The organism is Rossellomorea aquimaris, assembly GCF_000935355.1.
In the GTDB taxonomy this organism is placed as follows: domain Bacteria; phylum Bacillota; class Bacilli; order Bacillales; family Bacillaceae_B; genus Rossellomorea; species Rossellomorea aquimaris_B.
The window spans coordinates 230,686-274,149 of the sequence record NZ_JXZC01000004.1; the positions used below are offsets into that span (position 1 = coordinate 230,686).

Genomic DNA, 43,464 nt, shown 5'->3' on the forward strand with positions numbered 1-43,464 from the left:
ACCTAAGGGAATTTTGAACAGATTTCATTGTATAGTAAATTAGTACTAATTTCCAGGTTTTTTTTGATAAAAGGGGAGAGAAAAGTATGAGTGAGAAAGATGAAATCAGGAATAAGGTATGGAAGCGGTTGACGGAAAATAAATTAGGCCGGTTTCCATTTCCGTTAGTAGGCCGCATCCCGAATTTCAAAGGGGCGGAAAAAGCTGCTACTTTTGTTCGATATATGGATACTTACAAAGATGCTGAGGTCGTAAAGGTAAATCCCGATGCACCACAGCTTCCACTTCGTGCAAATGTGTTGAAGGATGGGAAAACCTTGCTCATTCCAACACCGCGCTTGAAGGATGGGTTTGTCATGATCAAGCCTGAATGGGTACCCAAAGGAGAGGAGAGAAAGGCAGCGAGTATCAAGCATATGAACTCATATGGTCAAGTCATGCCACTGACGGACATACCTCATATTGACCTGATCGTCGTCGGTTCCGTTGCGATTCATCGTGATGGGAGAAGGCTTGGAAAAGGAGAGGGATATGCCGACCGTGAATATGCCATCCTGCGTGAAATTGGAAACAAACCAGTACCGGTCATCACCACCATTAACAGTGAGCAGCTTGTAGGAGACGACATCCCAAGAGATTCCTACGACCTCGCAGTCGACTGGATCGTCACCGAAGAAGGCATCACAGAAACCCGCACCCCATACCCAAAACCACAGGGCATCGAATGGGAACACGTTACCGAAGACGAAATGGAAAAGATGCCGATTTTGAAGGATTTGAAGAACTTCTCTGGAGGGACGGACCTTTAATTTGTAGTCAAATTATATGAAAGCTATAGGGACGGGCTTTTGGGAAAATTGGAGGTCCGTCCCTATAAAAAAACCTTGAAGGCAAAATCGCCTTCAAGGTTTTTTGGGGTTATGCTTGTCGCCTCTGAACGAGCCGCCTCCGCTTTTCTTCGATGTCCAGCTCCGGCGGCTAGAGGCTCGAGGTCATAAGATGAACCTACCAAAAAGGCAAAGAACGCCTTTCCGGTAGGTTCATCTTATGCTTGTCGCCTCTGAACGAGCCGCCTCCGCTTTTCTTAGTACCCTTCAACAACCAGATCAAGCTTTCCGGTTTCAGGACTGATGACAAGTCCATGGACAGGAATCTTTTTATCCATCAACGGATGGTTCTTGATCATGTCGACACTGTGGGCGACGCTTTCCTGTACTGAACTGAAGCCTTTCAGCCAGTCGTGCAGGTCGATGCCGGAATAGTTGACGGTGTCGAGTGTTTCTTCTGGAATCCCACGGTCCTTCATCTTGTCCAGGATTTTGTGGCTGTCAATGGCACTCATGCCGCAGTCATGGTGACCGATGACGAGTACTTCGTCTGCTTGAAGCTCATACACCGCAACGAGGAGGCTGCGCATGATACTACCGAATGGGTGGCTTACGACCGCACCGGCGTTTTTCACGATTTTTACATCGCCATTTCTCATGTTCATGGATTTAGGCAAAAGCTCTACTAAACGAGTATCCATACAAGTAAGAATGACTAAGCGTTTGTCCGGAAACTTGGTGGTTCTGTACTCTTCGTACGATTGTTCTTGTACAAACTGTTGGTTGTAATCAAGTATGTTCGTTAATAAAGTCATGTCGTCTACTCCTATAAATAAGTTTTTATCACTTCACATTTTGCTGAAGGTGATTTTCTATCTCTTTTATTTTATCCATAATTTCTTGCCGATTCCAATCAGAAGTATTGGAAAGTTTTAAATAAAGAGAAGATACTTTAGCCAGTACCTCTGTCAAATTCGGCTCTTTACGTGGGTAGGTGGACTTACCCATGAGATCGAATAAGCCATTCATTTGATCTGACACTTTCTTGTATTGAGCGTCCTTGGAAATGATGGCAAGATGGAAATACTGTTGCATATCGGAAAACTGAAAGAAAATATCAAACAGCTCGAAAGAATCATTTTTCTTCAAATTCAATTCTATTTCACCAGAGAAATTCTTATGAATGATCCGGGCGAACTTCGGAGAGCTTTCTTCTTCTATGATGGACATGAAGTTTTCTCCGGGCTTTAAAAGGTCGTACCCTGTATTAGAAGCATCTATTAAATTAAACTGCCTATCCAATAGTAGATAAGGAATCGGGCATAAATGCAGGTTTTCCACATGATCACTCCTTTTGGAAAGGTTAATGGACGTCATTGCCCGTTCTGCACAGAAGGTATCATGTGGGATAACATTCAGTTGAACCTTATGATGTTTGGCTATATAAGATGAAAGAGCTAGCCTTTCTGGGAAACAAGCTGCTCCGACATATCCGTCAGATACGAATTAAGCTCTAACAAGTCATTAAAACTGGTTACCTGTGATTTTTCCAGAAAACCGAGGGTATAGTTTGCAATCAATCGTCCCCCGACTAGAATTTCAATCTTCGGATGATGGTCTCTAATCTCTTCGATGCACTCTTTCAATCGAGACAGTTCCGTTGTCATACCGATGGATATTCCAATGGCATGAGGTTTCCAGGCATCAATGAAGGTTAAAGCATCTTTGACGGGAACGTTAGCTCCTAAGTAACGGGTATTCCATTGCTTTTCTTTGAATACTTCGTTCGCAAGCTCCAGTCCCAGACTGTGATGTTCACCCTCTATACAAAATAAAAGAGCTTTAGGATGGTTTTCCAAAGCTTCTTGATGGGTAAATACGGTGGCAAGTAAATATTTAAGGGTAGCAGTAGCTAAATGCTCATCTGCAACGGTAATTTGATTTTTCTCCCAAAGATCACCAATTCTATACATGGATGGTTTGATAACTTTCTCATAAAAAGTGAAATTATCCATTTTTGAGTGAATAGAAGACGAATGTAATTCCATCAAAGAATGAACGTCTCCTGCGAGAATGGACTTGGTGAAAGCCTGGACCAGCTGATTCATTTATGATCACTCCTAGCAAAAATACCAATTACTATATTCAATAGATAGAATTGAAATTCCTGCTAAAATTTCAACCTATATTTGGATTGACTTTCCCTGTATTCTTATTTAATATAACCTCTGTAACATTAATTGTCGCTCAACTAATTGAGAGAGGTTCATAGCATTAACCCTCTATAAAAAACTATGGTTCTATGAATCTAACATGAGACTATCTTAAACATGTTATCCTTTAAGCGTAACAGGATATAACAAATTTTGCAATTTACCTGCCTGTTATGTCGATTCTTAGGCTAATGCTATGTCCTCCTTCATTCGAGACACTCTGAAGGGGAGGATTTTTACATGTCAGGAAGAAAAGATGAAGATTTAACAGATTTATCATTATTAGGAAATCAAGGAACAAATTACTTATTCGAATATGCTCCACAGATCCTGGAAGCATTCGACAATAAGCATCCGAACCGGGATTATTTTGTGAAATTCAATTGTCCTGAATTTACAAGTCTCTGTCCGAAGACCGGTCAGCCGGACTTCGCAACCATCTATATCAGCTACATCCCGGGTGAAAAGATGGTGGAAAGCAAATCACTCAAGCTATACCTGTTCAGCTTCCGCAATCACGGGGATTTCCATGAAGACTGCATGAACATCATCATGAATGATCTCATCGAATTAATGGATCCGCGCTATATAGAAGTATGGGGTAAATTCACCCCACGCGGCGGAATCAGCATTGATCCTTATTGTAACTATGGGAAGCCTGGTACCAAATACGAAACGATGGCAGACCACCGCTTGATGAATCATGACTTGTATCCGGAGAAGATTGATAATCGATAATATGGAAGAACGATCCCATTAATGGGGTCGTTCTTTTTTGATCATTTTGGAAGATTATGTGGGAATAATTGTTAAACGGCTGGATTATTAGTGAAAACGGCCGGATTATCTAACAAAATGGCTGGATTATCAGTCGATTCGGCCGGATTTTCCAACAGATCGGCTGAATTATCCGAGCTTCCGGCTGGATTATCCATCTAACCGGAATCGGACACCCGTATTAGGAAAGATCCTCTAACCCTTAAAACGATTTGGAATGTAAATGAGCCCAAATAGCCCTTATAGAGTGACAGTGTGGTCGGGTAGTTCAAGATAAACTCTGGGCGAATATTTCTATTGCCGAAATAAATAGCGGGGATTATACTTGCGAGAGAGTTAGAAAAGGAGGGAGCGGGATGAAACCATTAAACGCATCTCTTTGTGTGCTGATCGGTGCCAGCTCATACGGAATTCATGCTTCTGTCGTGAAGCTTGGATTTGCTGAAGGATACTCCGTGTCAGAAGTGACGGGTGTTCAATATTTATTTGGAGTGGTCATGCTATTCCTGGCTTTTCTTTTTACGAAAAAAATCAACCTAAGTAAAAAACATTGGATTTCGCTCCTGGGAGTCGGGGTTTTGCTCAGTATGACGGGGATCTTTTATGGACTCAGTCTTCATGCAGTACCAGCTTCCATTGCGGTTGTCATGCTTTTTCAATTTACGTGGATCGGCGTTTTGATTGAAACCATCTATATGAAGAAACTTCCTTCTATTAAAAAGTTGGTGTCTGTACTGTTTCTTTGGATGGGAACTCTCTTGGCAGGCGGGATCGGCTCTTCATCAGGCTTCAGATGGATGGAAAACAGTATGGGGATCCTATTTGGATTCTTTGCAGCCATCACCTTCGCCCTGTTTATTTTCTTCAGCGGAAAAGTGGCGAAAGAAGTACCGACGATTCAGAAGAGTATGATGATCACCCTTGGTGGTCTGCTTGTCGTCCTTAACGCGTTTCGCCCGGCTTTTCTAACAGACCCGGTGCAAATCGTAGAGATGGCTGACTTCGGATTTCTTGTCGGGATTTTCGGAAGCATCCTTCCTGTCGTCTTCTTCGCCATCGGCACACCCCATATCGATTCAAGTCTATCGACCATCATGGGGGCAGCCGAACTTCCGGCTGCAATCCTTGCAGCCATGTGGATCCTGGAGGAACAAGTCCTTCCCTTGCAGTTCATTGGAATCCTGCTCATTTTAATCGGAATTGCGATTCCCCAATTTCATATGGGATCTGCCCAACCGCGGAATCAATACGGGTAAAAAGGAAAGCTCTCTTCTTTGGTGAAGGGAGCTACTTTCCGGTGGAGGCTAAAACTCCTTTTATACCCTGAATGTGACCCCTTAAACCTAAACCCCATCCTCATAACATCTGCAAACCCTTCCAATTTTCACAATTATTAAACCTTATTTTTTTAACCGTATTCCCTTTACAAAGGGTCTTGATGGGCTTTATAATCCCGTTGTTCAACTTTTTACGGAAAACCAAAAAAAATTTTAAAGAAAAAGGAGGTTGCGGTGATGCGACAAAGAATATTTTCCTTCTTAATGATGAATCTCGGAGCATTTCTTGTTTCGGTGAATGTCCATTTTTTCTTATCGCCTAATAATTTAGCGACAGGGGGAGTCAGTGGATTGTCGATCATCATGAACGATCTGTTTCCTGGAATATCCCTTGGACTGTTCATGATCATCATCAATATCGTATTATTTATCGTCGGTGTGATCTTTCTCGGCTTTAATTTCGGTGCGAAAACCATTTACGCAAGTTTCGCCCTTTCATTCTACGTTTGGTTATTAGAGAGAGTTGCCCCGATGAGCGCTCCATTAAGTGATGATATCTTAATTCAATTGATCATCGGTCAATGCATTGCCGCAACCGGTATGGCCATCGTGTTCAACCAGCAGGCATCAACGGGTGGGACAGATATCGTGGCCCTGATCTTTAATAAATATTTCAATATAGATGTAGGCAGAGGAGTTCTACTGGCTGATTTATCAATCGCCATGTCCTCCGCCGTACTATTCGGACCGCAAGTCGGAATGTATGCATTCTTCGGTGTCATCCTGAACGGACTGGTCATCGATTATGCATTGCAGCAATTCAATTCAAATAAAGAGATTGTGATCATAAGCAGGTACAGCGATGAGATCAAGTCTTATATCGTTCATGAACTGGGAAAAGGAGCTACGATTCATACGGCAACGGGAGCATTCACTTCCGATGAAAAGGAAGTCATCACGACCATCCTTGGTCGCAAGGACTTCTCCAAGTTAAAAGGGTTCATCACCCAGGTCGATAATCGTGCATTCATCACCGTTCACACAATGAATGAAATCCTTGGTCAAAACTTTAAACGACTGGCATAGAAACAAAGCTTCACCTTTCAATAAGGTGGAGCTTTTTCTTTGTCAAAAAATATTATCCTACTTTCCAGAAAATAAAGGAAAATCTTGGGCTCTTCCTGTATAAATAGAAGGTAGGGGGTGGAAATATGGAGAAAGAAGAGTTTGAACGCCTGGAACGAAAAATCAGCACTCTTGAAAAAGAGCTGTACCTTGTGAAGAGGCAGTTGATACAAGCGAAGAGTGAAAGTGAAGTGCCTGTCATTCATAAAGCTAAAGTGTATGAAGAACCCGAGAAGCAGTTACCTGCTGAGGAAAGTGAGCCATTCATCGAAAAAGAACCATTCGATTTCTCAGTGGAGCGCTGGCTTCCAAAAGTGTTTTTGTTTGTTCTATTGATAGGCAGTATCTGGGGCTTTATGGCTGCTTCTCAAAATGGATGGGTTACGCCTGGGTTGAGGGTGTTGACGGGGGCTGTCATCAGTATCGTGATGTATTTCTTAGGGGAACGGTATATCAGGGATCAAAGGAAATTAGCCCTCACGCTGCTGTCGGGGAGCATCGTCCTTTCGATCATTACGTTATTCTCAGCAAACATTTTATATGGATATATAAGTGGACTCATTACGAATCTACTATTACTCGTCATTATTTCTGTCGGCCTGTGGATTTCGCATAAGCATGGTTCTGAAGTTGTCCTGTGCTTGATCGGGGCAGGAGCGTATCTGTTTCCGTTTATTTTCGCAGGGGACGAACGGAATGAGTGGTTGTTTTACGGATATGAGTTAGTATTGTTCTTTGTGTTAATGACCTTCAGTACGGTGAAACGATATCGGATTGCCTGGAATATTCATTATTATTTACTTTATTTTTCATTGTTTTTCTTTGCGGCCTTTGGAGTAGGGGCGATGACGCTGACGGTTCTGGTTCCATTTGCAATTCAGCACGCCTATATTTTACTGTTGATCGTACTTAACCGGGATGAACGGGTGAGTGCCGAAATGATTCCGGCTCTGGTCACGGGCTCATTCATTCTTCTTGGATTATTGAATGATATTTACGCAGGGATCCCACTCTTTTATTATGTGATTTTCGCTGGGGTGTATATAGGCGTTTCGTTCATTGAACCGAAGGAGAAGAAACAAACAAAGGATGTCCTCCTGGTCTTAGGCTTCCTGCATGTGCTCCTCTTCTTGTTTGAACTATTCGAATACGATTGGCGCTTTGTCTTAGTCGGCCTTCAGGCTACTGCCCTTTTATGGCTTGCAGGAAGAAGGGAAAGCTATCTTGGTTTGATCGCTTCCATTCTTTTGATGATGTGTTCCTTCCTCGCAGTTCTGGTCGGTGCATCTGATGATTTCTTTACGATTGAACTGCCGATTTTTGTGATCGCTTTTGGCTATGTGTACCTGTTTACCCGATACAATAAGAAAGAGTCGTCTTTCTTAAACGTGTCGACAACGGCGATTAAAGTCGTGTTGACAGGGCTTGTGATGTTCTTCGTGTTACGATTGACGGATTTCATTGTAATCGGCTGGGATTATACCCCGCGTACCACCGCCTTCACCGTAGCGATTGCGGCTCTGTCCATTGCTTATCTCATCTACGGTGAAAGTAGGAAGGACGCCTTTTACCGATGGGTGGGGATCAGCTTTTTAGCTCTGGCATTGGTGAAATTCTTCCTGGCTGACCTTGTGTTTCTTGATTTCACGATCCGTGCCATGATCCTTATACCGATTGGCGTGATCGGCCTTGTGCTATCAAGGATTTTGTATAGAAAAGAATAAACACATTGCAAAAGCTTTCAGAATAATTATATAATGGTGATAGTAACTAACGTGTAATGGAAAAGGAGGTGGAATTGAGATGAATCGTTCTGTAGGATTGCGTGGGAAGTATTTAGACTATATTTACATTTGCCGTGCAATTTTTCATGCATTTGCGTTCAAGGGGACACGTATGCCCTTTTTTAGCAAATGAATATGAATACTGAACGGTAAGAGGTCTCAATTCCAATCACTTTTCTATAAAGAATCGGAAAAAGGGGGCGTTTTCGCTCTCTTTTTTTATTCCTTCTTTAATAAAAGGGGAAGTGCCAGCGCACTTCGATCAGCCATGGGTGAGCCGTCTGCTTCCTCATGGCTTTTTTGTGATCATAACGGAACCTCTTACCTTAAAATAGATGACCGAAAGGAAGAGGAACATGATACTATGCAGTGCACAGGAATTAAGCAAGATGTTTGGAGGACATTTAATATTTGAGGAATTATCCTTTGAAATACCGGAAAGAGCCAGAATCGGTCTCGTTGGAAGAAATGGGACAGGGAAGACGACGATATTTAAATTATTATCAGGAGTCGAATCCCCTGATAAAGGTCTCGTTCATTTAAAAAAGGGGGCCAAGGTAGGTTATCTTGCACAAATCCCTCACTATCCGGAAGGGACCAAGGGAATCGACGTATTACGCTCTGCGTTTTCCGATTTGATCAAGACCGGTGAGCGATTAAAAGAGCTGGAATGTCAAATGGGGACGGAGCAGGATGCTGATATCCTCAACCGTTTATTAGAGGAATACGGCAAAATTCAGGACCAATTCACCCTTGCCGGGGGATATGAAATGGAATCCAATATTTCCAGAATTGTGAACGGACTTGATATCAGTGAACTAGTCGGGAAAGACTTCAATGACTGCAGCGGCGGTGAACAGACAAAGCTTTGTTTAGGGTTGATCCTACTGCAAAAGCCTGACCTCCTGCTCCTTGATGAACCAACGAACCACCTGGATATTGGAGCCGTTGAATGGCTGGAGGAATTTTTGAAGGAGTATGAAGGAACCGTAGTCTGTATTTCCCATGATCGCTATTTCCTAGATAACGTGATTACAAAGGTATATGACCTAGAGGATGGGGAATTGACGATTTATCACACGAACTACTCCGGTTTTGTGAAGGAAAAGGAAGATCGCTTGATGATCGAATTTCAAGCCTATCAGGAGCAGCAGAAGAAAATCAAGAAAATGAAAGAAGCCATTAAACGCCTGAAGGAATGGGCGAATCAAGCTAATCCTCCCAACGAAGCTCTCCATAAACGGGCTCGTAACATGGAAAGGGCGTTGGAACGTATGGAGAAGATCAAGCGCCCGATCCTGGATCGCAAGAAGATGGGCCTGGAATTCGAAGAGACAGATCGAAGCGGGAAAATCGTGTTTTCCATGGAGAATGTTTCAAAGTCTTATGGGGACAAAAGGTTGTTCAGTGACGCCGGTCTCCTCGTCCATTTCAAGGATCGTACCGCGATTGTCGGGCAGAATGGAACCGGTAAGTCAACGATCATCAGAATGCTTCTCGGAGAAGAGACCGCCGATACCGGTGTTGTGAAAATCGGAAGTAACGTGAAATTAGGCTATCTTTCCCAACACTTTACGGTGACGGATCCCAGTGTCCGTTTGATTGATGCGTTCAGGGAAGAGGTTCCCGTGACAGAGGGGGATGCCCGGCATATACTAGCTAAATTTTTATTTTATGGGCCGAATGTGTTCAGGAAAGTGGGTCAGCTGAGCGGCGGAGAAAAAATGAGACTGCGCCTTGCCCAATTGATGCATCAGGATATTAACTTCCTTGTCCTTGATGAGCCGACGAACCACCTGGATATAGATTCACGGGAGGTGTTGGAGGATGCCCTGGAGGACTTTAAAGGCACGATCCTGGCTGTATCTCATGACCGGTACTTTTTAAATAAGTTATTTAAGAAAACCTACTGGATTCATAAAGGGGAGCTCCATTACTTTGATGGACCCTATAGCTGGGCAAAGGAAAAGCTTCCTGAGCCGGTCCCACAGGAAGTGCCTGTAGCACCCGTAAAAAAACAAGCAGAGCCTAAAGCTGTTCCGATGAAACCGTCGCAGACGATGGAAGAAATAGAAGCTGAGCTTGAAAGGGTTGAAGAAGTAATTTTTGCTATTGAAGAAAAGCTTCTCGCACAAAGTGACTTGGACATTCTTCAGGAGTTATATATGGAAAAAGAACAGAAAGAGAAGGAACGGGACAAAATGTATCAGGAGCTAGAAGATTTTATGGATTAATGTAGAAGGGAGGTGCCGCTGAAGCCATCTCCCTTCCCTTATTTCCAATGACCTTTGTATAATGGGAAAAAAGAGAGGATGAGAGAAGGATGTCGAAAAAAGAAGTGATCATCATTGGTGGCGGCTTGTCAGGGATCATGGCTGCCAATACGTTAAAAGATAATGGAATAACCGATATCATTGTCATTGAAAAGAGTAGAAGTGTCGGAGGGAGACTCGCCACCAGACGGATTCAAGACGGAAAAGCGGATCACGGTGCGCAGTTCTTCACTGTGCGCTCCACAGAACTTCAAAGGGACGTTGAGAATTGGCTCCAGGCAGGCTGGATTAAAAAATGGTTCGGCAATCCCTACCCGCGCTACACCTCAGTCAATGGTATGAACGCCCTGGCCAAGAACCTGGCCGAATCCCTTCCAATAAAACTCAACACAAAAGTTTCCTCCATCCGTGATGGGAGGGACGGACCTCTGGAAGTGGAGTTGGATAATGGTGAGAAGATCCTTGGTGAACATATCATTGTAACGGCTCCTGTACCACAGGCTCTTACATTGCTGTCTGAAATCGAGGCCACGGAGATGAACACTATCACATTTGCTCCATGTTTCGTGGGTTTATTCACATTTGAAAAGGAGAGCATCATACCTGTACCGGGACACAAGGACGAGCAGTTACCGCCGGGAGTAGAACGGGTGGTGGATCACTACAAAAAAGGAATTTCTTCAACAGTAACGGTGAGTGTGTATATGACGGGAGCTTGGTCGAAGGAGAGGTTTGACCTCGAGGGTGATACCATTTTGGGTGAAATTAAAAAGGTTGCAGAACTTCACCTAGGAGATGAAAACCAAATAGTTGATTCACAATTGAAACGGTGGAAATATGCCGAGGCAGAAGAAGTCGTTCGTTCTCCTTATGTGGAGATCGGGAAGGATCAGCGGGTAATCGTTTGTGGGGATGCCTTTTTAAGGGGAGATGATGAAGCGGGCAGAACCCGTTTTGAAAGTGCCTATTTATCCGGGATTTCAGCGGGTGAGAGAGTGGCAGTGAAGCTGAAGGGGTAAATCACTAGTTTTTCAATATGACTTGAGGAGAGCCTGTATAACCATCATTTCATCAAGCAACACTAGAGAGAGTACATAAAATTCTATGATAAGAAGAGGAAAAAACATGAACATACAACTAAAGCAAGCGGGCTCAGAGCAACTCGATACCATCATGGACGTTTATATAAGATGCAAGAAAGATCTAGATGAAAAGGGATTGCTTCAATGGAATGATCAATATCCGAGCCGTGACTATTTTAAAGAAGAAATGAATGACGGCAATCTTTATGTCTTAATGGTCAATGATAAAGTGGCGGGATCAGTGACCTTGAATGATTGGCAGTCTCCTGAGTGGTCGGAGATTCCATGGAAGCTCGCAAACGAATGGGTGATTCATGCATTGTTTCTTGATCCCCTTCAGCAGGGAAATGGGTTGGGGAAAGTATTCATTGAGAAGTGTGAGGAGCTTGCTCGTGAAAAAGGGTTCGAGAGTATCCGATTAGATGCGTATTCAAGGAACACGGGAGCCAATTCTCTATATGAAAAGATGGGCTATGAGTACCGGGGATCGGTCTATTTCACCTCTAAACCAGTGGGGCATCAGGAGTATCGCTGCTACGAGAAAGCACTGACTCTCTAAGATTCAATGGTTGTTCAAATGTACCAAGGAAAAGTGCATAGGATAAATGGTATACTCAAAGGTACAGCATGCGCTGAATAAGATAGCAGGGAAGCGATTATGTTGACATCGATTTTGGATGAGGCGAGGGCCTTCATTGAGCAATGTTATCAGGAACTGAATAAAAGCGAAACAGACATGATGCTTCGCTTACGACAAATAGAAGATGAACTAAAAACAGAAGGAACTTATACCCATACCACAGAAGAGCTTGTGCACGGAGCGAAGATGGCGTGGAGAAACAGCAATCGCTGTATCGGCCGGTTGTTCTGGAATTCGTTGAACGTGTTTGACGAACGGGATGCCTCCACTGAAGTTGAGGTGTTCGAAGCGTTAGAACGGCACCTTGACTATGCATCTAACAATGGTAGAATCCGTCCGACGATCACCATCTTCAGACCGTCTCAACCGCACCAAACGGACATCCGAATATGGAATCATCAATTGATCAGATATGCTGGATATGTTGAGGATGGGCAGTTTGCAGGGGATCCGCATTCCATCGATTTTACGAAGAAATGTGAGGAAATCGGCTGGAAAGGGCAGGGTACTCACTTTGATGTCCTGCCTCTCGTCGTGCAAATCGGGGACGGACCTCCACAATGGAAAGAGATTGATCTTGATCTGAGGTTGGAGGTTCCCCTACGCCACCCTGAATTTGACTGGTTCCGGGATCTTGGGTTGAAGTGGTATGGAGTCCCGATCATTTCTGATATGGAATTGAAGATAGGAGGCATCTCCTATAAAGCAGCTCCGTTCAACGGCTGGTATATGGAAACGGAAATCGGTGCAAGGAACCTTGCAGACGAGAATCGTTATAATCTTTTACCTAAAGTAGCGAGCTGTATGGGGTTGGATATGTCGAGAGCGGCAACTTTGTGGAAAGATAAAGCGCTGATCGAGTTGAATATCGCCGTGCTCCATTCCTTTAAAGAAGATGGAGTCAGCATCGTCGATCATCATACGGCTGCTCAGCAATTCCGTTTATTTGAAGAGAACGAAAAGAGCGCTGACCGTGATGTGACCGGGGACTGGACATGGTTGATTCCACCTGTGTCACCGGCGACGACTCATATATTTCATAAAGAATACGACAATACGTGGAATTCGACGAATTATTTCTATCAGGATAGACCTTATTAAGGAGAGCTGTTTTCTGTTTCGCACAGAAAGCAGCTTTTTTAAAACGTAAAAGGCGGACGTTTGGACACCTCATAATATTGAAACCAAAACCTGAATTCATCAAATAAGACATGGCCGTCGAATGTGAAATTCTCAAAGAAATCCTCAACTAATTCTGTGTCGGCATCATCCATAATGCCGGTCACATAAAGAGGCGTCTTGAAGCGCTTGTATAAATCCTCATATCCATAAAAGCTGAACAAATCCTCGAGTTGTTGTTCATTCATCATCTTCACCTTCCTTACTAGTAGGCTTTCTCTATCTTGTAAAAATATCCATAAAAAAACAGCAGCGGAAGAGTCCGTGCTGTTTTTTTATTGCTTCAATTCGGTATAAACGACCAGGCGCTTGCTGTAATTTCTTGATGAACGGTCAAAGTCGCCGGTGCAAGTAATCAAATTAAGGGTACTGGCATGGGAGTAACCAAAGATCGATTGAAGGGGGGCGTCATCCCAAGGGTATTCCTTCATGTCCATTACAACGAAGGTGCGGTCTTCGTCATCTTTATTCTTAACAATGATTTCATCACCTTTTGAAAGCTTGTTCAGGTTATAAAAAATAGCGGGCCCATTCCGGCTGTCGACATGACCACCGATGACAGCATTTCCTGGTTCGCCAGGTTTGTATCCGCCTTCGTACCAGCCAGTCTTCTCGAAACTTTCGGTTACGGCCATTTCACCGTTTTCCTTTAATCCGACAGCTTCTATTGGTGCCGATAAATCGATTGCCGGGATTTCAATGGTCGTTGGCACGATTCCACTTCGCTCATCTTTAATGATCGTCTCAGCAAATGGAGAAGGGGAAGTGGTGGTACTCGCCATTTGGGATTTCGGCTTTTCCTCTTGCTTTTCGATTGTTTGTGTTTCCGCTTTTTCCTCTTGAGAACTTGAACTTAATCCTGCAGAACAGGCAGAAATGGGCAATAGTACAAGCACAAGTAGTACAACCCTCATAGTATACATTATGTGAAGCCACTCCTTTCATCTTCACACTGGGGGACGGACCTTAATAGGTCCGTCCCTCTCATCTTTTACGATTATTTTTTGTGTGTAGCGTATTTTTTCATTCCAAGTGTTGTTCCGCCAGCGATGATTAAGAGGGCTGCAAGAAGGAATTCGAACGGGAATTCGTTTCCGGCTGTTCCACCCATACCTGTGTTTGGCATTTCTGAAGGCATATTGGCTTTGAATTTGTCAGGGAACTGATCGGCAAATGCTCCTGATAATCCTTTTGCCGGATTCAGCATATGCTCATACGCCATGCGGATTTGATCCCAGGATTTTTCATAATCCCCGGCTACATAGCTGTCAAATGCTCCAACCAGTTGCTCCACGTGCATTTGAAGTCCTTCTGCAAGAGCGTCAGATTTTAAACGACCGTCCGTCGCCGTTTCAAGGAATTTGGAGAATTCTGCACGATATCCATCCAGGTTCTTAAGGGCTTCTTCTTTCGCTGCTTCATCTTCAGCACCTGTTGCTTCTACATAATCAACGAAGAATCCGATGTGCTTGGACCACATATCTTTAAATTGATTACCTGCTTCTTCACCGTAGACCGATGCGATCGCTGCAGATAAGTCTTCAGTATTTGCATTCAGGGCACCAACAGAAGCATCGAAATCTTCTGATCCGTCAATCCCGTTTTGCATGGCCATCGTTGCAAGGGCAGCATGCTCTGTCAACAGGTGGTTAAGAGTTGAACGTAAATCCGTTGCGGGTGTGACAGCCATCGTATTTTCAAATTTGTCAGGATATTGATCTGTGATGGCACTTGATAATCCTTTTGATACCATTCCCATATGTCCGATAGCCTCACGCTCGTATTCGTAAGCCTTTTCATAGTCACCGGCTACATAACTATCAAATGCACCGATCAGTTGATTGATATGCATTTGAAGTCCTTCTGCCAAACTATCAGATTTTAAGCGTTCACCAGTTGCCGTTTCAAGGAAGGTAGAGAACTCTTCTTTGTAGCCAGCGAGATTTGCAAGTGCTTCGTCCTTTGCCGCTTGATCATCAGCACCCGTTGCTTTTACATAATCAACGAAGAATCCGATGTGATTCGTCCAGATTGTGTTGAATTGATTACCGGCTTCTTCACCGTATACAGAAGCGATCGCTCCTTTTAAATCGGCTGCGTTATCATTCAGGGCCCCGGCTGCTGCGTCAAAATCTTCAGCACCTTCAGCTCCGCGTCTCATAGCCTCCACTGCTAAGTACGCATGCTCAGTAAGTAAGTGATCTAACGTTGTTCTTAATTCTCCTGCTGGAGTATCCACTTTCACCTCGTGTGAATGATCTTCACCGTTGTGGGCTGAAACTGTACCTACAGTCGGTACTAGTAATGTCATACTTAAAGGGACGGCTAAATAACTTTTTCTCATTTTCATAATGGAATCTCTCCTTTTGGGTTTTTTATATTTTCATAGAGCTAACGAGAGGAGTTGAAACTTGGATCACTTTTTTTGAAAAAACTTTTGCACTTTTTTTGAAAGAGATAAAAGTAGGGTGAAAGTATGTAGAGAGTGGAGCCTTCTTTAACGATGTATCCTTAATAAAAGAGTAGAAAAGAATGTAGCGCGATCTGTAATAGATTTGTACAACTCCCGTTCTAATAGGACTTAATTCCCTGGGTCTATTTTCTTAAACCTTCAGATGTGCAATTCCTTATTGAGAATAAATAAAAAAGCCCAGCAGTAATGGACTGCAGGGCGGGGTAACAATTCTTATATTTCTGAAGCCAGCACGATTTCCCCTTGTGGAAGCTGACTATTGGCATCCGGTTCGAGTGTTATGGCCACCGTATCCCAATCTTTCTTCGTGAACTCTTCGCTAAACTTGAATACGACCGATCCTTTGCCATCCTTACTAGTGACAAATGTTCCTGCACGTTCAGGTTTGTCGTCTTTAATGAGCCATACCTGATAGACTTCTTCGTTAGAAAGAGCCTGAAGCTCAGAAGCCTGGACGACCATGCTTGTTTGTTCGCCCTGCTTGATGATACTGGCTGTTCCTTTGGCATTTCCACTGACGGCAGCGAGATCGACATATTGTACTACCTGATCGATGGTTGCTTGTTCCACCACTTCGTTTTGATCCTCAAGCTGCGTAAACAAATACGCATTCCCGACTAAGGAAAGAGCCAGGGCGGCTGCGACAGAAGGGAGGAACCATGATCTCTTTTTCTTATAGGAGAAAGGTTCGTCCTTAGCTTTTGGCATCTCTTCACCCAGAATGTTAGCCAAAACACGGTCTTCCAGGTCTTTGGGAGGCTCGACAACATCAGATGCGAAAGGCAGATATTCTGCTAACTGCCCCAGTTCATGAAGTTCTTCCCGGCACTGGGGGCAGCTTTCCAGATGCTTTTCAAATTGGGCTCTCTCAAGTTCAGATAAATGACCGTTGTAGTAATCCAGTAAGTAATCGCATTGGTGTGTAGTCATTCGAATTGACCTCCTTTCCCTTTAAGACACGTGTGTAAATGCTTTAGCGCCAAACGGATTCTTCCCTTGACAGTCCCTAGTGGAATGTCAGTGGAATCGGCAATGGATTGTTGAGTCAACCCTTTAAAATAGAATAATTGTACAATATTCTGCTGATCATCTTTCAACGACTGGATACATTCCCGAATCGCTGCTCCTTTTTCCTTCCATTCCAATTGATCGGCCGGAGTTTCATAGGTGACCTGCAGGGAGTCCTTCTCTATATATTCAACAGACTCATGTTTCTTTCGTCTGCGGATTGCATCAAGGCAAGTATTTCTGGTCATCGTTAACAACCATGATGAAAACTTCCCTTTACTTTGATCATATGGAGAGTGTTTTTTCCAGAGTTTCATAAATACCTCTTGAATCACTTCCTCTGCAATTTCCCGATCACCTGTCATTTTATAAGAGAATGAATAAATCAGTTTTTCGTATTGTTGATAAAGTTGTCGTAATGCAGTTGAATCTTTGTCTAAAACTTGCTGGTACAGTTCTATATCGTGACGATCATTGGGCATATTACGCTCCTTATCTTTGACATATAAAATAAGGATACTAAACAACGGAGCTGAACTCAATTTTAATAAGCTAACGTGAGAAATAAGAATTTGGATCATATATGTTTAGGGAAATTGTTAATGGGGTAAATGGTGAGTTTGGTGTGGAAGCCGGGATATCAATCTGTTTTGGGGTTTTATGTCGTTTCCAAAGCAAAATCCCCCAAATCATTGGGGGATTTCTTCAGCTTATTTTACTTTTTGTAACTTATCAATCACGGATAAAGAACGTCCAGTTCCGATTGCCACTGATTCAAGCGGGTTAGGAGCTAAGTGAACCGGTACAACGATCTCCTGGCTTAACCAATCTTGAAGTCCGTTCAGTAATGCTCCGCCACCAGTCAGGATCACACCGCGGTCAACAATGTCACCGCTTAGTTCAGGAGGACAATTTTCCAATGTCGCACGGATCGTTTCCAGGATGTGAAGAAGGGATTCTTTCAACGCATCTTGAATCTCATTGGATGATAGTTCAATCGTTTTCGGAAGACCGGTGACCAAGTCACGTCCACGAATATCCATCGTTCTTTCCTCATGGTCGATCAACGCTTGACCTACTTCGATTTTCACCAATTCAGCCGTTCTTTCACCAATCAGCAGATTGTAGCGTTTACGCACGTATTGAACGATATCTTCATCCATTTGGTCTCCGCCGATACGGATCGTATTACAAGAAACAACGCCGCCATAAGAAATGATCGCTACTTCCGTTGTTCCACCACCGATGTCGACGATTACGTTGGCAACAGGCTCGCCTACAGGCAAGTCAGCACCGATCGCAGCAGCTACAGGCTCTTCAATAAGTGTAACGGATTTCGCACCGCTTCCTCTGACAGCATCCTGAATCGCTCTTCTCTCGACACTCGTTGCACCAGAAGGCGTACACACAACAACCGTTGGCTTGCGGATGGAGAATCCAAGTTTTTTACTCGCTTTTTTCATCACTTGTTTTAACATTTCAGTTGTCACGTCAAAGTCGGCGATCACACCATCTTTAAGTGGGCGTACAGCCACGATCTTTCCTGGCGTTTTTCCGATCATGCTCTTGGCTTCGGTTCCAACCGCCAATACCGTTTTATTTTCTGTGTCAATTGCGACAACAGATGGTTCATTAAGTATAATTCCTTTATTTTTACTATAAACAAGTATATTTGCAGTTCCTAAATCGATACCAATTTCAGAGTTTGATAACATCAATATTCCTCCAACTATAAGAATTCTAGACAGTATATCCTTCTATACAGTATAGGAGATTTCTGTCGGTTATGAAGGTGGAGATATTTACCACCGACAAAATGTTACAAAGTATGACAGATGTGAAAGCGCTAACTGAAAAATGAAAAGCTTGTATGGAGGGTTTCTGTATACCTATGTACGTATATAGGGACGGACCTCGAAATTTTGTTCGTTAAAAAAATTTAAACGTTCTGTAATATAGATGGGGAGATTTGGAGTAGTCGGATGGTGGTGATGGGAGTGATTGTGCAGGTTGGAATGGTCTTTTAGGAAGAGGGGAGGGTTTAGAAGGTTGGCGTGTCTTCCTTAGGGTACACCAAAATGGGAAAATCGTAATGATCTTGGTGGAACCGGCAGTTTAGGATAGTAATTGCAAATTATTTGTGGATAATCTCAATTAGTATTGGCGGAGGAGGGGGGGAGTTGGATTTTGGAATGGGAAATGGGAAGAATCCTGGGCAGCGAATGTGTGATATCGGCGAAATCGCGTCATTTATCAAAGGAATTCCCGATATATCAGTGGAATCACAACCTTTATCAGCGGAATTTTCAATATTTCAGCGGAATCGCATGATTTATCAGCGGAATTTTCGTTATATCAGCGAAACCGCGTCACTTATCAGCGGAATTCTCGATTTATCAGCGAAACCACGTCATTTATCAGCGAAATTTCAAATATATCAGCGAAAGGCTCATTCACAACTATGAATTCTTCTCCAGCCAATAAGCAGAAGGGAATAAGAAACCAAGATTACGGCGAAATCCCCATTTTAACGGCGAAATCTCACATTTAACGGCGAAATTCGAAATATAACGGCGAAATTCGAAATATAACGGCGAACTGACAAATTACAAGTTCCCTCCCCGAAAAAAAGAGATGCTCTCATCAAGCATCTCCCCTTCATCAATACGCTTTACGGAAAAACTCCGCAAGCTCCTGGCTATGTTTTTTGCGTGCTTTACGATGTTCTGCACGGTTTTTGGCGGTTTCGTTCAGCCATTTTTCTTCTTCGGTTTCCGGTACGACTTCCGCGATGACAGCGGGTTTATTGCCTTCTAAAGCAACAAAGGTCAAGAAGGAGATGGCTGCCACGTTGGTTTCTCCTGTTAGAAGCACCTCTGAAGTGACCTTCACACAAACCTCCATGGAGCTGCGTCCGGTGTAGGTGACCATCGCTTCCAACGTCACGGCATCCCCGACTTTGATAGGCTGCAGGAAGTCGACGGAATCTGTTGAAGCCGTTACGACTGGCTTGCGGGCGTGACGTGTAGCGGCAATGGATGCCACGTCGTCTATATAGGCCATCAGTTTTCCACCAAACAATGTACCGTGATGGTTGGTGTCGGGTGGAAGAACGTGGGTCGTTTTGCTTGTTTTCGTGTCTTTCATGAATTTTTTTTCTCTCAATGAATTCACCTTCCGTTATCAATGTGAAAAAAGATTGCTACTTTATACTATTCACTAAAGGGGGTCGGAAGAAACATGATTGAGAGAAAAAATTATAGAAATATACTAATGATAATGGCCGTTATGAAGCTCGCCAGTGTCCCTGCGATGATGGCCTTCAAGCTTAATTTAGAAACCATAGGTCGTTGAGTCGGCTCCAAAGAACCCAATCCGACAATCAATTGTCCGATCGAAGACAGGTTCGCAAAGTTACAAAGTGCGACGGAAAGAATCGCAACGGTCTTCGGTGAAAGCTCGTTCATCATTCCTGATAACTCTTTGTATGCAACGAATTCATTCACAGAGAGCTTCGTCCCGATGATGGAGGCAGCACGGAACGCTTCATCCATTGGAATGCCGACGAGTAGTGCCAGCGGATAGAACAGGTAGCCGAAGACCGTGGAAAGACTCATATCCACAGCACCGAGTAATCCGTTGACGAGAGCAAGGATCCCAATAAACGCGATGAGCAGTCCGCCAATATTGATCGCCAGCTGTGTACCACTGAGGGCACCTTCCGAAATCGCTTCGAATACGTTCGTGTGAGTGGTCTTTCCTAACGAAATATCACCATTCGTCTTGGATTCTTCCGTTTCAGGTTCGATGATTTTGGCAATCACAAGAGAGACGATCGGCACGCTGAAGACGGATAGAAGAAGGAATTTCATGTCGATCCCCATCAACGAATATCCGATTAGTATCGCTCCACTTGCTGACGCTGTTCCTCCAACCATTACGGCAAAAAGTTCTGAACGGGTCAACTTCGCTAAATATGGCTTAATCAACAGGGGTGCCTCCGCTAATCCGAGAAAGGAATTCCCGATGGCATTAAATGATTCAACCTTGGTTGTACCAAGGATTTTCCCTAGCCCGATCCCGATATATTTTACAAAGAACGGGATGATCCGTAAGTAATATAGAGCCGAAATGAGTGCAGAAATAAAGATGATCGCACCCAGGACATTGATTGCGAACACGAATGAAATGTTCGTCCCTTTTTCGAAGAATCCCCCGAATACGAACATGATTCCTTCATTGCTGTAATCAATGACTTTCTGTACCCCCAAGGCTGCTTTTTTCAATATGGTTTGTCCAAATGGGACTTTAAGTACAAACAAGACAAGCAGGAACTCAAGACAGATCCCGATGATGATCGTGCGCCATTGAATGGCTGAGCGGTTGCTGCTCAACAGCCAGGCTAAAAATAGAACTCCAAGTAATGATAAGATTCCATATACTAAACTCACAATACCAATCCTCCAGCATGTATTCTTCAACGAATCCTCAGATCGATGTTGTATGATGTCAGACTTCTCAAAAGTGCAAATAAAAAAAGTGCATGAAGACATTCTCTAAAAAATAGGGAAAGTCTCCATACACAAACAGCATATAGAAAAGACTTTCCTTATAGTCCGGCACTTTACGGCTGCCAGGTAGAGACTTATGGTCCATATCACCATAGATATATAAGGAATTCGTATGAAGTTGATTTGAAATATGTTTTCTACTTTATCATACCACTAAAGACTATCACAATAGTTTTCTTGAAAAGAATATCATGGAAAAACGTGGTGATACTTTTTTACTGTTTTTAACAAAAATTAAAAAATAATAGTTTACTAATATAACATTTGGGGAACTTTCACAAACACATGTAATAAATATGAAGGGAAGAGGATACATGTTTGAAAGTGGTTTGCTATTTACATTATTGTCCTGTGTATTTTTCATGGGACTGGTTGCCTGGATTTCATACATAAAGACAAAAGGATCATTGAATGATTCGACAGGTTATTTTTTAGCCGGAAGGGGATTGACTGGAACGTTCATCGCCGGGTCCTTGCTTTTAACCAATTTATCAGCGGAGCAGTTAGTTGGTTTGAATGGACAAGCTTTCAGGGCGAACCTTTCGAATATGGCGTGGGAAGTGACCGCCGCCATCGCGATCATCATCATGGCGTTATATTTGCTTCCGAAGTATTTAGGAAGAAGCTTCACGACGTTACCTGAGTTTCTGAATCAGCGCTATGACAAAGGGGTTCGTCAGTATACAACCATCCTCTTTATGCTTGGGTATGTGTTTGTGACGATTCCTTCCATGCTTTATTCAGGGGCACTTGCCGTTTTGAAATTATTTGATGTACCCGAACTCATGGGTATTTCCTATACTCAATCGATCTGGGTAATTGTGTGGGTGATCGGGATCATAGGAAGCATTTACGCCATTTTCGGCGGACTGAAAGCCGTTGCGATTTCCGATACGTTGAATGGAGTCGGACTTTTGATCATCGGGATTCTCGTTCCGATTTTAGGGTTTTATGCGTTAGGAGAAGGAAGTTTCCTATCAGGTGTGAAAGAGATTGCTACCAACAATCCGGAAAAGCTGAATTCGATTGGCTCATCTTCAGATTCAGTTCCGTTTTCAACGATTTTCACGGGAATGATTTTTGCAAATTTATTTTATTGGGCATCTAACCAATACGTGATTCAAAGGACTCTTGGGGCTAAAAACTTAGCGGAAGGACAGAAGGGTGTCATCATTTCGGGTTTCTATAAGCTGCTTGTGCCATTCATGATGATGCTGCCGGGAGTCATTGCTTTTCATCTTTATGGAGATTCATTGAAAAGTGTGGATTTGGCTTATCCGGCTTTGATTAATGCGGTGCTGCCTTGGTATCTGACAGGTTTCTTCCTGGCCGTACTGCTGGGAGCTGTGCTGAGCTCGTTTAATTCCCTGTTAAATAGTGCCGCTACATTATTTGCATTGGATATCTATAAGCCTCAGTTCAACCCGAATGTCAGTGATCAGAAATTAATCTCGATCAGTAAGTGGTTCGGAGCCGCGCTCGCAGTTGTTTCCATGTGTGTGTCGCCTATGTTGATTCATGCAACAGACGGCTTGTGGGATCTGATTCGAAAATTCACGGGATTCTTTAACATTCCGATTATCGTCATACTATTGGTTGGCGTGTTCTCAAAACGTATCCCTGCTTTCGCTGCCAAAACAGTGATCATTCTACACTTGTTTGCGTACTATATGCTTGTGTGGGGAACAGGACATTTATTTGGATTCTCTATCAATATAAAATTTATTCATATTTATGGCATCCTGTTTGTATCAGAGATTGCACTGATGGTCCTGATCGGCTTTTGGAAGCCGATGAAGAAGCCATACGAATACCGCTACAATCCAAAAGTGGATATGATGCCTTGGAAATATAGCATTCCATTGTCCATCATACTCATGGCGTGCGTGGTGCAAACGTATTTCCTATTCTCTCCTATAGGACTGGCATATGAAACAAGTGTCATTTCGCCATACTTCTGGCCAGCCACCATCGGATTGGTCCTTCTCACCACAGGGTTGATCTACTGGTCAATGAAGAGCTGGACCCGGAAATACCAAGCCTACCTACTGAAAAACAAACCATACAAACTGAACCGGACCAAAAAATACTCCCTGCAGCAGAACCTGAATCCAATCTATTCATCCAAGCTGCTGAAATAAAAAGGAGGGACGGACCTTCATTCCTATGACCAGGTCATAGGAATCGAGGTCCGTCCCTCTCTTATGTTTTATTTAGTACGTTCTAATAGGTTTGCAAGAACGTGTTTTTTATAGGATTCTACTTTGCGTTCCTCGTAGCGGCGAACGCCTGCTTTTTTTAGTTCTTCCACGTACCAGCCTTTGCTTCCGATATGCATTGAAATAAACATCCTTTCTTTGCTTAGTATTGATTGGAATCTCCGACCAGCTCAGAGTTATGAGCTACGTTAAGATTGCTTACGGTTGTACATTGTAACATCTCATTTTTGATGAAAAAAGGGGGTAAACGGAATTTTTCGGATTCATCCTTTTCTGAAAGTTTTCGTGGGAAGTGAAGAGGTCAAAATTCATTGTTGCAGTGAAATGATGAAGGTTTCGATGCAGAAGGGTAATATGAAAGAAAAGGAATGATCCAAATCGGATCATTCCTTTTTTTAATGAACAGCTTTCTTCAACTCCAACTCTTCTTTCTCAAAACGCTCGAACATGATGAAGAAGAGTCCCGCACTCACAAGAGCAAGGATCGACAGAATGATGAACGTCCAATCATACCCTACATAAAGTGACAGGGTGATGGACAGAGGTGCGATGGTCCTTGCAATCGTGAAGCGTAAACTTGCTGCAGCAAAGTACTGCCCCCGCATATGATCCGGAGCAAGCTTCGATACAAAGCTTTGCTGGATACCTGCTGTCATCAACTCTGCAAACGTGAATACTGCCATCGCGATCACAAACATCCATACCGAGCTTGTTTGTCCAAACATAAAAATCGAAACCGCGTAGATAACAGAAGAAAGGATGAACACATTGCGTTCACGGAACTTCGTGATCCAGCGAGTGATCACCACAGTAAGTAGTGCCACCAGGAATCCATTTTCAGATAGGATCAATCCGAATACCTGTTCACTCACCAATGTCAGGGACCAATCGCCGACGCTGAATAACGTTGCTTGATCCATCACATCTTTAATATATACGGGAAACAAAAGGTCAAGTTGCATAAACGTCTGACCGACGAGAATCCCGGCTAAGATAAATAATAAGAACGTTTTGTCTTTAAAAATAACACTATAATCCTTCATCTGATCTGATATCACACTATGCCAGGCTTTCTTTTTCCCTTCTGTCACTAGTAGCTTACTAGTGTCTAAAGGTGCTGTTTCCCTCGTCATTTTATATAAAAGAAGAGCTAAGAACATGCAAATAAGCGCAGCGGCGATTAAAAGCTCGAAGCGATAGTGAACATAGAAAATTCCACCAAGTATCGGTCCGACCACTACGGCAATATTGATGGATGTATAAAAGACGGCAAATACATGACTGCGGTCCTTTTCATCCACCACATCGGCCACCATCGCCTGACTTGCCGGCCAATAAAACGAACCAAATACCCCAACTAAACTAAAACAGATAAAGCCGATCATGGCAGAATCGAGCCAAGGTGAACTGGCCAGTCCAAAGATTAAAAAAGCAAAGCCCTGTCCGAAAGCGGAGATGACCATCATGCGCTTACGGCCGAAGCGGTCTGCGCAATAGCCTCCCATCAGATTAGCGAGTACTGCAAATACCTGTGAGAGAACCAATAGTAATCCTGCCGTCTGCTTTCCGAATGACTCTGTGAAATAAATCGTCAAAAACGGAAAGAACATCCAGAAGGTAATATTAATCGCTGCTTCCCCAAACAGCCGGACCTTTAAATTACGGTCCCAATCCCGAATTCTCATCTAAATTCCTCCCCTCATGAAACGCTAGATGAACTAGAATATCATAGCTCGATAGGACAAAATAAACAAGACTCATTTACTGGTATTTACAAATTTTTTACTGTTGTTGAAATGGGGGCGAAAGATACCAATTTTCCTTTATTGAATACATTATAAGTATTGATGGGGAAAGGGACGGTGGATGGAGGTGATCGATAGACTTATCCTTATTACCGGGGCTTGGACGCAGGTGGTCGGAACGGTGATTGCCGCAATAGGAGAAACGATGGTCATACAAGAGGAACGATACAGTCAAGAGCCTTTCGGATTTCGGTTGGTCTCCATTGGAAACGGCTTCGAAGCAGCAGGAAATGCACTTCAGGGGGTGGGAGCGGAAAAGCTCTCGGACGGTTCGTTTGGAGAAACGTTAAGAGTGACCGGTGATTGGATTCAAGCTTCAGGAAACGTAACAAACGTCGCAGCAGCCGAACTCCAATTCGCAGGAAGAGAAGTGGAAGGACTGAACCTTGATATTTTCGGAGACACCGTCCAATCCCTAGGGGCAGGGCTGGAAGCATTTGGGGCCACGTTGAGTTCGCGGGAGTTTTCAGATCTTCTTGCAGCCGGAAATTCACTTCAATCCCTTGGTGCAGCCATTGAGGCGATAGGTGAAGTTTATATTCTAAAGGATATGAAGGAAATTGGACTGCAGGTCACTGCATTCGGAAGCTATGCCCAGGCAGCGGGTGCAACGATTGCGGCCATTGCGTTGACGAAGCAATACGGGTGAGCTTTTTGACCGAAAGAGGTGAATTTGTTTCGAAAATGGGCTAATAACATGATGGTTGGAAGGTAGATAGGATCACGGGAGAAGGATACACCGAACGAAAGGGGGGAGATTGCGTCTATTTTCAGGTTTTTTGCGTCAATCTATCATTTTATGCGTCTTTATTTTGATATATGCGTCTTTTTCCAGTTACATACAAAAGATTGAGCGCTCAGTCAACAGGTTTTCATCCAACTCCCACCTCATCTCCATAAAAAAATCCCAAAAGGCAGCCAAACCACCTTCTGGGAACGCATATTACTGACTAAGCTTAAAACGCCCAACCACCATCGCGGAATACTGCTTCAGTCGAGCCGTCTTCTTTCACTCCATCGATGTTCATTTTGTCTGAACCGATCATAAAGTCAACGTGAGTGATACTGTTGTTCAAACCGTTTTTCTCAAGCTCTTCTTCACTCATTTTCTTTCCGCCTTCGATACAGAATGCATAGGCATTACCGATTGCAAGGTGGTTTGATGCGTTCTCGTCGAATAAAGTGTTGTAGAATAACACGTTCGATTGAGAGATTGGGGACTGATGAGGAACAAGGGCGATTTCCCCAAGGTAATGAGATCCTTCATCTGTATCCACAAGGCGCTTCAAAATTTCTTCGCCTTCCTCAGCCTTAACGTCCACAATGCGGCCGTTTTCAAATGTAATCGTAAAGTTATCGATCACGTTTCCGCCGTAGCTAAGTGGCTTCGTGCTTGATACTGTTCCGTTTACACCTGTCTTTAGAGGAACCGTGAATACTTCTTCCGTCGGCATGTTCGCCATGAAAGTGGTTCCTTGTTCATTCACACTTCCAGCTCCCACCCATAGGTGACCTTGAGGAAGCTCGATCGTAAGGTCCGTCCCCGGTGCCGTGTAGTGAAGCTTTTTGTAGTTCTTTTCGTTCAGGTATTCCACTTTTTCGTGAAGGTTTGCGTCGTGATCCTTCCATGCCTGGACAGGGTCAGCCTGGTCGGCGCGGACTGCTTTGAAGATGGCATCCCAAAGTAAATCCACCTGTACTTCTTCAGAAGCATCCGGGAATACTTTTGCAGCCCAGTCCTTCGAAGGAGCGGCCAGTACGCACCAGCTTACTTTGTCCGATTGAATGAATTGACGGTATTTGGACATTGCTTTACCGGCTACTTTTTGGAAGTTTGAGATACGATCTGGATTTACCCCTTTAAGCAAGTCAGGGCTTGAAGACACGATGCTCATGAATGCAGCTCCGCCTTCAGCAAGCTCCTCGACTTCTCTTGCTTTCCACTGAGGGAACTCCTGGAATGCTTCGTCTGGAGCAAGGTCGTATTTCGTACGATTGACCACATCATCATTCCAGTTAACGTATACGTGCTTAGCCCCAACTTCATAGGCTTTCTTTACCACTAGGCGAACAAATTCTGCAGAATCGATGGAGGTGTTAATGACCAGGGTCTGACCTTTTTGAACATTGACACCGACTTCTACAGCCAGGCTTGCGTATTTCTCAAGATTTTGTTGGAAATTAGGCATATGTATTCTCCTTTTTTCAGAATGTTCTATTACATTCTTATTGTATCAGTGCCTACACCGTTTGCAAGTGTTTACACCCATCTTTCTATCGTATGCGGAAGAATGGAAAATTATTTTTGGTGCATGAAGAATATGAAAGTTCTATGGCATTCAAACAAGAATCATAGCCTTGTCTTGGACAACTATACTATAATGATTGAAGCAATACTCTAGATAAAAAAGGGGGAAGAAACATTGGCGTGGAATGTCCTTTTATTACGAATGTCCGCCATCTATGGGTTTATCGGAGCATTTCTCGGGTCTCATATGGCAGGAGCCGGATCATATGCATTTAAGCCCATTCATGCTCATATCTTAGTAGTTGGTTGGTTAAGTTTATTTGCGTATTCATCCTATTATCGTTCCTATCAGGTACCGAAATCTTCAAAACTGGCATTTGCACATGTATGGACTGCGATTATCGGTTCGATCGGATTGACAGTCGGAATGTGGATGTATAACTTAAATCCATTCAATCTGCCAGCAAGCTTCACGATGGTCTTCTATATAGTAGGGGGAAGTACATTACTACTGAGCTTTTTCCTGTTTGTATTTATGACATTTAAATATAGTGAGAGTAAGAAGTAAGAGATTGGCCTGTTTTCAGTGGGAAACAGGCTTTTTGGTGTGAGTTGAGTGGTTCGAGGATAAGTTGTACCAGGTACATTTCACGAAGCGGGTGCCAGGCACGAACCGGGCATCTAGTGCCAGGCACCACTATCCAAACAAAAAACTCCTCCCCATCTAAATGGAGAGGAGTGATTCCAGTCTATGTTGACGATTGATCCCGCTGCTGCTCTTGAAATAAGAACCGGTAGTCCATCGGGTTTTGGATCAAGTCGGCCAGGGTGTATTCGTCAAGGACAGAGAGATAGGCGTTTAATGCTTTTCCGAGTACATGCTTTAGTCCGCAGACAGGAGTGATGACGCAGTTGTTGTTTTGGGCGTCAAAGCATTCGACAAGGTGGAAGTCTTCTTCGGTGGTCCGGACGAGTTTTCCGATATTTATATCTTCCGGGGATTGAGCTAGTTTGATTCCGCCGTTCCTGCCGCGGATCGTTTCGATCAGACCGTTTTTCCCCAGTTCATACGTCACTTTCATCAGGTGATTCTTTGAGATGCTGTAGGCATCGGCGATTTCCTTTATATTAGAGAGTTCATCCTTTGGTTTTGATGCCAGGAAGATTAGGACTCTCAGTGAGTAGTCAGTGTATAATGTTAGTCTCATTTATCTCACCTTTCCGATCCGTTATTATTATTATACAGAAGGAAGCATGTTTGTGTCTAAATGTGGCTGTTTTGTTAAAGATGTATTTTGTATATTGCTTTATGGGAAAAAGAGGAGTACGCTAAAGATGTATTTAAAATATATCTTTAGAGGTGACCAAAATGCTATCTCAAAAAACCATTGAAATCGTGAAGTCAACTGCGCCTGTGTTAGAAGTGAAAGGAACGGAAATTACGTCCACTTTTTATAAAAATATGTTTGCGGCTCATCCTGAGTTATTGAATATTTTCAATCATGCCAATCAAAAAAAGGGAAGACAGCAAACCGCATTAGCCAATACGGTATATGCAGCTGCACAGAATATCGATAAGCTCGATATGATCCTGCCCGTTGTAAAGCAAATCGCTCATAAGCATAGAAGTTTAGGAGTTAAGCCGGAGCATTACCCGATCGTTGGGGAGCACTTACTTCAAGCCATCAAGCAAGTACTTGGAGATGCAGCGACAGATGAGATCATTGAAGCATGGGGAGAAGCATACGGTGTCATCGCCGGAGTATTTATTGATGTAGAAGAAGAGATGTACAAAGAAACGGAGAACAAAGACGCGGGATACAGAGACTTTAAACCGTTTATCGTAGCGAAAAAGGTAGTGGAGAGCGATGTTATCACTTCTTTCTATCTTCAACCAAAAGAAGGAGGCAAAGTCCCGACCTACATGCCGGGTCAATATATTTCTGTACGGGTGACCATCCCTGGTGAAGAGTTCACCCATATCCGTCAGTACAGTTTATCAAGCGCGCCGATGGAGGACCTCTTCAGGATTTCTGTTAAAAGAGAAGCAGAATTTGATCCTCAAGGGAAGGTGTCGAATTTCTTACATGACAAAGTAGCCGTAGGAAGTGAGATTGAAGTCAGTGCTCCGGCAGGGGATTTCTACTTAGTGGATGGCGACTCACGTGTTGCTTTAATAAGCGGAGGTGTCGGCATCACACCTATGATGAGTATGCTTGAAACGGTGGCGAGAACGAAGCCGGAACGCCCGACTGCCTTTATTCATGCGAGTAAACACGAAGGGGTCCATGCCTTTAGAAAAGATGTCGACGCTTTAATGGAAGAGGAGTTAATGAACGGGGAAGCGTGCTATGTCTACGAAAATCCCAGTGACGAAGCTCAGGGTCATTACAAAGGATATGTGAACAAAGAAATCCTATCTCAATATGTGGATGCAGAAACGGAATGCTATGTGTGTGGACCGGTACCATTTATGAAAGCTGTCATCACAACGTTGAAGGAGATGGGAGTTACTGAATCTAACATTCACTTCGAATTCTTTGGACCAGCGATGGATTTATCGAAGAAGGATAATGTGACAGTTTAAAAAGCTGTTCGTAGATGGATTTGAAAATAAAATGGGAAAGTTGAAAATAAATGGGCCTGAATTGAAAATAAAATGAGGAATTTGAAAATAAAAGTGATGAAATTGAAAATAAATTAAGTTTTTGAATCTACCAACGGCCCAATTTGCCCTCATTTCACCGAAGCAAACAGAAAACGCCAGGAAATCCTGGCGTTTTTTTGTATTTATAAGCGATGTTCATCCTCATCCACCCGGTTTTTAAACGCTTCCTGGGTAACAATCAGTTCTTCATCCCCGGCAGCGTCTTCTGAATGTTTTCTCTCTGGTGCACTATTCTGTGGGAAGTTTCCTGGATGTCCCTTTTTCTTTGAATCGAACGATTTTCCACGTGCCATGTCAGCCACTCCTTTTCATCATTGATACAGGTAGTTTTTCCAGCACGTACGAAATTATGTGAGCCGAATTGTCAGAAAATAGACGTATCTGATGCATTCAAATCTTCAGCCTTTTGGATATACTAATGGTAACAAGTGGGTACTGATCGATACGTCAAAGACAGACCTTGCCGCGTCCACTTTAGTTTGAAGCAGGAGGGGTTATGGATGGATTTTTCGATGATCATATCTGAGCAACGGATCAAGAAGGCTTATGAAGAAGGGGAGTTTAAAGAGCTTCCAGGCTTCGGTAAACCTCTTAATTTAGACGACGATTTAGGAGTTCCCCAGGAGCTGAAGATGGCCCATCGGATGATGAAGAATGCCGGCTTTACAACGGATGAAATCAAAGTAAAAAAAGAAATGATGCGCATAGAAGACTTGATTAAAGCATGCGATGACGACTTGGAGAAGCGGGAGCTGCAAAAGAATCTAAATGAAAACATGCTCAAATACAACGCCATGCTTTCCAAGAAGAGAATCAACACAAACGGTTCCTTGTTCAAAAATTATGAGCATAAAATAGAAAACAAGTTGCTGAAATAACGAATACACCACTTTCGACAAGGAAAGTGGTGTTTCTTCATTTTTTCTCGGGTTCATCTTTAAATAAGAAGAATGAGATCACTCCGGACAAGAGGGCCGCTCCTATGACAATCATGTTTTTAGCTTCGGAAGGGATCTCAGAGTATCCCTTGCCGAGCATCCAAGTCGCTACCACGGCTACGATAAACATGATGGGGATCATCATGATGATTCTTCGTTTCAAGGTGCCACATCCTTTAGTACTCTAATGATGCTTTTAGTTTATCATATTTTACATCTCCACACTGCGTTGAATTCGCTCTGCGCTTGTGGCGGTATCTTGAACATATTTTGCAATCATACGGTTATCACCATGAAGAGTTTCAATGGTGGCGCTTATTTCCTCGAGCCCTGCAGAGGTTTGCTGAATGACGGCTGCAAGCTCTTTCGTCGATAGCTCAGCCTCTCCGGTTTGTCCTTTTACATCAGCAGCAGTAGAAGTTAAGTGCCGGAACTCGTTTGACAGGTCAGCAAGCTTTTCACGCAGTGTCGTGAAATACTCTGTTACTTCACCGGTTGCCCCGACATTTTCATCCAGCTTTTCTGAGCTGAGATTCATAATTTCGACAGCAGAAGAGTTCACTGAGTTAACGGAAGCAAGATTGTCGTTAATACGGGTGGCTGTGTTTCGTGTAATCTCTGCGAGTTTTCGAATCTCATCTGCTACAATACTGAACCCACGCCCGGCTTCACCTGCCCTTGCCGCCTCGATGGACGCATTTAAAGCGAGCAGATTGGTTTGATCCGTAATGTCTTGAATGCTTCCTATAAACGTATTTGTTTCTTCTATTTTGCTTGTTAATTCACTGAACGTTTGACGAAGGCCTTCAATAATGTTTTTAAGCTCAATCATGTTTTCCTGCAAGTAAGTGACACGCTCACTGCCTGACACAGCAATGGAATTCGCTTGATTGGAATGGTCAGTGAGATTGTTTGAAAGCGTGGAAACCTCCTCCATTTTATTCATCGTCGTTTCTGAAACGGCAGCAATGTTGTTAATCTGATCACTTTGCGTGACGCTACCAGCTGATATTTCATTAACGGCCGTTCTCATTTCATCATGTGAGACGAGGTGGGTTTGAATCTGCTCGTTTATTTGGTGAATGCTTGCAGAGATGGTCGCTAATTCTTTTTGAAGGAAATTTCGTTGTTCTTCTTTTTTCATGCTTTCGCTTTCTGTCATGTTGATAAATTCCTGAATCTGCCTGAATTGATTGCGGTTCAAGTGAATCACCACACCAAGGACCGTCCCCAATAGTATATATACAAGGAAAGCCGGAATAAATAATTCTGAGAAAATCGGGTCGTTTGCAGGTGCAAGAGCTCCATTTAAGATGAATAAAGCGAGTCCTGACCCGTACCCGATACCAAAGATCACTGGATTAAAGTGAATGGCACTGATGACAGCCAAAAATAATAAGATGACTAGTTCTGTGGGATTGGATCCTTCTAAAAATAGCCAAATTCCGATGATGGCATACACCGTTGGAATGCTGAAATAGACATAAGAATGTGGTTTTTTTAATATTAGTTGCAACACTATGAAGTATGCGGCCAGAATCATGATCTGGGAAGCGAAAACAGTTACAGCGGTGATTCCTGAGTCATTGATGATGGAATACGTGAGGGCTGCTACCAGGCTGATGGAATACGTGATCAGGAGCAGCAGGTTTTTTCTTTTACTATCGATTTCTTTCAATTGCTCTGGGGTCATGACGTTTCTCTCCTTTAATAGTGACACCTGTATAATACATATATCGACAAAAACAGGCAGTGCTTCATAACATTTTACGGTAATTTATAAGAAAATTTTGAATGCTTCTACGTCTCAATAATTAGAAGTTCCATCCGATAATAGTAGTAGACTACGATGAGTAAGGTGGAGCGATCGATGGATAAGACGTCTTTAATAGGAGTCATTTTAGGATTGATAGCGGTTGGAGTGGGGATGGTTTTCAAGGGAGTGAGCCCCGTTGCCTTACTGAACCCTGCAGCCATTTTAATTATTTTACTTGGAACAGTGGCAGCTGTGACCATTGCCTTTCCTACCCATGAAATCAAGAAGGTACCGAAACTATTCGGCATACTGTTTAAAGAACAAAAACTGCAGGACCCGAAACACACAATTCAATTTTTCTCCCAATTAGCAGACCTGGCACGAAAAGAAGGACTGCTTGCACTCGAAGCCCAAACCCAGGAGGTAGAGGATCCTTTTTTGAGGGACGGACTTTCATTAGCAGTTGATGGTCAAAGTGCTGATTATATACGGGATGTTCTGCATGAAGAAATTGATGCCATGGAAGAGAGACATAGTGCCGGAGCGCTCATTTTTACACAGGCGGGGACCTATGCACCGACCCTCGGTGTGCTTGGAGCGGTAATTGGACTTATTGCGGCCCTCAGTCACATGGACAATACGGATGAGCTTGGTTACGCCATTTCAGCGGCCTTCGTTGCAACGCTTCTGGGTATATTCACCGGATACGTTCTTTGGCATCCATTTGCCAACAAGCTGAAGCGAAAGTCAAAGCGTGAAGCTCAGATGAAAATGATGATGGTAGAAGGGATTTTATCGATAATTGAAGGTGAATCTCCACGCGTGATTGAACAGAAGCTGGCGTCCTATTTACCGGCAAGTGAGCGGATTTTATTACTTAAGGGGGATGAGGATGAGGCGGCGTAAGAAGAAACATGACGACGAGCATATGGACGAGTCCTGGCTGATTCCATACGCCGATCTGCTGACGTTGTTACTGGCTCTTTTTATCGTGCTCTATGCGTCAAGCTCTGTGGACGCACAAAAATTCAGGGAACTTTCCCAGGTGTTCAGTGAAATCTTCACCGGAGGGACCGGAATGATGGAGTATCCCAGCCCCGTAGCACCTCAGCAGTCGAGCGATCAGAAAATCAAAGAGGCAGCCTCCTCAGGCAATGATGAGGAAAAAGAAAAGGAATTAAGTAAGGAAGAGCTTGATAATCAGGCTTTTCGAAAGGATCAGGAAGAGTTAAGAGGAATTCAGGAAAAAATAAATCAGTATATCAAAACGAATAATCTGGAGGTTCAATTCGTAACGAAGCTTACCGATGAAGGATTGCTTCTCACGATCCGGGACAATGTATTATTCGACTCGGGGTCGGCCATAGTCCAAGGCAGTGACCTGAGCGTCGCTGGTGAATTATCGGCACTCCTTGAAATGAATCCTCCACGGAATATTATCATCAGCGGTCACACGGACAACGTGCCGATCAGTAATGCGGAATACGATTCAAACTGGGAGCTGAGCGTCATGCGGGCGGTCAATTTCATGAAGATCATTTTGGACAATCCGAAGCTTGATCCCCAGTGGTTCAGTGCAAAAGGGTTCGGGGAATTTGAACCGATTGCCGACAATGGAACACCAGAAGGCCGGGGACAAAACCGCAGGGTGGAAGTGTTGATTCTGCCAAGGGTATCACAATAAAGAAATGATCTGCAGACACAAGTTGTCTGCAGATTTTTTGTTGGGCAGAAGTTGGCGTATTTCCGGGGAAATGAACAGGTTTTGTCGAATGGAAACACTTCCCAAACCAACTCAAATAGGTTTACCAATTAATCCACCCTCACCCTTCCTCATTTTCAAACAAAATGTTTCACACCATCCAAATTAGGGAAAAGTTTGAAAAAGCTTTTAGAAGTAGTGGCTAATTTTTCAGGAAAATGGTTTTCATATATGAGGACGGAGGGCATTATACATACTTTTGCACGATCATTTACGTCTGGCCCAATCAGCGATTCCAAACCTTAGCCACTGCCTCTACTTAAAGGAGGAGCACGATTGGATACTTTTTTTGACATCATAGGTAAAATTTCGGCATGGTTATGGGGGCCACCATTAATCATTGTCCTGGGTGCAACGGGTTTGTACCTGACATTTTTATTGAAATTCATTCAATTTCGCTATCCTCTCTACATATTCAAGCAGACGGTAGGGAGCGTTTTTAAGAAACCGAAAGGCGAAGGAACGGTGACGCCGTTGCAGGCCTTGACGTCGGCTCTATCGTCCACCATCGGGGCAGCGAATATTGTCGGTGTACCGGCAGCGATCATGTTTGGTGGGCCGGGAGCTGTTTTCTGGATGTGGGTGATTGCCTTAATTGGAATGGCCCTTAAGTTTTCTGAGAGTGTACTTGCGGTTCGCTATAGGGAGAAGAACGAAAAGGGAGAATATGTTGGCGGTCCCATGTACTACATGACGAAAGGGTTAAACATGAGATGGCTCGGTGTATGGTTCGCATTTGCCCTTATGATCGAGCTGATTCCGAGTGTGATGGTGCAGGGGAATGCTGTGGCATCAACGGTAGAAGAAACATTTAATGTAGATGGACTTTTCACGGGCATTGCTGTTGCACTCATAGTTGTTTTAATTGTATTTGGTGGAATAAAGCGAATTGGTAAAGTGACGGAAATATTTGTCCCGTTCATGGCTCTGATCTATGTAGGAAGTGCATTGGTCATCCTTTTTATGAACATTGATGCAGTGCCGGAATTCTTCAGTCTGATTCTGTCGAACGCATTTCAACCCATGTCTGCAATGGGAGGGTTCGCCGGGGTAGCAGTGGCTGAGACGATCCGTTGGGGATTTGCCCGTGGGTTATATTCCAATGAGGCAGGACTTGGAACTGCGCCGATTGCCCATGCGGCGGCACAAACCGATCATCCCGTCAGACAGGGACTTTGGGCGATTGTAGGAATCGTGATTGATACAATCATTGTCTGTACAGCAACGGCCTTCGTCGTGTTATCTTCAGGGGTTTGGACAGCAGAAAATGCACTGGATGACCCATCAGCCCTTACGACAGAAGCATTCACGAGTTATTTCGGGGAATTTGGTGGAATCCTCGTGACGATTTCACTGATTTTCTTCGTACTATCGACGATTATCGTGATTGTCTTTTATGGGGCAAAGCAGGCGGAATTCCTATTTGGCTATAAAGCATCACAGGGGATCAAGGTTGTTTATACGGTTGCGATCGTACTTGGTTCAGTAGGTGCGGCAAAAGTCATTTGGCAATTCCTTGACTTAGCGCTTGCAGCCATCTTGATTCCGAATATCATTGCGGTTCTTCTTTTAAGTAAAGAAGTGAAGAGGCTTACTCAAGAATTCTTTACGTCGGAGGAGTATTACTTGAAAGACACTGGAAAGGTTAAGGAAAAGAAAATCTCATAGTTCAAAAGACTTGTTTTTCCGAGAGGGAGGGCAAGTCTTTTTTGTGTGTAATTCTGACTGTACTGCGTATTTCGAAGCATTTTTCGGTTGTGGATGATTATGGAATTAGTGATAATGATTTTCATTTAGTTGTTGACTCCCCTTGAAATCTTACTGTAATATAGGCTTGTGTTAATTGATAATGATTTTCAATATCAATGACATTCAGTTAAAATCAATGAAAGTTTTGGGGATAGTCATGAAACAACGTAACCTTATTATTGCGCTCATCGTGCTGTCACTCCTGTCTTTATTTGTAGGAGTGAGCCATATTACACCGATGGATTTACTGCAATTTCAATCCGAAGAAACACAGATTTTTCTCATCAGTCGATTACCGAGATTGCTGGCAATCTTACTTGCCGGTGCGGGTATGAGCATTGCAGGGTTGATCATGCAAAGCTTGAGTCGAAACAAGTTCGTATCCCCTACGACAGTGGGTACCATAGATGCTGCCAGGCTGGGAATCCTTGTATCGATGATTGTGTTTGTGAATGCCTCAATACTTGAGAAGATGATTGTTGCCTTTGCATTTGCGTTAGCCGGCACGTTGCTTTTTATGCAAATACTCGATCGAATCAAGTTCAAGGATGCAGTCTTTATTCCCCTCGTCGGGTTGATGCTTGGGAATGTGTTATCTTCGGTGACAACGTTTTTTGCCTACAAGGCAAATGTGATTCAAAATATGGCAGCCTGGCTGCAGGGTGATTTTTCATTGATCATGAAAGGTCGATATGAACTTTTATACATAAGCATTCCCATTATGATCATTGCCTATCTTTATGCAAATAGGTTTACTGTCGCCGGGATGGGGGAGGACTTCTCCAAGAATCTGGGTGTTTCTTATCGCAGGATAGTGAATATTGGCCTCGTGCTGGTCGCGCTCATTACGGTGACAGTCGTCTTGACCGTCGGGATGATTCCATTCCTGGGGTTGATCATACCCAATATCGTTTCCATCTTCAAAGGAGATCACTTACAGAAGACATTGCCACATACGGCCTTACTTGGAGCCATCTTCCTTCTCGTCTGTGATATTTTAGGCCGGGTAATCATCTACCCGTATGAAATCTCAATCAGTTTAATGGTTGGGATCATCGGCAGTGCCATCTTCTTATACTTGCTGGTAAGGAGGAAGGCATATGCGTAATCGGTGGAAAATGCTTGTTTTACTAGTCGTTGCCCTATTGTTTTGTGGGATCTATTTATTCTACGGGCTAAATGAAAGCTACGATTATGCACTGCCTCGACGGGGGATGAAGGTGCTTGCAATGGTTATTACGGGAGTCGCGATTGCCTATTCAACGGTCGTGTTTCAAACGATCACACATAATCGGATTTTAACACCGAGTATTATGGGGCTTGATTCTCTTTATCTCCTTCTTCAAACAGGTATCATTTTCTTCTTGGGCTCGGATCACATGCTTGTCATAAACAAGAATATTAACTTCTTAGTATCCGTTGCAGCCATGATTTCATTTGCTCTTATCCTGTATCAATTATTATTCCGCCATAGTAATCAACCAATCTACTTTTTATTGCTGATTGGAATCATTGTTGGCACATTCTTTGGGAGCATCACCACATTCCTGCAAGTGTTGATAGATCCCAATGAATTTTTAATGGTTCAGGATAAGATGTTTGCGAGTTTCAATAACATGAATGCGGATCTGGTTTGGCTCGCCCTTATCATTGTCACCATCGTGATGATGTTTGGCTGGAGAAAGATCCATTACCTGGATGTCATGTCATTGGGAAGGGCGATGTCCATGAATCTGGGTGTGCCTTATGACCGAATGGTGCGTTCTATGCTGGTGATTTCATCTGTACTCATTGCTGTTTCAACCGCCCTGGTCGGTCCGATCACCTTTTTCGGGTTGATTGTCGCAAACTTAGCTTATCAATTCTTTCGGACCTACAAACATAGCATTTTCATTACCGGTGCGAGTTTGATGAGTGTCATTGCCCTCGTTGGCGGACAGTGGGTGGTAGAACGGATTTTTACGTTTTCCACGACTCTAAGCGTGATTGTGAACTTCATCGGAGGATTGTACTTTATATATCTTTTGTTAAAGGAGAGTAAAGCCAAATGATACACATTCGAGGGCTGTCCAAGTTTTACGGGAAAAAGCTGGTGGTAGAAGACGTGACCGTCACGATTCAGCCTGGTCAAATCACTTCGTTCATTGGACCGAATGGTGCCGGAAAGTCGACCCTTTTATCAATGGTAAGCCGTCTGCTCGATTCAGATAGTGGTGAAATCATACTGGATCAGGCCGATCTCAGGAAAATGAATTCAGACGACCTTGCCAAAAAAATCGCGATCTTAAAGCAATCGAACTTTCTTAACGTCCGATTGACCGTGAGAGAACTGGTCTCGTTTGGTCGATTTCCGTATTCGAAAGGCCGACTAAACGAAGAGGATGAGAGAGTGGTAAATCAAGCATTGGACTATATGAATCTAGTGGACTTGGAGGGGAACTACTTAGAAGAATTATCCGGTGGGCAAAGGCAGAGGGCATTCATTGCCATGGTCATCGCCCAGGATACCGATTATATTCTCCTGGATGAACCCCTGAACAATCTGGATATGAAGCATTCGGTCCAGATCATGAAGATTCTGCGCAGATTAGTGGATGACCTGGGAAAGACGGTCGTCATCGTCCTTCATGACATTAATTTTGCCTCTGTGTATTCAGACAGAATCGTAGCGATGAAAAACGGAAAGGCCATTAGAGAAGGTTCAACCAATACCATCATACAAACCCAAATATTGAAGGAAATCTATGATATGGATATTCCTGTGCAACAGATGAATGACAATCGGATTTGTGTTTATTTTAATTCATAAAAAAAGAGGAGAAAAGAAAATGAAAAAATGGTCATTAATGACAATATTACTTACAGTCTTACTAGTTTTGGCAGCGTGCGGTTCAAAGGAAGAATCAACGACAGAAGCAAAAAAATCAGGTGGAAATGAAGAATCGAAAGAAATCACAATAAAGCATGAACTTGGCGAAACGAAAGTGAAACAAAACCCTGAAAAGGTCGTCGTGTTTGATTTCGGTGTCCTTGATACGTTAGATGAGCTTGGAGTGAAGGTAGCGGGTGTACCGCAAGCAACGATCCCGCCATACCTTGAAAAATACAGCGGCTCGGACTATACAAATGTAGGAAGTTTGAAAGAAGCAGACTTTGAAGCGATCAGTTCAATGAAACCGGATGTGATTTTCATCTCTGCACGCCAATTGGAAATGTATGAAGAATTTGCGAAAATCGCTCCGACCGTATATGTTCAAACGGATTACACAAATTACATGGAATCGTTCACAAGCAACATGGAAACCATTGCAGAAATCTTTAATAAAGAGGATGAAATGAAGAAGGAATTAGAGGATGTGCAAGCGGAGGTCGACGGCATTAAAGAGAAGACTGGAAGCCTCGATGACAAAGCATTGATCTTGATGGGAAATGAAGGAGAAGTCAGTGCATACGGACCGGGATCACGTTTCGGGATTCTCCACGATGTATTTGGATTCAAACCTTCGGATGAGAATATTGAGGAATCCACTCATGGGCAAAATGTGACGTTTGAATATGTGTTGGAACAGAATCCTGATGTTCTATTTGTGATCGACCGTGATGCTGCATTTGATCCGAACGCAAGCGTGAAAGATTCAATTGAAAATGAACTTGTACAAAAAACGAACGCCTATAAAAATGAAAAAATTGTCTATCTGAATGGGGGCCCATGGTACCTTTCAGGAGGCGGACTTCAATCGATGAAGCAAATGGTTGAAGATGCGAAGGCAGGTTTATAATATGTTTTATCAAATAAAGAGACTGGTAGTGAAAGAGGGAACATCATCCAAAGTGGTTGAAAGGTTTTCTGGTGAGGGATTAATTGAAAAGCAGCCAGGGTTTATCGACTTAAAGGTCCTCGTCAAAAAAGTCCGCCGCGGCGACGAAGAAGTGCTGGTCCTGATTCAATGGAAATCGGAAGACGATTGGAAGAATTGGGAGAAGAGCCCCGAGCATATTGCAGGTCATAAAGCGAGTGCAGGAAAACCTAAACCTGATCATATACTTGAGTCCAGTCAAAATGTGTATGAGGTAAAAGCAGATAAATAATGAAAAAAGTGTCCGGCGCATAGTGGGACACTTTTTTTCTTTTATTTACCATCTTGTCTAAATTTAAACAAAAGTTTAGAATATTAACAAAAGTTACTTTTCTTTATAGGGGTGGGAGCTTGTGAACGAAAAAGAAAAGCTTTTGTTATCGTATATTGAAGAAAATCCATTTATGACTCAACAGGAATTATCCGAGCGAAGTGGGATGTCACGATCTGCGGTAGCAGGGTATATTTCGAATCTGGTGAAGCAGGGGAAAATCCTGGGTCGGGCGTATGTTCTTCCAAAGAAAAACGGGATCACGTGCATCGGGGGAGCGAATATCGACCGGAAGCTTCAGTTGGACGGTACGTTTATTCCTGAAACCTCAAACCCTGCGAAAACAGAGCAATCCGGTGGAGGCGTGGCACGCAATATTGCCGAGAACTTAGGACGCTTGGGAAAACAGGCCAATTTGATAACGGTTGTAGGAGAAGATACGGAAGGAAGCTGGCTTTTATCTCAAACGAAACCGTTTGCCGATGTATCCACGTCCCAACGACTTTTAAATGAAAGCACCGGGGCTTACTCTGCGATATTGGACGAAGAAGGGGAAATGATGTTTGCCCTGGCTGATATGAGTATTTATGAAAGCGTTGACATTGGTTTTATTGATAAGAGATGGGGGTTGATTTCTTCATCGGAAATGGTGCTGCTCGACACAAATTTTCCAGAGGATGTACTGAAGTATATCATTCGCAGGTGCCAAACCGAGGGGGTGCCCCTTACGATCATCCCGGTTTCCGAACCGAAAGTGTTGAAATTGCCAACGTCATTGGAAGGGGTATCCTGGTTCATATGCAACAAAGGGGAAGCGGAAACGTATGTAGGAATGAAGATCGAGACAGAGGGGGACTATTTTAAAGCGGCCAAAGCCATCACCCAAAGAGGGGCGGAAAGGGTCGTGATTACCCGGGGAGATAAGGGATTGATCTATTATACTACCTATAAAGAAGCGAGAGCCGTTTTACCTCCAAAGGTGGAAGTCGCGGATGTGACCGGTGCGGGGGATGCCCTTGTCGCAGGGATATTATTCGGTTATTTAAAAGGATCCGATACAGACGGAGCCTGCCGAATCGGAGTGATCTGCTCGTCCATTACGCTGCAATCCAAGTTTACGGTGGCACCTACGCTGAACAAGACCAAGCTTCAACAAGAATTTAGTCATTACTATTGATTAGGGGGAAATGTACGTGAATATCAACTCATATATAGAATACTCGCAGGAAGTATCAGAGGCCAGAAAGACAGGTAAAGCGATTGTGGCATTGGAATCAACGATTATCTCTCATGGAATGCCTTATCCACAAAATGTGAAAACCGCCCGTGAAGTGGAGGACATCATCCGTTCAAAGGGGGCCGTTCCCGCAACGATTGCCATTTTGAACGGGAAAATCAAGATTGGATTGTCTCATGAAGAGCTTGAATATTTAGGACAGGCGTCGGATGTGATCAAGGCAAGCCGCCGCGACATCCCTTATATCCTTGCTTCTAAAAAGGACGGGGCGACTACGGTTGCTGCCACCATGATCTGCGCGGAGCTTGCTGATATTTCGGTTTTCGTGACAGGAGGCATCGGCGGTGTGCATCGTAATGGAGAAGTGACGATGGACGTTTCGGCAGACCTTGAAGAACTTGCCGTGACGAACGTGGCCGTTGTCTGCGCAGGGGCTAAATCCATCCTGGATATAGGATTGACGATGGAATACCTGGAAACGAAAGGAGTGCCAGTCTTAGGATACAGAACGGATTCCTTACCGGCCTTTTACACACAAAGCAGCCCTTTTTCAGTGAACTATAAAGTAGAGACCCCCGAAGAGACGGCAAATATTTTAAAAGCGAAATGGGATCTTGGATTAAAGGGGGGCGTGGTGGTCGCTAACCCGATCCCTGCCCCGGATGCACTGGATGAAAACGAGATGAATAGGATCATAGAAAAAGCACTAAACGAAGCAGAAGAACAAGGGATTGCCGGAAAGGAAGCGACGCCATTCCTTCTCGGAAAAGTGAAAGAATTAACAGACGGAAAGAGCCTTACAGCGAATATCGCACTAGTAAAAAACAATGCTCTTGTAGGAGCGGATATTGCGGTTCATTACGCCAAGCTAGCTAAGGTGGAGAGCTTCTAATCTATTAGTGAAATAATGAGACCTGGGCGGATTTTATTAACAGTTTTCCAGGTGCAAACAAGTAAATACCAAAGCAAAACGCACTGTATTTTACAATGAAATTCACAGTGCGTTTTTTATTGTGGTAACAGGTGTCAGATGAGTTTTGGTTGCTAAATCATAACAACAAAATTTAATATAACAATATTTAAAATCTAGATGTAATAATTAATTGTCACTATTCAATTAATGGGCAGTTTAGTTAAATTACTTTAACATTATGAGGGAGGGGAGAAGATGATTGCTCAAGGTTTCATTATAAATGGCGATAAGGTGTTAATGGTAAATCAATACGTCTAAAGAGGGGCGATTATTTGGAATTTCCCTGGTGGGGGTATTGAGGAAGAAGAAACACCAATTCACGCTTGTGAAAGGGAAGTAAAAGAAGAAACGGGTTATGACATAGTAGTAAAAAAAACTTCTTTATAATAACATAAATAAGTATACGTATATAGCTGAAATTGTAGGTGGCGAAATGTACTTAAATAAAGAATTGAAAGAAAACAAAGATATTATTGATGTTGCTTGGGTATCAATTGAAGATAAAGATAAGTGGGATAATTTCACTCTTCCAATATTAGATTTATATATAAAATCGTTAAGGTAATAGAAATTATTATTCAAGTATCGGGGGCGTTAATGGAAAAAAGCGTTATAAAAGAGGCCGGGATAAAAGAGTTTAATTTAGACTACCAAGTTAATTTTCCGTTTAAGTGGCAAATTAGTTCGGGTTTTTAATTTGTTCAACTGTAGATTTGAATTTAGCTCTCCCCAGCGGTTGATTGGAGTGCAAG

Annotated in this window: 46 protein-coding genes and 1 riboswitch; of the genes, 28 read left to right on the forward strand and 18 right to left on the reverse strand. The window is 43.3% G+C overall.

Going from position 1 to position 43,464, the window contains the following annotated elements; genetic code table 11:
• The first annotated feature begins 86 nt into the window (after positions 1 to 86).
• Positions 87 to 809 carry a 5-formyltetrahydrofolate cyclo-ligase gene (locus TV75_RS12975; protein WP_044339188.1) on the forward strand — a complete coding sequence of 241 codons (723 nt, stop codon included), beginning with the start codon at positions 87 to 89 and terminating at the stop codon, positions 807 to 809.
• A gap of 275 nt (positions 810 to 1,084) precedes the next feature.
• On the opposite strand, the gene TV75_RS12980 is transcribed toward TV75_RS12975, so the two are convergent.
• The 3 genes from TV75_RS12980 to TV75_RS12990 all read right to left on the reverse strand — a co-directional run bounded on the left by TV75_RS12980 (position 1,085) and on the right by TV75_RS12990 (position 2,935).
• A complete protein-coding gene (locus TV75_RS12980; RefSeq protein ID WP_044339189.1) occupies positions 1,085 to 1,642 on the reverse strand; it encodes a beta-class carbonic anhydrase in 558 nt (185 codons plus the stop codon).
• Between the two features lie 28 nt (positions 1,643 to 1,670).
• Positions 1,671 to 2,168: a hypothetical protein gene (locus TV75_RS12985; protein ID WP_044339190.1), complete on the reverse strand. Its 498-nt coding sequence runs from the start codon at positions 2,166 to 2,168 to the stop codon at positions 1,671 to 1,673.
• Between the two features lie 116 nt (positions 2,169 to 2,284).
• On the reverse strand, positions 2,285 to 2,935 hold the full coding sequence (locus TV75_RS12990; protein WP_052504556.1) for a cobalamin B12-binding domain-containing protein: 651 nt from the start codon (positions 2,933 to 2,935) through the stop codon (positions 2,285 to 2,287).
• 345 nt (positions 2,936 to 3,280) lie between these two features.
• Between TV75_RS12990 and queF the strand changes: the two genes are divergently transcribed.
• From queF to TV75_RS13030, 9 genes are all read left to right on the forward strand, one after another.
• Positions 3,281 to 3,778, forward strand: a complete 498-nt coding sequence (gene queF / locus TV75_RS12995) for a preQ(1) synthase (RefSeq protein ID WP_044339191.1) — start codon at positions 3,281 to 3,283, stop codon at positions 3,776 to 3,778.
• 395 nt (positions 3,779 to 4,173) lie between these two features.
• Complete coding sequence (locus TV75_RS13000; protein ID WP_044339192.1) at positions 4,174 to 5,073, forward strand: EamA family transporter; 900 nt, start codon at positions 4,174 to 4,176, stop codon at positions 5,071 to 5,073.
• A 258-nt stretch (positions 5,074 to 5,331) separates the two neighbouring features.
• Positions 5,332 to 6,180 (forward strand): YitT family protein, encoded by an 849-nt coding sequence (locus tag TV75_RS13005; RefSeq protein WP_044339193.1) that lies wholly within the window; start codon positions 5,332 to 5,334, stop codon positions 6,178 to 6,180.
• 125 nt (positions 6,181 to 6,305) lie between these two features.
• Complete coding sequence (locus TV75_RS13010) at positions 6,306 to 7,943, forward strand: DUF2339 domain-containing protein (protein WP_044339194.1); 1,638 nt, start codon at positions 6,306 to 6,308, stop codon at positions 7,941 to 7,943.
• A gap of 79 nt (positions 7,944 to 8,022) precedes the next feature.
• The gene (locus tag TV75_RS22545) at positions 8,023 to 8,136 is read left to right on the forward strand and encodes an RAxF-45 family protein (RefSeq protein WP_098351140.1); all 114 of its coding nucleotides are present in this window, start codon (positions 8,023 to 8,025) and stop codon (positions 8,134 to 8,136) included.
• Positions 8,137 to 8,359: 223 nt separating this feature from the next.
• Entirely contained in the window at positions 8,360 to 10,237 is a 1,878-nt protein-coding gene (gene abc-f, locus TV75_RS13015; RefSeq protein WP_044339195.1) for a ribosomal protection-like ABC-F family protein, read from the forward strand.
• Positions 10,238 to 10,326: 89 nt separating this feature from the next.
• Positions 10,327 to 11,295: an NAD(P)/FAD-dependent oxidoreductase gene (locus TV75_RS13020; protein ID WP_044339196.1), complete on the forward strand. Its 969-nt coding sequence runs from the start codon at positions 10,327 to 10,329 to the stop codon at positions 11,293 to 11,295.
• Between the two features lie 106 nt (positions 11,296 to 11,401).
• Entirely contained in the window at positions 11,402 to 11,917 is a 516-nt protein-coding gene (locus TV75_RS13025; protein ID WP_044339197.1) for a GNAT family N-acetyltransferase, read from the forward strand.
• A 99-nt stretch (positions 11,918 to 12,016) separates the two neighbouring features.
• The gene (locus tag TV75_RS13030; RefSeq protein WP_044339198.1) at positions 12,017 to 13,099 is read left to right on the forward strand and encodes a nitric oxide synthase oxygenase; all 1,083 of its coding nucleotides are present in this window, start codon (positions 12,017 to 12,019) and stop codon (positions 13,097 to 13,099) included.
• Between the two features lie 38 nt (positions 13,100 to 13,137).
• On the opposite strand, the gene TV75_RS13035 is transcribed toward TV75_RS13030, so the two are convergent.
• From TV75_RS13035 to mreBH, 6 genes are all read right to left on the reverse strand, one after another.
• On the reverse strand, positions 13,138 to 13,368 hold the full coding sequence (locus TV75_RS13035; RefSeq protein WP_253275534.1) for a hypothetical protein: 231 nt from the start codon (positions 13,366 to 13,368) through the stop codon (positions 13,138 to 13,140).
• A gap of 84 nt (positions 13,369 to 13,452) precedes the next feature.
• Entirely contained in the window at positions 13,453 to 14,100 is a 648-nt protein-coding gene (locus TV75_RS13040) for a class F sortase (RefSeq protein ID WP_044339199.1), read from the reverse strand.
• A gap of 74 nt (positions 14,101 to 14,174) precedes the next feature.
• Positions 14,175 to 15,527: a hypothetical protein gene (locus TV75_RS13045; protein WP_044339200.1), complete on the reverse strand. Its 1,353-nt coding sequence runs from the start codon at positions 15,525 to 15,527 to the stop codon at positions 14,175 to 14,177.
• 336 nt (positions 15,528 to 15,863) lie between these two features.
• Positions 15,864 to 16,580 carry an anti-sigma factor gene (locus TV75_RS13050; protein WP_044339201.1) on the reverse strand — a complete coding sequence of 239 codons (717 nt, stop codon included), beginning with the start codon at positions 16,578 to 16,580 and terminating at the stop codon, positions 15,864 to 15,866.
• The gene (locus tag TV75_RS13055; protein ID WP_044339202.1) at positions 16,577 to 17,140 is read right to left on the reverse strand and encodes an RNA polymerase sigma factor; all 564 of its coding nucleotides are present in this window, start codon (positions 17,138 to 17,140) and stop codon (positions 16,577 to 16,579) included. Before TV75_RS13055 ends, TV75_RS13050 begins: the two co-directional genes overlap by 4 nt.
• A 228-nt stretch (positions 17,141 to 17,368) precedes the next feature.
• Entirely contained in the window at positions 17,369 to 18,373 is a 1,005-nt protein-coding gene (gene mreBH / locus TV75_RS13060) for a rod-share determining protein MreBH (protein WP_044339203.1), read from the reverse strand.
• Positions 18,374 to 18,838: 465 nt separating this feature from the next.
• Here mreBH and TV75_RS13065 point away from each other — a divergent pair, with 465 nt between their 5' ends.
• Positions 18,839 to 19,123, forward strand: a complete 285-nt coding sequence (locus TV75_RS13065; protein WP_044339204.1) for a hypothetical protein — start codon at positions 18,839 to 18,841, stop codon at positions 19,121 to 19,123.
• A 196-nt stretch (positions 19,124 to 19,319) separates the two neighbouring features.
• On the opposite strand, the gene TV75_RS13070 is transcribed toward TV75_RS13065, so the two are convergent.
• Complete coding sequence (locus tag TV75_RS13070; RefSeq protein ID WP_082051280.1) at positions 19,320 to 19,823, reverse strand: acyl-CoA thioesterase; 504 nt, start codon at positions 19,821 to 19,823, stop codon at positions 19,320 to 19,322.
• Between the two features lie 92 nt (positions 19,824 to 19,915).
• Positions 19,916 to 21,109, reverse strand: coding sequence for a NupC/NupG family nucleoside CNT transporter (locus TV75_RS13075; protein WP_044339205.1), 1,194 nt, complete (start codon positions 21,107 to 21,109; stop codon positions 19,916 to 19,918).
• A 141-nt stretch (positions 21,110 to 21,250) separates the two neighbouring features.
• A riboswitch (purine riboswitch) is annotated at positions 21,251 to 21,352 on the reverse strand.
• Between the two features lie 191 nt (positions 21,353 to 21,543).
• Here TV75_RS13075 and TV75_RS13080 point away from each other — a divergent pair.
• Entirely contained in the window at positions 21,544 to 23,370 is a 1,827-nt protein-coding gene (locus tag TV75_RS13080) for a solute:sodium symporter family transporter (protein WP_044339206.1), read from the forward strand.
• Positions 23,371 to 23,438: 68 nt separating this feature from the next.
• Here the strand turns inward: TV75_RS13080 and TV75_RS21545 are convergent, their stop codons facing one another.
• Both TV75_RS21545 and TV75_RS13085 read right to left on the reverse strand, forming a co-directional pair.
• Positions 23,439 to 23,567 (reverse strand): YflJ family protein, encoded by a 129-nt coding sequence (locus TV75_RS21545; RefSeq protein ID WP_079530789.1) that lies wholly within the window; start codon positions 23,565 to 23,567, stop codon positions 23,439 to 23,441.
• A gap of 276 nt (positions 23,568 to 23,843) precedes the next feature.
• Complete coding sequence (locus TV75_RS13085) at positions 23,844 to 25,133, reverse strand: MDR family MFS transporter (protein ID WP_044339207.1); 1,290 nt, start codon at positions 25,131 to 25,133, stop codon at positions 23,844 to 23,846.
• Positions 25,134 to 25,320: 187 nt separating this feature from the next.
• Here TV75_RS13085 and TV75_RS13090 point away from each other — a divergent pair, with 187 nt between their 5' ends.
• Positions 25,321 to 25,902, forward strand: a complete 582-nt coding sequence (locus TV75_RS13090; RefSeq protein ID WP_156142421.1) for a DUF6944 family repetitive protein — start codon at positions 25,321 to 25,323, stop codon at positions 25,900 to 25,902.
• Positions 25,903 to 26,209: 307 nt separating this feature from the next.
• Here the strand turns inward: TV75_RS13090 and TV75_RS13095 are convergent, their stop codons facing one another.
• A complete protein-coding gene (locus tag TV75_RS13095; RefSeq protein ID WP_044339208.1) occupies positions 26,210 to 27,442 on the reverse strand; it encodes an aminopeptidase in 1,233 nt (410 codons plus the stop codon).
• A gap of 234 nt (positions 27,443 to 27,676) precedes the next feature.
• Between TV75_RS13095 and TV75_RS13100 the strand changes: the two genes are divergently transcribed.
• Positions 27,677 to 28,069, forward strand: coding sequence for a hypothetical protein (locus TV75_RS13100; protein ID WP_437176712.1), 393 nt, complete (start codon positions 27,677 to 27,679; stop codon positions 28,067 to 28,069).
• 181 nt (positions 28,070 to 28,250) lie between these two features.
• Here the strand turns inward: TV75_RS13100 and TV75_RS13105 are convergent, their stop codons facing one another.
• Complete coding sequence (locus TV75_RS13105) at positions 28,251 to 28,709, reverse strand: RrF2 family transcriptional regulator (RefSeq protein ID WP_044339209.1); 459 nt, start codon at positions 28,707 to 28,709, stop codon at positions 28,251 to 28,253.
• A gap of 161 nt (positions 28,710 to 28,870) precedes the next feature.
• Here TV75_RS13105 and hmpA point away from each other — a divergent pair, with 161 nt between their 5' ends.
• On the forward strand, positions 28,871 to 30,088 hold the full coding sequence (gene hmpA, locus TV75_RS13110) for an NO-inducible flavohemoprotein (protein WP_044339210.1): 1,218 nt from the start codon (positions 28,871 to 28,873) through the stop codon (positions 30,086 to 30,088).
• A gap of 203 nt (positions 30,089 to 30,291) precedes the next feature.
• Here hmpA and TV75_RS22135 read toward each other — a convergent pair whose 3' ends face one another.
• Entirely contained in the window at positions 30,292 to 30,462 is a 171-nt protein-coding gene (locus TV75_RS22135; RefSeq protein WP_172655755.1) for a hypothetical protein, read from the reverse strand.
• Positions 30,463 to 30,669: 207 nt separating this feature from the next.
• Here TV75_RS22135 and TV75_RS13115 point away from each other — a divergent pair, with 207 nt between their 5' ends.
• Positions 30,670 to 31,047, forward strand: coding sequence for a DnaJ family domain-containing protein (locus tag TV75_RS13115; RefSeq protein ID WP_044339211.1), 378 nt, complete (start codon positions 30,670 to 30,672; stop codon positions 31,045 to 31,047).
• A gap of 37 nt (positions 31,048 to 31,084) precedes the next feature.
• On the opposite strand, the gene TV75_RS13120 is transcribed toward TV75_RS13115, so the two are convergent.
• The gene (locus TV75_RS13120; RefSeq protein ID WP_044339212.1) at positions 31,085 to 31,270 is read right to left on the reverse strand and encodes a hypothetical protein; all 186 of its coding nucleotides are present in this window, start codon (positions 31,268 to 31,270) and stop codon (positions 31,085 to 31,087) included.
• Between the two features lie 48 nt (positions 31,271 to 31,318).
• Positions 31,319 to 32,800 carry a methyl-accepting chemotaxis protein gene (locus tag TV75_RS13125; RefSeq protein WP_044339213.1) on the reverse strand — a complete coding sequence of 494 codons (1,482 nt, stop codon included), beginning with the start codon at positions 32,798 to 32,800 and terminating at the stop codon, positions 31,319 to 31,321.
• A gap of 177 nt (positions 32,801 to 32,977) precedes the next feature.
• On the opposite strand from TV75_RS13125, the gene motA reads away from it, so the two are divergent.
• The 12 genes from motA to TV75_RS22550 all read left to right on the forward strand — a co-directional run bounded on the left by motA (position 32,978) and on the right by TV75_RS22550 (position 43,277).
• Positions 32,978 to 33,769: a flagellar motor stator protein MotA gene (gene motA / locus TV75_RS13130; protein WP_044339214.1), complete on the forward strand. Its 792-nt coding sequence runs from the start codon at positions 32,978 to 32,980 to the stop codon at positions 33,767 to 33,769.
• Positions 33,756 to 34,547: a flagellar motor protein MotB gene (motB, locus tag TV75_RS13135; protein ID WP_044339215.1), complete on the forward strand. Its 792-nt coding sequence runs from the start codon at positions 33,756 to 33,758 to the stop codon at positions 34,545 to 34,547. Before motA ends, motB begins: the two co-directional genes overlap by 14 nt.
• A gap of 354 nt (positions 34,548 to 34,901) precedes the next feature.
• Entirely contained in the window at positions 34,902 to 36,293 is a 1,392-nt protein-coding gene (locus TV75_RS13140) for an alanine/glycine:cation symporter family protein (RefSeq protein ID WP_044339216.1), read from the forward strand.
• Positions 36,294 to 36,531: 238 nt separating this feature from the next.
• Positions 36,532 to 37,482 (forward strand): ABC transporter permease, encoded by a 951-nt coding sequence (locus TV75_RS13145; protein WP_044339217.1) that lies wholly within the window; start codon positions 36,532 to 36,534, stop codon positions 37,480 to 37,482.
• Positions 37,475 to 38,425 carry an iron chelate uptake ABC transporter family permease subunit gene (locus TV75_RS13150; RefSeq protein WP_044339218.1) on the forward strand — a complete coding sequence of 317 codons (951 nt, stop codon included), beginning with the start codon at positions 37,475 to 37,477 and terminating at the stop codon, positions 38,423 to 38,425. Before TV75_RS13145 ends, TV75_RS13150 begins: the two co-directional genes overlap by 8 nt.
• Positions 38,422 to 39,183 (forward strand): iron ABC transporter ATP-binding protein, encoded by a 762-nt coding sequence (locus TV75_RS13155; protein ID WP_044339219.1) that lies wholly within the window; start codon positions 38,422 to 38,424, stop codon positions 39,181 to 39,183. Before TV75_RS13150 ends, TV75_RS13155 begins: the two co-directional genes overlap by 4 nt.
• Before the next feature lie 19 nt (positions 39,184 to 39,202).
• On the forward strand, positions 39,203 to 40,153 hold the full coding sequence (locus TV75_RS13160) for a siderophore ABC transporter substrate-binding protein (RefSeq protein ID WP_044339220.1): 951 nt from the start codon (positions 39,203 to 39,205) through the stop codon (positions 40,151 to 40,153).
• A 1-nt stretch (position 40,154) separates the two neighbouring features.
• Entirely contained in the window at positions 40,155 to 40,463 is a 309-nt protein-coding gene (locus TV75_RS13165) for an antibiotic biosynthesis monooxygenase family protein (protein ID WP_044339256.1), read from the forward strand.
• Positions 40,464 to 40,584: 121 nt separating this feature from the next.
• Positions 40,585 to 41,679: a carbohydrate kinase gene (locus tag TV75_RS13170; RefSeq protein WP_052504558.1), complete on the forward strand. Its 1,095-nt coding sequence runs from the start codon at positions 40,585 to 40,587 to the stop codon at positions 41,677 to 41,679.
• 22 nt (positions 41,680 to 41,701) lie between these two features.
• Positions 41,702 to 42,631: a pseudouridine-5'-phosphate glycosidase gene (locus tag TV75_RS13175; protein ID WP_253275537.1), complete on the forward strand. Its 930-nt coding sequence runs from the start codon at positions 41,702 to 41,704 to the stop codon at positions 42,629 to 42,631.
• Positions 42,632 to 43,027: 396 nt separating this feature from the next.
• On the forward strand, positions 43,028 to 43,099 hold the full coding sequence (locus TV75_RS22190) for a hypothetical protein (protein WP_367379315.1): 72 nt from the start codon (positions 43,028 to 43,030) through the stop codon (positions 43,097 to 43,099).
• A 46-nt stretch (positions 43,100 to 43,145) separates the two neighbouring features.
• Positions 43,146 to 43,277 carry a hypothetical protein gene (locus TV75_RS22550; protein WP_301280428.1) on the forward strand — a complete coding sequence of 44 codons (132 nt, stop codon included), beginning with the start codon at positions 43,146 to 43,148 and terminating at the stop codon, positions 43,275 to 43,277.
• The last annotated feature ends 187 nt before the right edge of the window (positions 43,278 to 43,464 follow it).

What these genes read in the sequence shown, in the direction of transcription:
- TV75_RS12975 (WP_044339188.1), top strand. Translation starts at nt 87, where the DNA reads ATGAGTGAGAAAGATGAAATCAGGAATAAGGTATGGAAGCGGTTGACG.
- TV75_RS12980 (WP_044339189.1), bottom strand. Translation starts at nt 1,642, where the DNA reads ATGACTTTATTAACGAACATACTTGATTACAACCAACAGTTTGTACAA.
- TV75_RS12990 (WP_052504556.1), bottom strand. Translation starts at nt 2,935, where the DNA reads ATGAATCAGCTGGTCCAGGCTTTCACCAAGTCCATTCTCGCAGGAGAC.
- queF (WP_044339191.1), top strand. Translation starts at nt 3,281, where the DNA reads ATGTCAGGAAGAAAAGATGAAGATTTAACAGATTTATCATTATTAGGA.
- TV75_RS13000 (WP_044339192.1), top strand. Translation starts at nt 4,174, where the DNA reads ATGAAACCATTAAACGCATCTCTTTGTGTGCTGATCGGTGCCAGCTCA.
- TV75_RS13005 (WP_044339193.1), top strand. Translation starts at nt 5,332, where the DNA reads ATGCGACAAAGAATATTTTCCTTCTTAATGATGAATCTCGGAGCATTT.
- TV75_RS13010 (WP_044339194.1), top strand. Translation starts at nt 6,306, where the DNA reads ATGGAGAAAGAAGAGTTTGAACGCCTGGAACGAAAAATCAGCACTCTT.
- TV75_RS22545 (WP_098351140.1), top strand. Translation starts at nt 8,023, where the DNA reads ATGAATCGTTCTGTAGGATTGCGTGGGAAGTATTTAGACTATATTTAC.
- abc-f (WP_044339195.1), top strand. Translation starts at nt 8,360, where the DNA reads ATGATACTATGCAGTGCACAGGAATTAAGCAAGATGTTTGGAGGACAT.
- TV75_RS13020 (WP_044339196.1), top strand. Translation starts at nt 10,327, where the DNA reads ATGTCGAAAAAAGAAGTGATCATCATTGGTGGCGGCTTGTCAGGGATC.
- TV75_RS13025 (WP_044339197.1), top strand. Translation starts at nt 11,402, where the DNA reads ATGAACATACAACTAAAGCAAGCGGGCTCAGAGCAACTCGATACCATC.
- TV75_RS13030 (WP_044339198.1), top strand. Translation starts at nt 12,017, where the DNA reads ATGTTGACATCGATTTTGGATGAGGCGAGGGCCTTCATTGAGCAATGT.
- TV75_RS13035 (WP_253275534.1), bottom strand. Translation starts at nt 13,368, where the DNA reads ATGATGAATGAACAACAACTCGAGGATTTGTTCAGCTTTTATGGATAT.
- TV75_RS13040 (WP_044339199.1), bottom strand. Translation starts at nt 14,100, where the DNA reads ATGTATACTATGAGGGTTGTACTACTTGTGCTTGTACTATTGCCCATT.
- TV75_RS13045 (WP_044339200.1), bottom strand. Translation starts at nt 15,527, where the DNA reads ATGAAAATGAGAAAAAGTTATTTAGCCGTCCCTTTAAGTATGACATTA.
- TV75_RS13050 (WP_044339201.1), bottom strand. Translation starts at nt 16,580, where the DNA reads ATGACTACACACCAATGCGATTACTTACTGGATTACTACAACGGTCAT.
- TV75_RS13055 (WP_044339202.1), bottom strand. Translation starts at nt 17,140, where the DNA reads ATGCCCAATGATCGTCACGATATAGAACTGTACCAGCAAGTTTTAGAC.
- mreBH (WP_044339203.1), bottom strand. Translation starts at nt 18,373, where the DNA reads ATGTTATCAAACTCTGAAATTGGTATCGATTTAGGAACTGCAAATATA.
- TV75_RS13080 (WP_044339206.1), top strand. Translation starts at nt 21,544, where the DNA reads ATGTTTGAAAGTGGTTTGCTATTTACATTATTGTCCTGTGTATTTTTC.
- TV75_RS21545 (WP_079530789.1), bottom strand. Translation starts at nt 23,567, where the DNA reads ATGCATATCGGAAGCAAAGGCTGGTACGTGGAAGAACTAAAAAAAGCA.
- TV75_RS13085 (WP_044339207.1), bottom strand. Translation starts at nt 25,133, where the DNA reads ATGAGAATTCGGGATTGGGACCGTAATTTAAAGGTCCGGCTGTTTGGG.
- TV75_RS13095 (WP_044339208.1), bottom strand. Translation starts at nt 27,442, where the DNA reads ATGCCTAATTTCCAACAAAATCTTGAGAAATACGCAAGCCTGGCTGTA.
- TV75_RS13105 (WP_044339209.1), bottom strand. Translation starts at nt 28,709, where the DNA reads ATGAGACTAACATTATACACTGACTACTCACTGAGAGTCCTAATCTTC.
- hmpA (WP_044339210.1), top strand. Translation starts at nt 28,871, where the DNA reads ATGCTATCTCAAAAAACCATTGAAATCGTGAAGTCAACTGCGCCTGTG.
- TV75_RS22135 (WP_172655755.1), bottom strand. Translation starts at nt 30,462, where the DNA reads ATGGCACGTGGAAAATCGTTCGATTCAAAGAAAAAGGGACATCCAGGA.
- TV75_RS13115 (WP_044339211.1), top strand. Translation starts at nt 30,670, where the DNA reads ATGGATTTTTCGATGATCATATCTGAGCAACGGATCAAGAAGGCTTAT.
- TV75_RS13125 (WP_044339213.1), bottom strand. Translation starts at nt 32,800, where the DNA reads ATGACCCCAGAGCAATTGAAAGAAATCGATAGTAAAAGAAAAAACCTG.
- motA (WP_044339214.1), top strand. Translation starts at nt 32,978, where the DNA reads ATGGATAAGACGTCTTTAATAGGAGTCATTTTAGGATTGATAGCGGTT.
- motB (WP_044339215.1), top strand. Translation starts at nt 33,756, where the DNA reads ATGAGGCGGCGTAAGAAGAAACATGACGACGAGCATATGGACGAGTCC.
- TV75_RS13145 (WP_044339217.1), top strand. Translation starts at nt 36,532, where the DNA reads ATGAAACAACGTAACCTTATTATTGCGCTCATCGTGCTGTCACTCCTG.
- TV75_RS13150 (WP_044339218.1), top strand. Translation starts at nt 37,475, where the DNA reads ATGCGTAATCGGTGGAAAATGCTTGTTTTACTAGTCGTTGCCCTATTG.
- TV75_RS13155 (WP_044339219.1), top strand. Translation starts at nt 38,422, where the DNA reads ATGATACACATTCGAGGGCTGTCCAAGTTTTACGGGAAAAAGCTGGTG.
- TV75_RS13160 (WP_044339220.1), top strand. Translation starts at nt 39,203, where the DNA reads ATGAAAAAATGGTCATTAATGACAATATTACTTACAGTCTTACTAGTT.
- TV75_RS13165 (WP_044339256.1), top strand. Translation starts at nt 40,155, where the DNA reads ATGTTTTATCAAATAAAGAGACTGGTAGTGAAAGAGGGAACATCATCC.
- TV75_RS22550 (WP_301280428.1), top strand. Translation starts at nt 43,146, where the DNA reads ATGTACTTAAATAAAGAATTGAAAGAAAACAAAGATATTATTGATGTT.